Origin of the sequence: Vibrio gallicus (assembly GCF_024346875.1) — a bacterium.
Taxonomy (GTDB): Bacteria; Pseudomonadota; Gammaproteobacteria; order Enterobacterales; family Vibrionaceae; genus Vibrio; species Vibrio gallicus.
This window is the reverse complement of record NZ_AP024871.1, coordinates 1,557,129-1,614,799: the sequence shown is the minus strand read 5'-3', so window position 1 is coordinate 1,614,799 and position 57,671 is coordinate 1,557,129. Positions and strand designations below refer to the sequence as shown.

52 protein-coding genes (2 of these 52 cut by a window edge) are annotated in these 57,671 nt (G+C 44.1%); 33 read left to right on the top strand and 19 right to left on the bottom strand.

Features of this window, described 5'->3' with window-relative positions; genetic code table 11:
* The 3 genes from OCU28_RS07420 to OCU28_RS07410 form a co-directional block, all read right to left on the bottom strand.
* A protein-coding gene (locus OCU28_RS07420) for an outer membrane protein transport protein (RefSeq protein ID WP_261815576.1) crosses the window boundary here: on the bottom strand, positions 1 to 986 show its 5' portion. The gene continues 310 nt to the left of window position 1, outside the view; only the first 986 of its 1,296 coding nucleotides appear in the window; it begins with the start codon at positions 984 to 986; its stop codon lies off the left edge, out of view.
* A 308-nt stretch (positions 987 to 1,294) separates the two neighbouring features.
* A complete protein-coding gene (locus OCU28_RS07415) occupies positions 1,295 to 2,014 on the bottom strand; it encodes a DUF3379 domain-containing protein (protein ID WP_261815575.1) in 720 nt (239 codons plus the stop codon).
* A complete protein-coding gene (locus OCU28_RS07410; protein ID WP_390623764.1) occupies positions 2,007 to 2,618 on the bottom strand; it encodes a sigma-70 family RNA polymerase sigma factor in 612 nt (203 codons plus the stop codon). The genes OCU28_RS07415 and OCU28_RS07410 overlap by 8 nt, the downstream gene beginning before the upstream one ends.
* 374 nt (positions 2,619 to 2,992) lie before the next feature.
* Between OCU28_RS07410 and fadI the strand changes: the two genes are divergently transcribed.
* On the top strand, positions 2,993 to 4,300 hold the full coding sequence (gene fadI, locus OCU28_RS07405; protein ID WP_261815573.1) for an acetyl-CoA C-acyltransferase FadI: 1,308 nt from the start codon (positions 2,993 to 2,995) through the stop codon (positions 4,298 to 4,300).
* On the top strand, positions 4,300 to 6,408 hold the full coding sequence (gene fadJ, locus OCU28_RS07400) for a fatty acid oxidation complex subunit alpha FadJ (protein WP_261815572.1): 2,109 nt from the start codon (positions 4,300 to 4,302) through the stop codon (positions 6,406 to 6,408). The genes fadI and fadJ overlap by 1 nt, the downstream gene beginning before the upstream one ends.
* Positions 6,409 to 6,659: 251 nt before the next feature.
* Here fadJ and OCU28_RS07395 read toward each other — a convergent pair whose 3' ends face one another.
* On the bottom strand, positions 6,660 to 7,814 hold the full coding sequence (locus OCU28_RS07395; RefSeq protein ID WP_390623763.1) for a threonine/serine exporter family protein: 1,155 nt from the start codon (positions 7,812 to 7,814) through the stop codon (positions 6,660 to 6,662).
* A gap of 63 nt (positions 7,815 to 7,877) precedes the next feature.
* The gene (locus tag OCU28_RS07390) at positions 7,878 to 10,655 is read right to left on the bottom strand and encodes an insulinase family protein (protein WP_261815571.1); all 2,778 of its coding nucleotides are present in this window, start codon (positions 10,653 to 10,655) and stop codon (positions 7,878 to 7,880) included.
* A gap of 228 nt (positions 10,656 to 10,883) precedes the next feature.
* On the opposite strand from OCU28_RS07390, the gene sixA reads away from it, so the two are divergent.
* On the top strand, positions 10,884 to 11,348 hold the full coding sequence (gene sixA, locus OCU28_RS07385; RefSeq protein WP_261815570.1) for a phosphohistidine phosphatase SixA: 465 nt from the start codon (positions 10,884 to 10,886) through the stop codon (positions 11,346 to 11,348).
* Positions 11,349 to 11,399: 51 nt separating this feature from the next.
* On the opposite strand, the gene OCU28_RS07380 is transcribed toward sixA, so the two are convergent.
* The gene (locus OCU28_RS07380; RefSeq protein WP_261815569.1) at positions 11,400 to 11,912 is read right to left on the bottom strand and encodes a fasciclin domain-containing protein; all 513 of its coding nucleotides are present in this window, start codon (positions 11,910 to 11,912) and stop codon (positions 11,400 to 11,402) included.
* A gap of 62 nt (positions 11,913 to 11,974) precedes the next feature.
* Positions 11,975 to 12,496 (bottom strand): endonuclease SmrB, encoded by a 522-nt coding sequence (gene smrB, locus OCU28_RS07375; RefSeq protein WP_261815568.1) that lies wholly within the window; start codon positions 12,494 to 12,496, stop codon positions 11,975 to 11,977.
* 59 nt (positions 12,497 to 12,555) lie between these two features.
* On the opposite strand from smrB, the gene prmB reads away from it, so the two are divergent.
* From prmB to OCU28_RS07360, 3 genes are all read left to right on the top strand, one after another.
* Positions 12,556 to 13,488 carry a 50S ribosomal protein L3 N(5)-glutamine methyltransferase gene (gene prmB / locus OCU28_RS07370; protein ID WP_261815567.1) on the top strand — a complete coding sequence of 311 codons (933 nt, stop codon included), beginning with the start codon at positions 12,556 to 12,558 and terminating at the stop codon, positions 13,486 to 13,488.
* 126 nt (positions 13,489 to 13,614) lie between these two features.
* Complete coding sequence (gene aroC, locus OCU28_RS07365; RefSeq protein ID WP_261815566.1) at positions 13,615 to 14,700, top strand: chorismate synthase; 1,086 nt, start codon at positions 13,615 to 13,617, stop codon at positions 14,698 to 14,700.
* Positions 14,701 to 14,930: 230 nt separating this feature from the next.
* On the top strand, positions 14,931 to 17,303 hold the full coding sequence (locus OCU28_RS07360; protein WP_261815565.1) for an exonuclease domain-containing protein: 2,373 nt from the start codon (positions 14,931 to 14,933) through the stop codon (positions 17,301 to 17,303).
* 27 nt (positions 17,304 to 17,330) lie between these two features.
* On the opposite strand, the gene OCU28_RS07355 is transcribed toward OCU28_RS07360, so the two are convergent.
* Together OCU28_RS07355 and OCU28_RS07350 are read right to left on the bottom strand one after the other, a co-directional pair.
* Entirely contained in the window at positions 17,331 to 18,239 is a 909-nt protein-coding gene (locus tag OCU28_RS07355; RefSeq protein WP_261815564.1) for an S-4TM family putative pore-forming effector, read from the bottom strand.
* 3 nt (positions 18,240 to 18,242) lie between these two features.
* Positions 18,243 to 19,235: a nucleotidyltransferase family protein gene (locus OCU28_RS07350; RefSeq protein ID WP_261815563.1), complete on the bottom strand. Its 993-nt coding sequence runs from the start codon at positions 19,233 to 19,235 to the stop codon at positions 18,243 to 18,245.
* A gap of 435 nt (positions 19,236 to 19,670) precedes the next feature.
* Between OCU28_RS07350 and OCU28_RS07345 the strand changes: the two genes are divergently transcribed.
* The 3 genes from OCU28_RS07345 to OCU28_RS07335 all read left to right on the top strand — a co-directional run bounded on the left by OCU28_RS07345 (position 19,671) and on the right by OCU28_RS07335 (position 21,113).
* A complete protein-coding gene (locus tag OCU28_RS07345) occupies positions 19,671 to 20,201 on the top strand; it encodes an elongation factor P hydroxylase (RefSeq protein ID WP_261817461.1) in 531 nt (176 codons plus the stop codon).
* Between the two features lie 3 nt (positions 20,202 to 20,204).
* On the top strand, positions 20,205 to 20,471 hold the full coding sequence (locus tag OCU28_RS07340; protein WP_261815562.1) for a YfcL family protein: 267 nt from the start codon (positions 20,205 to 20,207) through the stop codon (positions 20,469 to 20,471).
* 111 nt (positions 20,472 to 20,582) lie between these two features.
* Entirely contained in the window at positions 20,583 to 21,113 is a 531-nt protein-coding gene (locus OCU28_RS07335; RefSeq protein WP_261817460.1) for an NADPH-dependent FMN reductase, read from the top strand.
* A 67-nt stretch (positions 21,114 to 21,180) separates the two neighbouring features.
* Here the strand turns inward: OCU28_RS07335 and mnmC are convergent, their stop codons facing one another.
* Positions 21,181 to 23,193 carry a bifunctional tRNA (5-methylaminomethyl-2-thiouridine)(34)-methyltransferase MnmD/FAD-dependent 5-carboxymethylaminomethyl-2-thiouridine(34) oxidoreductase MnmC gene (gene mnmC, locus OCU28_RS07330; protein ID WP_261815561.1) on the bottom strand — a complete coding sequence of 671 codons (2,013 nt, stop codon included), beginning with the start codon at positions 23,191 to 23,193 and terminating at the stop codon, positions 21,181 to 21,183.
* Positions 23,194 to 23,311: 118 nt separating this feature from the next.
* Between mnmC and fabB the strand changes: the two genes are divergently transcribed.
* The 10 genes from fabB (at position 23,312) to purF (ending at position 34,450) form a co-directional block, all read left to right on the top strand.
* Positions 23,312 to 24,523, top strand: coding sequence for a beta-ketoacyl-ACP synthase I (gene fabB, locus OCU28_RS07325; RefSeq protein ID WP_261815560.1), 1,212 nt, complete (start codon positions 23,312 to 23,314; stop codon positions 24,521 to 24,523).
* A 136-nt stretch (positions 24,524 to 24,659) separates the two neighbouring features.
* Positions 24,660 to 25,793: a 4-phosphoerythronate dehydrogenase gene (locus tag OCU28_RS07320; RefSeq protein WP_261815559.1), complete on the top strand. Its 1,134-nt coding sequence runs from the start codon at positions 24,660 to 24,662 to the stop codon at positions 25,791 to 25,793.
* A complete protein-coding gene (locus tag OCU28_RS07315) occupies positions 25,790 to 26,803 on the top strand; it encodes an aspartate-semialdehyde dehydrogenase (RefSeq protein ID WP_261815558.1) in 1,014 nt (337 codons plus the stop codon). Before OCU28_RS07320 ends, OCU28_RS07315 begins: the two co-directional genes overlap by 4 nt.
* A 185-nt stretch (positions 26,804 to 26,988) precedes the next feature.
* The gene (locus tag OCU28_RS07310; protein WP_261815557.1) at positions 26,989 to 28,500 is read left to right on the top strand and encodes a FimV/HubP family polar landmark protein; all 1,512 of its coding nucleotides are present in this window, start codon (positions 26,989 to 26,991) and stop codon (positions 28,498 to 28,500) included.
* Between the two features lie 62 nt (positions 28,501 to 28,562).
* Complete coding sequence (gene truA / locus OCU28_RS07305; protein ID WP_261815556.1) at positions 28,563 to 29,354, top strand: tRNA pseudouridine(38-40) synthase TruA; 792 nt, start codon at positions 28,563 to 28,565, stop codon at positions 29,352 to 29,354.
* Between the two features lie 172 nt (positions 29,355 to 29,526).
* Positions 29,527 to 30,450 (top strand): acetyl-CoA carboxylase, carboxyltransferase subunit beta, encoded by a 924-nt coding sequence (gene accD / locus OCU28_RS07300; RefSeq protein ID WP_261815555.1) that lies wholly within the window; start codon positions 29,527 to 29,529, stop codon positions 30,448 to 30,450.
* A 44-nt stretch (positions 30,451 to 30,494) separates the two neighbouring features.
* The gene (gene folC, locus OCU28_RS07295) at positions 30,495 to 31,769 is read left to right on the top strand and encodes a bifunctional tetrahydrofolate synthase/dihydrofolate synthase (RefSeq protein WP_261815554.1); all 1,275 of its coding nucleotides are present in this window, start codon (positions 30,495 to 30,497) and stop codon (positions 31,767 to 31,769) included.
* Positions 31,759 to 32,346 carry an SPOR domain-containing protein gene (locus OCU28_RS07290; protein WP_261815553.1) on the top strand — a complete coding sequence of 196 codons (588 nt, stop codon included), beginning with the start codon at positions 31,759 to 31,761 and terminating at the stop codon, positions 32,344 to 32,346. Before folC ends, OCU28_RS07290 begins: the two co-directional genes overlap by 11 nt.
* Before the next feature lie 63 nt (positions 32,347 to 32,409).
* The gene (locus tag OCU28_RS07285) at positions 32,410 to 32,901 is read left to right on the top strand and encodes a CvpA family protein (RefSeq protein WP_261815552.1); all 492 of its coding nucleotides are present in this window, start codon (positions 32,410 to 32,412) and stop codon (positions 32,899 to 32,901) included.
* A 31-nt stretch (positions 32,902 to 32,932) separates the two neighbouring features.
* On the top strand, positions 32,933 to 34,450 hold the full coding sequence (purF, locus tag OCU28_RS07280) for an amidophosphoribosyltransferase (RefSeq protein WP_261815551.1): 1,518 nt from the start codon (positions 32,933 to 32,935) through the stop codon (positions 34,448 to 34,450).
* 94 nt (positions 34,451 to 34,544) lie between these two features.
* Here purF and OCU28_RS07275 read toward each other — a convergent pair whose 3' ends face one another.
* Positions 34,545 to 35,420: a LysR family transcriptional regulator gene (locus tag OCU28_RS07275; protein ID WP_261817459.1), complete on the bottom strand. Its 876-nt coding sequence runs from the start codon at positions 35,418 to 35,420 to the stop codon at positions 34,545 to 34,547.
* 195 nt (positions 35,421 to 35,615) lie between these two features.
* Here OCU28_RS07275 and OCU28_RS07270 point away from each other — a divergent pair, with 195 nt between their 5' ends.
* The 6 genes from OCU28_RS07270 (at position 35,616) to recR (ending at position 40,900) form a co-directional block, all read left to right on the top strand.
* Complete coding sequence (locus tag OCU28_RS07270) at positions 35,616 to 36,704, top strand: response regulator (protein WP_261817458.1); 1,089 nt, start codon at positions 35,616 to 35,618, stop codon at positions 36,702 to 36,704.
* Positions 36,705 to 36,796: 92 nt separating this feature from the next.
* Positions 36,797 to 37,159, top strand: a complete 363-nt coding sequence (locus tag OCU28_RS07265; RefSeq protein ID WP_261815550.1) for a YbaN family protein — start codon at positions 36,797 to 36,799, stop codon at positions 37,157 to 37,159.
* Positions 37,160 to 37,248: 89 nt separating this feature from the next.
* Complete coding sequence (gene apt, locus OCU28_RS07260; protein ID WP_261815549.1) at positions 37,249 to 37,794, top strand: adenine phosphoribosyltransferase; 546 nt, start codon at positions 37,249 to 37,251, stop codon at positions 37,792 to 37,794.
* A 23-nt stretch (positions 37,795 to 37,817) separates the two neighbouring features.
* Positions 37,818 to 39,884: a DNA polymerase III subunit gamma/tau gene (dnaX, locus tag OCU28_RS07255; protein ID WP_261815548.1), complete on the top strand. Its 2,067-nt coding sequence runs from the start codon at positions 37,818 to 37,820 to the stop codon at positions 39,882 to 39,884.
* A gap of 73 nt (positions 39,885 to 39,957) precedes the next feature.
* The gene (locus tag OCU28_RS07250; protein ID WP_261815547.1) at positions 39,958 to 40,287 is read left to right on the top strand and encodes a YbaB/EbfC family nucleoid-associated protein; all 330 of its coding nucleotides are present in this window, start codon (positions 39,958 to 39,960) and stop codon (positions 40,285 to 40,287) included.
* A 13-nt stretch (positions 40,288 to 40,300) separates the two neighbouring features.
* Positions 40,301 to 40,900 carry a recombination mediator RecR gene (recR, locus tag OCU28_RS07245; RefSeq protein ID WP_261815546.1) on the top strand — a complete coding sequence of 200 codons (600 nt, stop codon included), beginning with the start codon at positions 40,301 to 40,303 and terminating at the stop codon, positions 40,898 to 40,900.
* A 56-nt stretch (positions 40,901 to 40,956) separates the two neighbouring features.
* Here the strand turns inward: recR and aqpZ are convergent, their stop codons facing one another.
* Together aqpZ and OCU28_RS07235 are read right to left on the bottom strand one after the other, a co-directional pair.
* Positions 40,957 to 41,640, bottom strand: coding sequence for an aquaporin Z (aqpZ, locus tag OCU28_RS07240; protein ID WP_261815545.1), 684 nt, complete (start codon positions 41,638 to 41,640; stop codon positions 40,957 to 40,959).
* 91 nt (positions 41,641 to 41,731) lie between these two features.
* A complete protein-coding gene (locus OCU28_RS07235; protein WP_261815544.1) occupies positions 41,732 to 41,983 on the bottom strand; it encodes a YkgJ family cysteine cluster protein in 252 nt (83 codons plus the stop codon).
* A gap of 154 nt (positions 41,984 to 42,137) precedes the next feature.
* Between OCU28_RS07235 and OCU28_RS07230 the strand changes: the two genes are divergently transcribed.
* The 3 genes from OCU28_RS07230 to OCU28_RS07220 all read left to right on the top strand — a co-directional run bounded on the left by OCU28_RS07230 (position 42,138) and on the right by OCU28_RS07220 (position 45,438).
* Entirely contained in the window at positions 42,138 to 42,590 is a 453-nt protein-coding gene (locus tag OCU28_RS07230; protein WP_261815543.1) for a YcgN family cysteine cluster protein, read from the top strand.
* A gap of 603 nt (positions 42,591 to 43,193) precedes the next feature.
* Positions 43,194 to 44,114 carry a glycosyltransferase family 2 protein gene (locus OCU28_RS07225; protein ID WP_261815542.1) on the top strand — a complete coding sequence of 307 codons (921 nt, stop codon included), beginning with the start codon at positions 43,194 to 43,196 and terminating at the stop codon, positions 44,112 to 44,114.
* Between the two features lie 1,045 nt (positions 44,115 to 45,159).
* The gene (locus tag OCU28_RS07220) at positions 45,160 to 45,438 is read left to right on the top strand and encodes a hypothetical protein (RefSeq protein ID WP_261815541.1); all 279 of its coding nucleotides are present in this window, start codon (positions 45,160 to 45,162) and stop codon (positions 45,436 to 45,438) included.
* A gap of 155 nt (positions 45,439 to 45,593) precedes the next feature.
* On the opposite strand, the gene OCU28_RS07215 is transcribed toward OCU28_RS07220, so the two are convergent.
* The 4 genes from OCU28_RS07215 to gap form a co-directional block, all read right to left on the bottom strand.
* Entirely contained in the window at positions 45,594 to 46,517 is a 924-nt protein-coding gene (locus OCU28_RS07215; RefSeq protein WP_261815540.1) for a ChaN family lipoprotein, read from the bottom strand.
* 132 nt (positions 46,518 to 46,649) lie between these two features.
* Complete coding sequence (gene rlmA, locus OCU28_RS07210) at positions 46,650 to 47,471, bottom strand: 23S rRNA (guanine(745)-N(1))-methyltransferase (RefSeq protein ID WP_261815539.1); 822 nt, start codon at positions 47,469 to 47,471, stop codon at positions 46,650 to 46,652.
* 89 nt (positions 47,472 to 47,560) lie between these two features.
* Entirely contained in the window at positions 47,561 to 48,445 is an 885-nt protein-coding gene (locus OCU28_RS07205; RefSeq protein ID WP_261815538.1) for a D-hexose-6-phosphate mutarotase, read from the bottom strand.
* A 69-nt stretch (positions 48,446 to 48,514) separates the two neighbouring features.
* Positions 48,515 to 49,510: a type I glyceraldehyde-3-phosphate dehydrogenase gene (gene gap / locus OCU28_RS07200; protein WP_261815537.1), complete on the bottom strand. Its 996-nt coding sequence runs from the start codon at positions 49,508 to 49,510 to the stop codon at positions 48,515 to 48,517.
* Between the two features lie 314 nt (positions 49,511 to 49,824).
* On the opposite strand from gap, the gene msrB reads away from it, so the two are divergent.
* Together msrB and OCU28_RS07190 are read left to right on the top strand one after the other, a co-directional pair.
* Positions 49,825 to 50,235 (top strand): peptide-methionine (R)-S-oxide reductase MsrB, encoded by a 411-nt coding sequence (gene msrB, locus OCU28_RS07195; protein ID WP_261815536.1) that lies wholly within the window; start codon positions 49,825 to 49,827, stop codon positions 50,233 to 50,235.
* 45 nt (positions 50,236 to 50,280) lie between these two features.
* Positions 50,281 to 50,565 carry a YeaC family protein gene (locus OCU28_RS07190; RefSeq protein WP_261815535.1) on the top strand — a complete coding sequence of 95 codons (285 nt, stop codon included), beginning with the start codon at positions 50,281 to 50,283 and terminating at the stop codon, positions 50,563 to 50,565.
* 122 nt (positions 50,566 to 50,687) lie between these two features.
* Here OCU28_RS07190 and ansA read toward each other — a convergent pair whose 3' ends face one another.
* Complete coding sequence (gene ansA / locus OCU28_RS07185; protein ID WP_261815534.1) at positions 50,688 to 51,713, bottom strand: asparaginase; 1,026 nt, start codon at positions 51,711 to 51,713, stop codon at positions 50,688 to 50,690.
* 137 nt (positions 51,714 to 51,850) lie between these two features.
* Positions 51,851 to 53,707, bottom strand: coding sequence for a signal peptide peptidase SppA (gene sppA / locus OCU28_RS07180; protein ID WP_261815533.1), 1,857 nt, complete (start codon positions 53,705 to 53,707; stop codon positions 51,851 to 51,853).
* Between the two features lie 323 nt (positions 53,708 to 54,030).
* Between sppA and OCU28_RS07175 the strand changes: the two genes are divergently transcribed.
* The 3 genes from OCU28_RS07175 to OCU28_RS07165 form a co-directional block, all read left to right on the top strand.
* Positions 54,031 to 56,028, top strand: a complete 1,998-nt coding sequence (locus OCU28_RS07175) for an NADPH-dependent 2,4-dienoyl-CoA reductase (protein WP_261815532.1) — start codon at positions 54,031 to 54,033, stop codon at positions 56,026 to 56,028.
* Between the two features lie 65 nt (positions 56,029 to 56,093).
* Positions 56,094 to 56,642, top strand: coding sequence for an NAD(P)H nitroreductase (locus tag OCU28_RS07170; protein ID WP_261815531.1), 549 nt, complete (start codon positions 56,094 to 56,096; stop codon positions 56,640 to 56,642).
* Positions 56,643 to 56,689: 47 nt separating this feature from the next.
* Positions 56,690 to 57,671, top strand: the beginning of a protein-coding gene (locus OCU28_RS07165) for a DNA topoisomerase III (RefSeq protein ID WP_261815530.1). The gene runs 983 nt beyond the window's last position; 982 of the gene's 1,965 nt are visible here — the first part of the coding sequence; its start codon is at positions 56,690 to 56,692; its stop codon lies off the right edge, out of view.

The following is a 57,671-nucleotide window of genomic DNA, read 5'->3' as shown; positions in this document are numbered from 1 at the left end:
CAGCCATCTTGCCATGCGTAAGGCTTGCTGTAACTTGTTGGAGTCGTGATTCTTGGGTCTAGTGATTGCGCCTTAACAATGCCTGATCTGTTTGGATCTAGGTTTGCAAAGTCGATATCATCAAATGCGCTCCAACCAATCCATTGCACTGAGTAGTGAACAGCAAAGGCGGTATCTTTAATTCGGTTATAACCTGAGAATTCAGCCATATCTGGTAGAGGTAGGGTGATCTCTTGACCGTAGTCGTCTTTAACTGAGATGCGAGGGCTATGGCGGTAAGATAGACCCCAACGGTTATTCTCATCTAGTTCATAAACTGTACCTACGTTGTAACCAACAGCCCAACCATCCGCATCTTCTACGTTGATAAGGTTATCACCGATTAATTGGTTCGTTGGTGCAGCAGTACCGCGGCGTATTGTTCCTTGTCCCCAAATAATATCAAGGCCAGCACCAAAGCTCCACTGCTCATTCAGGCGATATGAACCTGCTAGACCGAGGTTCATGCTCTTGATATCAGTCTCGCCACCAAATGAAGCTGCTGGACCGTTTTGGTCGTATAGCGCGCTACCAGAGAAATCAGTACTTGTACCAAAGTTTGAGTAGGCATTTACACCAAATGCAAACTTATCGTTAATTGGTACGATTAAGTGAATGTTAGGCGCAACGGAAGTGCCACCAATATCATCATAGTCGCTATTAGGAATTGGTTGAACACCAGCTGCTTTAGCATCTGTAACAGAGATATCAGTAGTAATGGTTTCGAAACCAAGTGACAAAGAAGTTTTATCAAAAAGGGCCATTGTCGCCGGGTTACGAGCCATTGAAGACGCGTTATCTGCGATTACCGCGTCACCTGCAAATGCACGACCGATACCGGTAGCTGATTGTGCGTTAAGTTGAAAACCTGCAGCATGAGCTTGAGAGGTCGTTACTACTACGGCTGCAGCCAGTAGTGAGCGTTTAAATACACGCGTCTTATTCATGTTAACTTTTCCTTATGATTTACGCCAAAATTCCTAGCGTATCAACCTGTATTCCCATCTAAAAATGTGGGCATTTATTATTAAGGTCGGCTGATACTATTCGTAATTCTAATTTAAACAACTCAGACCACTGGAAAAATTCGCCAAAAAGTTACTTTTTGAGCGTTATTTAACGTAAAAGTCGGCAAAAACTGTATTTTTAGAGTTACTACTCTAAGTCAACGCTTGGTATGAAATGGGTAGAAAAAGTGAGAACCTCTTAACAAAAGGCATGTTAAGAGGCTGATTTATATGAAGTTGTTGGCATATTAGCGGGGTTTTATAATCTGTGATAGGCGTTGAGCGATCTGTTCTACATTTTCGCCATTTTGCCCCACTAATATCATCGAAGCGTCAGCTAATGGTATCAATGACCCAGTCATCCCTTTTTCACTGAAGTTGATCGGGTTTTCAGCGGAGATGTTGGTAATAAACAGGGTTATTCTCCCTTTCTCACCTTGGAACTCCATATGTAACGCGTGACTTGTACCGAAGCTACAATGGTTTAAGTAATAAACATGGTATGGGAATGTTTCGGTAAACCTGTAGGTAAAAGGGGTCAATTTGGCATTAATCTGCTGAGAACTGACTTCTTCATCGAGTTTATCGGTAAACGGGCGTTCTTCGATAACATGTTGTATGGCCGTATCGGCTAAACTTGCATGCGCATGAGGGACTATGTTGGGGGTCCAGTTCAATTGCCCAATTAATACGCCAAATGCAAACGCAATCGATGCGGCTAGGGCAAAGCTGCGTTTAACTAAGCTTGGTCTCGTTGCTTTTTTAACGGATGATTGTTGGAAAATAATCTTGTCTGCAAGATTATCTGGCGCATCAATACGCATTGCTTGTTCAATGCGGGCATCTAGGCTTAGTACATCATCAGTAAATCTAGCGTTATTTTTATTGTCTGTTATCGCCGCGATGAGTTCTTTATCCCGAGCTTTGGGATCAGACATGATGCGGCGGCGGAATTCTAGATCATCCATTTTGCATCCCCTGAGTATCTTGATTGTTGTCGAGTAGTTCTTTGAGTTGGTTGCGAGCTCTAAACAGGCGAGTCATTACCGTATTTTTATTGAGCTCAAGAATTTCACCAATTTCTTCACCACTAAACCCTCCGATAACCTGTAAAAATAACGGCTCACGGTATTCAATATCCAAGCGCATGATTTGAGCCTGCAACCATTCTCTTTGATGGAAACCGTCATCGTTGACCTGGCCTTCATTGCCTGGGTCGTCGATATCAACCAGTTCGAGTTGCTTACGTTCAAACCTGCGCGCGTTCTCACGGCGCAAAATGGTAATAAGCCAAGACTTAGCTGCTTTTTCATCTTGCAATGAATCCAGCGCTTTCCATGCTCGAAGACAGGTTTCTTGTACCAGATCTTCGGCTATGCTTTTATCCTTGCAAAGCCAGTAACCGTAGCGGAAAAGATCTTTATGGTAGGCGCGCACCAGCGCTTCGTATTTACGTTGTTTTTCCATATTAGAGTCGACCGAGGATGTCGAACTTTTATTTCGTGGACGTTGATGTTTTTTCAATAATTCGAACACAGCCACACTACCTCCCTGATAAGTGGGCAATTTCATATATATCTACGATAGCATATTCAATCTATTGATTAATAATATATAAGTGCTTAGTAAATATTGATCTAGTTCAATGAACCATTTTCGATAGGCACTATAGTAGCGGCTGTCGTTTAAGTCGCCTTTATGTGGTGACTGTTAACGGTTTCCATTTAGATTGATATCACTCTACTCACTGCCTAGGTTCTCTTTTAGAGTTATGACGTTACGCAGTGAGGTTGGCACGATGAGTAGTACATCGTGCTAACTAACTTAACCACGCCTTTGGGTGTGGTTTTTTTTTGCCTTAGATCTAGTTTGCTAGAATAATGTTTTGAACTAATTAACATTTTCGTTACACTTGATCAGGTCTGACCTGTGAAAAAGGAAGTGTAATGGGAATACAGCAATTGACTACGCGACAGGGAGCTAGAATCGCTGTCGTCGCTGGCCTGCGAACGCCGTTTGCAAGGCAAAGTACTGAGTTTAAAGATGTACCGGCTCTAGATTTAGGGAAAATGGTCGTAAGCGAGATGCTTGCAAGAACGGATATTGATCCGAAACTCATTGATCAGGTTGTGTTTGGGCAGGTTGTGCAGATGCCCGCCGCGCCAAATATTGCTCGAGAGATAGTGCTAGGCACGGGTATGGATATCAATACCGACGCTTACAGTGTGACTCGCGCTTGTGCCACCAGTTTCCAGGCGGCGGCGAACGTGATTGATTCGATTGTTGCGGGCAACGTAGAGATAGGTATTGCAGGTGGTGCGGATTCCTCCTCAGTGCTGCCTATTGGTGTAAGCAAAACCTTGGCAGCAAACCTGCTTGCCTTAAGTAAAACCAAAACCTTGCCCCAAAAGCTTAAGATCCTTAAGAGCTTCAAAATGAAGGATCTGATGCCCGTACCTCCAGCTGTTGCAGAATACTCTACCGGTTTGTCTATGGGACAGACTGCTGAGCAAATGGCCAAGACACACGGTATTTCACGCCAAGATCAAGATGCACTAGCGCATCGTTCGCATTCTTTTGCCGCTCATGCGTGGAATGAAGGCTTGATACGAGATGAGGTCATGACTGCTTATCCGGCGCCGTATAAATCATGGTTAGGCCAAGATAATAACGTTCGATTTGACTCCACTATTGAGGGGTATGCCAAGTTAAGGCCAGCCTTTGATAGGCAGTATGGCTCCGTGACAGCGGCCAATGCCACGCCATTAACCGATGGCGCGGCTGCAATTATGTTGATGAGTGAAGCCAAAGCCAAAGAGCTTGGCTTAGAGATCATGGGCTTTATTCGCTCTTATGCCTTTAGTGCCACTCAAGTAGATAAAGATATGCTGATGGGACCGTCTTATTCGACGCCAATGGCCTTAGACCGAGCGGGTATTTCCTTATCCGACCTGACGCTAATAGATATGCACGAGGCGTTTGCAGCTCAAACCCTAGCCAATCTTAAGATGTTTGCCAGCGATAAGTTTGCGCAAGACAAGCTAGGCCGAAGCCGTGCTATTGGAGAGGTGGATATGGACAAGTTTAATGTCCTTGGGGGGTCAATTGCATACGGCCATCCATTTGCCGCAACAGGAGCGCGTATGATCACTCAAACACTGCGTGAGCTTAAACGTCGCGGGGGCGGTTTAGCTCTAAATACTGCTTGTGCGGCGGGCGGCTTGGGCGCAGCTATGATTTTGGAGGTCGAATAATGAGTGAACAAAATACCTTTAATTTGAATATAGATAGTGAGCAACTAGCGTGGCTTTCGATTGATGTTCAAGGCGAGAAGATGAATACCCTGCAAGCGGCATTTGCAGACGAAATGAAGGATATTCTTGCACAATTAAATGACAAATCTGCTGATATTAAGGGCCTTATCATACACTCACTTAAGCCCGATAATTTTGTGGCAGGTGCGGATGTTAAGATGCTAGATGCTTGCACTAGTGCAGATGAAGCTACCGCGTTGGCTGCTACCGGTCAGCAGATATTTTCCGAGCTATCAAAGCTACCGTTTGCGGTGGTCGCTGCAATTCATGGGCCATGCCTAGGTGGTGGATTAGAGCTTGCTTTAGCCTGTGATTACCGAGTTTGTACTGACGATGACATTACGCGTTTAGGATTACCTGAGGTGCAATTGGGCCTACTACCTGGCTCAGGTGGCACGCAGCGCTTGCCGCGTCTAATTGGCTTGATGTCTTCTCTTGATCTGATCCTGACCGGAAAACAAGTTCGAGCTAAGAAAGCCAAAAAATTAGGCTTAGTTGATGCTGCGGTACCAGATTCGATATTGTTTGAGGCAGCCAAGCAGTTTGCGGTTAGATCAAAGCGTAAGCGTAAAGCGTCTTCAAAAGAAAAGTTAATCACCAATATTTCCGTTAGCCGCAAGGTGATTTTTGATCAAGCTGCCAAAAAGACTCGAGCCAAAACCCGAGGCAATTATCCAGCAGCCGACAAGATTTTAGAGGTCATGCAATTTGGTCTTGAAAAAGGGATGGTCAAAGGGTTTGAAAAAGAAGCTCAACAATTTGGTGAGCTGGTAATGACTCCTGAATCTAAAGCGCTACGCTCGTTATTTTTCGCCACGACTGAGATGAAAAAAGAGCACTTTGGCGATGCAAAACCTAAGGCTGTAAGCCAAGTTGGTGTGCTTGGCGGCGGATTGATGGGGGCTGGCATCGCGCACGTGTCTTTAGCCAAGGCAAAATTGCCGGTTAAGTTGAAAGATGTCGGTGAAGATGGCGTGCTTAATGCGCTTTCTTATAACTACAAGCTATTTGGGAAGCAGCTTAAACGTCGCATTCTCTCTAAGGCGCAGCTTCAATCTAAAATGGGGCAACTCCGTGGTGGAACGGATTATCTAGGCTTTGAGAAAACCCAAGTGGTTATCGAAGCGGTGTTTGAGGATCTCGAGCTTAAGCAATCTATGGTTAAAGACGTTGAGGCGCTGTCTGATAAAGACATTATATTTGCTTCAAATACCTCATCGCTGCCTATTTATCAGATAGCTGAGGGAGCGAAGAAGCCACAAAATGTTGTGGGTTTACACTATTTTAGCCCAGCAGAAAAAATGCCATTGGTTGAGGTTATCCCGCATGCCACGACCTCCGATGAAACGGTTGCAACTGTGGTCGCGCTTGCGCGTAAGCAGGGTAAAACGCCTATCGTGGTAAAAGACAGTGCAGGATTTTATGTGAATCGCATTTTAGCGCCTTATATGAATGAAGCAGCGCAGGTGTTGATGGCAGAGCAAGAGATCGAGCATATCGATAACGCATTGCTTAACTTTGGCTTCCCTGTTGGACCGATTACTTTATTAGATGAGGTAGGGGTAGATATTGGCGCCAAAATAATGCCAATTTTGGTTAAGGAACTCGGAGATAGATTTCAAGGGCCGGACCTGTTCGATATCCTGCTAAATGATGGTCGCAAAGGGCGTAAGGTAGGGAAAGGCTTTTATACCTATAAAGGCAAAGATAAGAAGGTTGATAAAGCCGTCTACAATCTACTTAAGTTAACCCCTTCTAAATCTATTGACGAAAATGATATTGCGTTACGCTGTGTGATTCCTTTACTTAACGAGGCTGTACGTTGCCTAGATGAAGGTATTATCGCCAGCCCTAGAGATGGTGATATTGGTGCTATCTTTGGTATCGGTTTCCCTCCATTTACCGGCGGACCATTCCGCTTTATGGACCACTATGGCTTAGACAATCTGATTGAAAAAATGGCTGAGTTTGAGCTGAAATACGGCGAACGCTTTAAACCGTGCCAGGCAATGGTTGATAGGGCGAAAGAGAAACGACGGTTTTATTAAGGGGATGGGGTTCTGGGGGCTAGGTTGTGGTGTACCGGTGTACCGGTGTATCGATGATGCTACCCACAGAACCACAGAACCACAGAACCACAGAACCACAGCACCATAGAACCGCTCCTCCCCGTCTTGCCGGTGGTGTTTTAAGCCGGCATCCGTGATCTCTGGGGTTCAATTATAGGCGGTGCAGTATCGATGTTGCGGTGTTGCGATGATGCCACCCACAGAACCGCAGGACCACAGAACCGCTCCTCCTATTCATCTTTAGGTGGGTACAGCGAGTATGCGGTAACCTGGCCTGCAACTATGGCGGAGAACATAAATAGTGCAGATAATCCAATGCTAGGGATAGGCAAGATGGATTGCTCAAATACGGTTTGGCTGGCACTGACCAGTACACGACTGCCGGGTACTAGGATGATAATACCTTGTAAGATATAGATGGAACCGGTTAGGCGCATCAGCTTTGCAACCCAAGTCCCATAGAAGGTAATCAACATCGTGGTTACCCAAGTCCCTACAATCCAACCACTTCCAAAATCGAGATACAATGGCCCCCACATACCTAAAATTGCGACCGGTAAACCTAGCAGCATGTCTCGGGGTTTTGCGTTGAAAATGACGCCAATTGCGATAGATATTAATGGAACAGCGGTGATATGCATCCAAAGAGGGATGTCATTAACGTAGGTGATTGAATCTGTGGCAAGCCATAGGTTTTCCCCAATATGGATGCCGATAAAGATACCAATAAACAGTTGTAGTAGGGTCAGTGCGCTGTAGCCCAATAAACTACTGCCAGAGACTAAGTCATTGAATGCAAGGCATTCAAGGGCATTGGCAATGGAGAGTCCGGGGACGAATAGAATCACGGCGGCGATACATAACGTGTATACCGGAATCGGCAATCCAGTACTGCTCAGCCACGCCACACCGATACCCACTAAAAGGGCAGACACAAACTCAACCGCGATCGAGCGTCTACCTGCGAGCATTAATTGGCATAACCATACTAAAAAGCCAAGGATAGCAGCGCACCCAACCGCTTCCATTGTACTTCCGACCAGCATCAAGTAAGCCGGAGGGATAGACATATTAGCAAGTGCCATAATCCATTTTGAATAACGAAACGGTGCATTATCCGACTTGGTATTACAACTGTGTAGGCGCTCAATGGTTTGTGATAATAGGCTAAGGTTTATCGACGCTGGTGCCATACGCCGCATAACTACCTTGTTGTTATCTTTAGGAAATTGATAGTTGACTGAGGTAGGTAGCGCTTGAACCATTACCTCAGTCTGTCTTTGTTGAGCATAGAGTTGGGTATATCTCTCAACCTTATATGGAGGGCAACCACTTCGATGTAACGTATCACCAAATTCAACGATGTCGCTCTGCTTCTGATCCATGATTCCCAACTAGCTGTACTACTTTTGGGCAGAATGTAACAGATACGACATAATTGAGTAAAGCTAACCTAGCTCAATGTCTTTGGGGCGAAGTTGAAATTCTCGTATAGATCCAATTTCTTGTCCTAGATTGAGATGTGGCGCTTGCTGGTGGGCTTCTCCTTGGGTGTGCATTATGAGGCGGTTAGCGGTGCGAGGTTTTAATTTTTCTACCACGAAACGGATCATATCGGCACGGGTAAGCTGCTGCAATTCGCTGACTACCTGTGACTTGTTATTAAAATCGAGGTCTTTATTGCCAATAGACACCCAAAGTCGCTGGCCTTTGGCGCGCATATTGGTATCAGGGGCGTCAATTTGATTAATCAGACCTTGCTTGCTGCTCTGCCACTGGGCTTCAGTCAGCTCGAGTAGCACCATATAGAAAGCATTCAAGAATTCATCTATGGCTTGGGTTAATACACTCGGTGGTGCAACTGGAGATTGTACATATAGCACGATCCCTGGATAGCGATTGAGGGGCATATTGCCGGTTCCAACCATATAGCCGAGTTGTTGCTTGGTGCGAATTTGATTAAAAAATGCCGATGACATTAAGTGATTGGCTAAGGTAAAGGTCGCGATAGAGCTAGGCTCTGAATCTATGCCTTGATAGTAGATAGCGACAGCTGAATCGCTCTGCTTACAATCTATCGCTTTTTGGAAGGTACCGCTATCACCGAGCATGATCAGCGGGCGCAGTGACTCTTTATATTGCTGGTTCTCAACCCTTAAAGCGTCTTTTAGCTCATTTGCTACGTTTTTTGCCGCCGTTCGCGTCCAATCACCGTACACAAACATCTCTACATACAGTTTACTTAAAAATTGCTTCACAAAGGCAGGTAGCTCATCGATGGTAACCTGCTGTAAGGCTTCAAGTAGCTCTGGCGCTGGAGGGTTATTTGGCTGCAATAGCCCTGACATCTGATTAAAAAGTTGCGATAGGGGGCGGTCTTTGCTGGCATTACCTAGCTTGCGTAGCATCTGCGCTTTGATTATCTCAAAACGTTCGGCATCGAAATGGCGGTCGGCAAATTTCTCTAATATCATGCGTAATAATTGCGGCTGTTTATCACTAAATCCGTTTAAGGTCAGGGTAATACCGCCTTGGTGCGCATACATGTTGTAGCTCATACCTGCAATTTCAGCTTGGTATGACAGCCTGGACATGGTTTCCATGAATAGCTCTACACATAGGCGCAGAGTGACAATGCTCTTAGCATCAGTAACTGAACAAGGGCTGTCGATAGCAATATAAAGTGAGCCTTTCGGCACGCGAAATACCGGCTCTTGTAGGTGCCACAATCTAAAACCTGGCAGTTGTTCTATGAGTTCGGGTAGCGGTTGTTCTGCAGTTAATGGCTTAGGGTCTAAGTCATAGCTAATAAAAGGATTACGCGGCGGTAATTGGAATTCATCTATGGATTGAGGGTTGTCCCAGCGCGCTATTTGGGTATCGGTAAATGCCTTAGTGGAGTAGGGGGTATAGTACCATTTTGCAGTGCGATCATAGTGTCGCCCCTTGGCCGTTATCCACACACGTAGGTTACTCACATCGAGCTTTGATGCGAACTGATTAATAAGCTCAACGTCAAAATCACTCATCTGATAATCACCATAGATGACATCGTGCGCAGGAAAATTTTGTAAATTAATAGACAGGTAACTGGCAAGATCCATCGGTTTTATCGATTCTTGAAAGCGGAACGCCGATTCCAATACTGCGCCTTTTTCTTGATAGCGCCACTGCTCGATACCTTGTTGTTGAACCAGTTTGATATAGGAAAATATCGCTTCAACTATCTCTTCGGTATGCTCTAAACCGTCAGCAGTTAGCAAGCAACCGATACTAAATTCACGGAAATTGCTACCACTTACCCCACCGCCTGCGGCAAGTGAGGTGATCCAGTTACGATTCTTTAGATACAGGGTTAAGCTACCCGGGCCTTCATAGCCAATGAGGTGTGCCAAATACGAGAGCGGCTTGGTTTTATAGAAGGCTTGAGTGTTAGGAAAAGAGAACGATAGGCTCAGTTTTCGAACCTCTTTTTCCGGCTCTAACTCTATCCATTGTTGTTGCTGTTTATCACTCAGCAGTTCAATGTCGACAGATTTATCTTGTAATGCCTTATTTGGAATATCAGCAAACAGTTGCTCAGCATACTGCTGTTGTTGGTCTAAAGCTTGAGGGCCGACCAGTACTAAGGACATTAGATCCGCGGAATAGTGGGTACTGTGAAAGGCAATGATTTCATCACGAATAGAACCCGATTCTCTATCGGCAAGGGTTTGCTCATTGCCGACGGAGAATTTGGAGAAAGGGTGCTCAGGATTAACGGTTTCTTTCTGTACTTGATAGAAACGTCGCGCGTCGTCATTGAGCTTCATCTGATATTCAGAGTTTACCGCTTGACGCTCTTTATCCAATGCTTCTTCGTTAAATAATGGTGCAATAAAAAACTGGCTAAACCTGTCCAGTGCAGGCTCAAAATATTGAGGCGCAACCTCAAAAAAGTAATTGGTATGCTCAGTGCCAGTCCACGCATTATTGCTGCCGCCATGTTGGCTAATAAATGTTTGGAAGTCGCTGGTATTCGGGTATTTCGAGGTACCCAAGAACAGCATATGTTCTAAAAAATGTGCCAGCCCTTCTCGGTCACTAGGGTCGTCGAAGTGGCCCACTCTTACCGCAAGTGAAGCCGCGCTGCGGGTGGCTTGTGGGTCTTGAACTAAGATGACCTGTAATTGGTTATCTAATGTCACAGAACGATAGAGATTGTTGTCATTGGGACTGGTGTGCACACTGATCACCTAAGTTATTGGAACACTTGTAGTTATCAAGTATGACGAAGCTTGAGTATGACGCAAATAGAAATGGAATATTTTTAGAAAATGTTTCCTTTATCAGGGTGTTTATTGGCTAAATGGTGTAGGCTTTTGATTCATAAACGTATGTTTGATTGTCCCGTAATAGTCAGTTTCGCTGTAATAGGGCAACAGTTCCTTATGTATTAAAGAGAAATGGATTCAATGAAAGTATTTATTATGCGTCATGGAGAGGCAGGTACATTTGCGGCGTCCGATGCTGAGCGTACCTTAACTGCGCGAGGAGAGACCCAGTCTATACAAGTTGCCCAAGCTGTTGCAGAGCATGGGATTAAACACTTTGATTTGGTTTTAGTTAGCCCATATATTCGCGCTCAGCAGACTTGGCAGTGTATTGCGGATAACTTTAACGCACAAAGCGTTGAAACCTCAGAAGATATTACCCCGTACGGGCAATCAGATGATGTGTATCAATATGTTTGCGCTTTAGCGGAAACTCGAAATCTAGACTCAGTATTGATTGTCTCGCACCTGCCTTTGGTAGGCTACTTAACCGCAGAGTTTGTCGATAATATGTCTGCGCCTATGTTTCCTACCTCAGGTTTTGCGGCAATAGATTTTGATTTGTCTAAGCAATCTGGGCAGATTGAGTGGCATATCGCGCCATAGGTGTAAAAAGTTTGTGTTCTGGGTTCTAGGCCGCTAGGGCCTAGAGCTGATTTACTTCGGAATAAGCACTGTATCGATAACGTGGATTACCCCGTTAGAAGCCTTGATGTCGGTGCTAGTTACTGTGGCGTTGTCTATCATTACCGTACCGCCGCTAGTTTTAATCATCACCATGTCCCCATGCACGGTTTTTGCGGAGTCAAGTTTCACCACATCTTTTGCCATTACCTTACTCGCCACCACGTGATGGGTTAGCACGGCGACCAATTTATCTTTATTTTTTGGCATCAGCAGTTTGTCAAGGGTGCCTTTGGGTAGCTTGGCAAATGCTTCGTTGGTAGGTGCAAATACCGTAAATGGACCGTCGCTTTTTAATGTGTCTACCAATCCCGCAGCTTTAATGGCTGTGACTAGGGTTGAAAAATCTGGATTACCTGCCGCGATGTCAACAATGTCTTTCTTCATACCATGATGACCCGCGTTAGCTGAAAAGCTAAATATGGCAAGGCTTAATAGCCCCAAGAATTGTAGTCGGATGTTCTTTTTTAATGTATCGATAATCATAACCTGTCCCTCGTAAATGCATTATGCCTCAATGGTTACGTGGGACAGTCTACAAAAGATCATTACTTTTCAGGAATAGAGATCAACACAAGTAAAGCGCCAGCACCGCCAAACTCTAAAGGGGCTTGGTGGTAGGCCATGACATCCGGATGTTGTGCCAGCCATAATGGGACTTTTTGTTTCAAGATATGTTTGCCAATACCGTGCATGACGCTAGCACAGTGCACATTTTCTTTGACGCAGTGGGCTATCATTGCCCCTAACTCTTGTTTGGCTTCATTTTGTGTCATGCCATGCATATCAAGATAAACGTCCGGTACGTATACGCCGCGGCGCAGGCGTTTAACCTCATATTTAGAGACATCATCACGCGCATATCGAGTTGGGCCATCTTCGCTTAGGCGTGGAACAAACTCATCGGAAAAGAAAAACTCGCTATCTTTTGCTTCACGATCAAATCTTTGTTGCTGTTTTTGTTTTGTTTCTCTTTTTGGTTTCTGGATTATGGTATCCTGATGTAACTTTTTAATGCCCTGTACTGCTTCTTGGAACAATGCAAAGTCATCATCTTCTGTGTTGCTCATGGGTCACTAACCGATCAAACTGTGATTGGGCAGTATTGTAGCGCTTTTTGGAGAAAATTTTGGATAAGATTTTTGTAGAAGAAGCAGTGTCTGAACTTCACACACTGCAGGATATGATTCGTTGGACTGTTAGCCGATATAATGCTGCAGGACTGTTTTATGGCCACGGTACCGATAACGCGTGGGATGAAGCAGTTCAACTGATCTTACCATCCCTCTACTTACCTATCGATGTTCCGTCTCATGTCTTGAATACAAGATTAACCAGTAGTGAACGCCTACGCATCGTGGAGCGTGTTATTCAGCGTATTAATCTACGTACTCCAACGGCTTATATCACTAACAAGGCTTGGTTCTGTGGTATGGAGTTCTTCGTTGATGAGCGCGTACTGGTGCCCCGTTCTCCGATTGGAGAGTTGATCGATAATCAATTCCAGCCGTGGTTGGTTGAACAGCCACGTCGTATTATGGATATGTGTACTGGCTCTGGTTGTATTGCAATCGCTTGTGCGCACGCCTTTCCTGATGCGGAAGTAGATGCGATTGATATCTCAAGTGATGCACTTGAGGTGGCTGAACAAAATATTCAAGACCATGGTCTAGAAGAACAGGTTATTCCTATTCGCTCTGATCTGTTCCGCGATTTAGTGGAAGAGAAATACGACCTCATAGTAACCAATCCGCCTTATGTCGATGAAGAAGACATGAACTCGCTTCCTGAAGAGTTTAAGCATGAGCCTGAATTGGGGCTAGCAGCGGGCAGTGATGGTCTAAAATTGATGCGTCGCATTGTTGCTAACGCACCAAGATACCTTACTGACAATGGTATCTTGATATGTGAAGTGGGTAACTCTATGGTACATGTTATGGACCAATACCCTCAGGTGCCGTTTACGTGGCTAGAGTTTGAGAACGGTGGTCATGGCGTATTTATGCTGACTCGACAACAATGTGTTGAACACGGTGAAGAATTTGCACTGTATTTAGATTAATCGAGCGACTTCGGTTTATAAACAGCCCCTTTGTGGGCTGTTTTTTTATTTGTGCCCTTTACAAGTCTCGTTGATATGTGGACTATTGAGGAATTGCAAATAAAAACAAGCTACAACGAGGAAGTCATGGCAGGAAATAGCATAGGACAACACTTTCGAGTCACTACCTTTGGTGAGAGCCACGGCATTGCTCTTGGGTGTGTAGTAGATGGCTGTCCTCCGGGGTTAGAGCTTACTGAAGCAGATCTACAGAAAGATCTCGACCGTCGTCGTCCAGGTACTTCTCGATATACTACCGCGCGTCGCGAACCGGATGAAGTTAAGATCCTTGCGGGTGTATTTGAGGGGAAAACTACCGGCACGTCTATTGGTTTGTTGATTGAAAATACCGATCAACGCTCTAAAGATTACTCTGAGATAAAAGATAAATTCCGCCCAGGGCATGCGGATTATACCTACCATCAAAAATACGGTGTGCGTGATTATCGCGGCGGTGGTCGCTCTTCTGCGCGTGAAACTGCAATGCGAGTGGCAGCTGGTGCAATTGCTAAGAAGTATCTTGCCCAAGAATTTGGTGTCGAGATCCATGCTTATTTGACCCAAATGGGTGATGTAAAAATAGAAAACGTTGATTTCAATGAAATTGAAAATAACCCATTCTTCTCACCTGATGCGGCTGCTGTCGATAAGTTTGACCAACTGATTCGTGATCTCAAGAAAGATGGCGATTCAATTGGCGCCAAGCTTCAGGTAGTGGCGAAAGGTTTGCCGGTAGGATTGGGAGAACCGATCTTTGATCGCTTAGATGCCGATATTGCTCACGCACTGATGAGCATCAATGCGGTGAAAGGGGTTGAGATTGGCGATGGCTTCGAGGTTGCCTCTCAAAAAGGCAGTGAGCACAGAGATGAGCTGACACCACAAGGGTTTGCATCAAATCATGCTGGTGGCATTCTAGGCGGCATCTCAACTGGCCAAGATATCGTGGCTAATATTGCTCTGAAACCGACATCTAGCATTACCGTACCGGGTAATACGATTAATAAACAAGGTGAAGCGACCCAGCTTATTACCAAGGGGCGTCATGATCCTTGCGTTGGTATTCGTGCAGTGCCGATTGCAGAAGCGATGCTAGCTATCGTTTTATTAGACCATTTACTGCGCCACCGTGGCCAAAATTTTGGTGTGCATACTGATACGCCTCAAATCTAATATAATGGCAGTTTAAAAAAGGCGCGATTATCGTAGGCTGATAAGTTATTAAGGATCTCAATTGACGAGATCCTTTTTTTATATCCTTTATATTCAATAACATAGATGCACGTTATCATTAAAATATAGTTCAAAGATATAAAATAACCCTTAAAATACATGGTGTTATGTTGCTAACTGTAATTTTTGATTTATCATTGGAATACAGTATGTAGCAAGTTGGAGACAGTATGCACAGGGTTGTTGTGATTGATACCGAAACAACGGGGCTTTCACCAATGAAAGGAGGGCACCGTGTGATTAACTTAGCTGGCGTTGAAATTGTCGACGGTAAGCCTACGGGTAATGTATTCAACACCTATATCAACCCTGAAGGTAAAAAAAGCACACCTAAAGCTCTCAAAGTTCATCGGTTGACTGATGAGTTTCTCTCACGGCAACCTAAGTTCTCCGATATCGCAGAAAAGTTCTTCAAGTTCATTGATGGTGCTGAACTTTCTTTTTACAACAGAGACTTCGACATGTCGTTTCTACAGGCTGAGTATGATCGGTGTGGATTCGATGTGGTTTTCAGCCGAGACTTTGAGTCTTCGTGCTTAATGCTGGATTTTGCAACGAAAGAAAATAGCGGAAAGTGGATAAAGCTCGACTCTGCCTGTATTAGATATGGTATCGACATCAGTCAACGAAAAGTCCATGGAGCGGCTATTGATGCTGAGCTGGCCGCATCGCTGTATATCGAGCTACATCATAGTAACGAACGCCCTTTAGACCGAACCCCTCACCAGAACGAGCGCAACCAGAAAGAGTCTCTACCAATCCCAAGAGCTTATAACCATCCTGAAAGTAGTGAGCTGATTCAGTTGAATCACTGTAAAAACCCCAACTGTAGCAACTATGGTGTGCCAGCTTTAAACCCGACAAGGAAGAAGACAGGTGAGCCTAAGCGGGGGTTGGGTAATGACTACAAGTTTACCAACAGTAGAAACGGAAAGTCTTTAACCTGTAAGCTGTGCGGGTCAAGCACCAAGCTGGTCAACAACAGAGCCTTTGTCTTAGAGTCAATTCGTATACGATCTCTTTATAGCACTGCTCCCCGCCCATGCCCTGACAAGGGATTAAAAAATTCAAGGAGGCGTAAACGCCCCTGTAGGAACTCCGGTGTAGATTTCCTTAAGAAACCATCCCGATATACTCTACGGGGATTGAACTACTCTACTTTTAAAGGGCAAGAACATCTGGCAGCACAGAGGATTGAGTGCAATGCCTGTAAAAATCAGTTCAATCTCCCGTTAAACGGGCAGTACGGGCAAAAGCGTATTGATGTCAACGAAGCGTTGTTTAGCGGTTTGGTTAACAAAGGGATCTTTAATCGCTTATCTGAACAACTGGGTATCTCTATGGCTCTGATTTACCAAAAAATAGAGTTCTTTTATAAACAATGTATCGAGTTTGACCAATGGCATATCCAGAACAACATAAGCATCATCAATAAAAAAGAGTTTATCGTGAGCATGGATAGACAGCACTACTTGGTAAACTGGATAGACAGGGAGGATGCCCGACCAACAAAGCTTGTAAATACGAGCACCGTAGACAACGAGAGTAGGTTTGTGTTTGCGAGCACCATTAACTTCGACCATACGTCCGATTGGGAGTCTATTCGTCGCGACAACAAAATGCGTCGGGATAATGAAAAGCCGGAATGGAAGCGGAAGTATGCCCAATATGTTTTTGCTGACAACGAAATACAGAGTGATGACGTTAAGGATAACCTTTCATTAAAGACCCCCAATAAAGGGTTACTGGTTCAACAAACTTTCTCACTAATGGCTCACCTTGAAGCCATGAAAAATTACTATGAGCACATGGGATCAATCTACCTGATGGCTGACGATGATGAAGGATTTGAGTTAGGGATCTGTTTGGTTTTGCGCGAGCTGATTCAGGAGGAAAAGCTGCTACCAATACTAATACGAGCGGATCGAAACAACGCGAGTCAGATGCAGGATAAGCGAGCTTGGGCTGAGCAGCTACTATTGGAACAAGAAGTGGCTTATAAGGGCTCAAGTAAAGACAAGCTATCACTAAAGGAGCAGCGAGAGCTATCACAGAACTATTGGGCTGCAACCATCGAACATCAGTTACATTCATCAGGTTCAAGTAAGTCAGAATGGCTGGTTCACCCATTCCCTAAATCACAACACTCCATTCAACTTAAGCCTCTAGCTGGGTTAGCAGGAGGAATGACGTTTGAGGTCGCGAACGTCATGTTTGAAGGGTCAACGCAAGGGGTGGATAACTATTTCCAGATGATTCGCAGAAGAATTAATATATTAGAGCGCCCGATTACATCGGCAACAAATGGTAACAGGTGGAACGGTTACGCATCCTATAATCCACAGTGGAGTGTCATGTTACTGGAAATTCTGAGGGTATATAACAACTATGTTATGACCGATTCTAAGAAGCTCAAGAATAAAGGGGTTTACCGGAAACCCCTCACCCCAGCTCAGAAGCTAGGATTTGCAGACAAACAATACAAAATCAGGGATATTCTAGACTTCAGTCCGGTGCATGAAACAATACGAAAATCCAGTTAGAATGGAGCACCCTGAACTTTGACGCTACTATATTAGCTTTTTTACTAATTGCCCCGTGGCGTAGCTGACTCCCCTTTGATTAGTGTTTTTATGCCAATCGTAATACCAATCAAATATGAGACTGTTCGTTGATCTGTTTAGGAAAATCAGATTTTGAATGTTTCGGGCGTACTTCATAGTTGGAGCGCCCATTCCTTCAACCTTCTTGGCTGCTGACTTAAGCCGCTTTTTACTCTCAATTGCTTCTCGATTTTCATAGTAATTAGTTATTGCATAGCAAATCAGAGGGAGGCTAGGAATCACCGCATTGAGGATGAATGACTTAACTGTGAAAGCTAAGTAAATAGCAACACCGCAGCTCAAGATGAAACTTACGACCGAAATCCAGATGATAGCCTTAACAAACTTTTCTCTCTGAATGACATCCCAACCTAGGTTTTCATTTTGGCATAGGAGAATACCTTTAACCTTGCTCACTTGTTCCACATCGGAAGTGTACCAATTATCAAACGCACCTCTAGACTTGCCCTTCGACACATATTTGTCCGAAAACTCTCTTACATCAGTACCGCTAGGTTTGTTACAGCATAGGATGTCGTTCCATTCAAGTTCATAAACATAGCAGTCAAAGTCTTCTTGTATCTTTGCAGCCTTCTCCTTCAGCTTAGATATGGTAGGTTTTAGCCATGCCAATTCACTGATAGTTAGAGCCAGAGCAAATATGGCAATAAAGTTTGTTAAGTCGTTGTTCCAACCAAGCCCTAAAACATCGTTCATCAACACTGGCTTAACCAACATGTTTAGCAGCATAATCACAGGCACTGACAGAAATAGATAACAGCCTTGCAGCACCTTAGCATCGCTGTAAATTTGCTTTTGAGCAGCCAGTTTATCAATGGATTCTGGCTCGTTTTGGCGTACATTGATTCCGTTCATACATCACCCATAAGTTGGAAAGTTAACGCCAAAAACACTTATCCATTTACTTATGGCATAAGCAGGGTTGCTGCTCTCATTGTCAACAGCCTCAACCGCCTTATCGTAGTCTTCAGAAGCACGCAAATAGATGGAATTCTTTTGCTCTGGGGTCAAATTGTTGATATTGCCTTGTATCCCTTTTGGGTCATTAACACTGTTGAAAATATTGTCTCGGATATGAGCTAAGAGACGCTTAACTTCTAAATCCACCCATTGTGTCGCCGAGTGGTTTTCATAGTAATCTAATATCATATTTTCAAGCAGGTAAGACCCCATAGAAGCCATTGTTGGACGCTTGTTCCAATACTTCATAGCTCTAATAACCTGAAGTACGTGACCATCACGCAGTTGATTGACCCTCGTTGTTCTTTCCTTATCAATCCGTGGGTCTGTCTTCTTCCAATGGCCTTGACCATCTGGTATCAAATAATATGACTTACCGTGCTCGTTTACTGAGGTTAAGAAACAAGGAACAATATCAAAGTTCCAAGGATATGACTGTAGTTGAAGAGTTGCAGCCTCTTGGTTTCTCTTGATTTCGGCTTTTTCATACTGTGGCACATCATTCAAGTGCTTAATAAAGCGATTTATCACTCTGGCAGAGTTCAACAGATTGCTGTCAGGGTGTGTAAGGTTGTTGAAAGGTGCTGCGGTTTCTGGGACATGCATATAGACAACATCACCGTAATCAGCGTAAGTCACCCCTTTAGCGTTCATGCAAAGCAAGTAGTCGATATCATCGAGTTCCCGCTTCTTGGTTGAACGAGCAAAAGAACCAAACCCCATATGCACTTCTTTGTACAGGGTTGGAAAGTCGTTGTTGTCATCAGAGAGTTCATTCAGTTGCTCTATTAACCAATTCCGACTAACACGCGCAGTTTTCACTTGTCCCGCATCAAGATTGACATGATTTGACATGAGCTCATTGAAAGCACCATTCACTGTCGTCGCCATCTAACTCTCCTCTGAAAACCAAACAATACGAGGTATACATGGGGTTGAATATATTGAATTCAAGATAAAATCAGGAAAAACAATAACTAAAGGAAGGCATGAAAACTAATTCGGTATCATGGAACCCAAAGATTTCGCTAGTTCCTTCCTAAACTTAGACCGCGCTATCGAGAACATTTCTATTAAAAAATTCAAGTTAGATAGTTAACTCGCTGATTTACATTGTTTAATTCACATCTCCGAACTATTTTTATGGCAACTTTCAACTGTAACTTACTGATAAACATATACAAAAAAAAGGATCTGAGCATGTCAGATCCTTAATAACTTATCAGCCTACGATTATCGCGCCTTTTTTATATCTATGCGATGCTGCTAGACAGCGCTCAGCTAAGTCAGCACAATATGGGCATTATTTACCGCTATCTTGTATCTATGTCCCATAAAATAGAACACCTGATCGATATCTTCGACACCACTTTTTTTGAACTCTATCAGACTCGCCTTGTAAGCGGTGATGATGAGCCTATCTATCTTCCTGCTGACCAAACCTATGCCTGCCACCGCATTATTTTTGCCCATGGCTATTATGCGTCTGCGTTACATGAGATAGCTCACTGGTGCGTCGCCGGTCCCAAGCGAAGAGAGCTAGAGGATTTTGGATATTGGTATGAACCGGATGGTCGAGATCAGCAAACTCAGTCCGAATTTGAGCGTGTTGAAATCCGTCCTCAAGCGTATGAATGGATTCTAGCGCGTAGCGCGGGTTTTCGTTTTCAGGTGAGTTGCGACAACCTCAATGGCGATTTTGAGCCAGATCGCGTTACATTTACCGCCAAGGTTCGCCAAGAGGTGATCAAGATCTTACAATCAGGATTGCCAAAACGCGTACAAATGCTGTCTAATGCGTTGAGGCATTTTTATGACGTGCCACCTCTCACAGAACAAGATTTTAAGGCCATCTAATTTATGATTTTACAGCTAGAAGAACAATTGCTTGAGTACATTGACCAACAGGTTGTGACCGCTTCGGATGATGAACTCTTTGCCGGGGGATACTTACGTGGACACATCTCTTTGGCTGCGGCTGACTGTGAAAGTGAAGCGATTTTTGATGTGGCCGAGTTTAAGCTTAAGATTGAACAAAGCCTTAAGGCTGCTCAGGCTGAATTGACTCCAGCAGATAGAGTGATAGTGAGCGATATGTGGGATAGCTTGTCCCATATGCTATCTTAATTAAGGTCAAAAAATTCGAACAAGTTGTTAAAAGCTCTTGGGTGGTATCTGCCTAAGGGCTTTTTTATTATGGATAGATATAAAATTCAGTGTAAATGAAAGGATATCATGATGAAGATTATTGCCTTTGGTGCAAGTACCAGTTCGACCTCCATTAATAAAACCCTCGCCGCTTATACGGCAAACCTGGTGCCAGATGCCGATGTTGAGGTGTTGGATCTACAAGATTTCACATCACCACTATTTAGTGAAGATATGGAAAAAGAGATAGGCACGTCGGAAGCCGCTCAGCGCTGGTTAGCCAAAATGGGACGTGCGGATGCCATTGTGGTTTCTTTTGCTGAGCACAATGGAACCTATACTGCAGCCTATAAAAACTTGTTTGATTGGGCGACTCGTATTGAGCGCAATGTTTTTCAAAATAAACCCGTTGTGTATCTTGCTACATCACCAGGGCCAGGTGGCGCGCAAAATGTATTGAATACCGCCGTGAACTCAGCGCCATACTTTGCCGCTGATCTGAAGGCATCTCTTTCGATACCGAGCTTTTATGATGTGTTTGATGTAGACAGTAATCAGTTTAAGGAAGCAGAACTTGCGCAAAAGCTGGTGCAAGTTGCCAGTTCCTTAACTCAATCATAAAGGCTACGGCTAACCCGCATAAATTGGGGCGGCATATTATATTCCGCCCCAAACCTTTAACAATTAATTACACCGTGTTAGGTGATGTGATGGGTCTTCCCTTGCGAAGTTTTCTGACCCACATCCGACTTGGGTGCAGTGCTTCTAATATCTCTATTGATACTGGAAGAGGGTGCTGGTGAATTTGTGAGGCTAACAATTCTGCCACCAGTGGTGCACTAGTTAGACCACGAGAGCCTAATCCTAACAGACAATATAAGCCCTGATATTGTGATAATGGCTGAGCTAACTCTTTTTCACCTTTACTGAGGTTGGCGAAACTTTGCTTTATTTCAGGTAGTTGACCGACATTGCCAACAAATGGGAGATGATCGCGTGATACACAACGCACCCCTTGTCGCGAGTGATTGTCGGATACATCGATAGCAAGTGGCCATTGCTGACTAGGTAAACAATCTACTAATTTCTGTCTATTTTGCTGTTGCGCATTGACGTCGAAATCGGTGTTTAGGTTGCTAGTATCATAGCTTGCGCCAATGCAGTGGGTATTTTGCTTTTGATTTTTCGGAGTCATGTAGCCATCGTAGCACAGCACACTTTTTAGTGGACCTAGGGTGTCATTGCTTGGAATATGGCTTACTTGGCCTTTGACTTTACCTAGTGGCAGAGACTCGGTTTGACTAAATTGGTCAAAGCTATGCCCATTAGCCACAATAACAAGCTGGTGTTCAAATACACCTTGAGTCGTCGAGAGTTGCCAGTTGTCATTTTCAAGTTGGGTTAAGCCTTGCACCATATGGCTATGACGTAGCACCCCTAGGCTATCTAATAGGTTTTGGGTGCATTGCTGAGGTGATAGCCAGCCGCCAGCCGGATAATATAAAGATTCGAATCCACAGCCTAATCCCACAGCGTGATCGGTTTGCTCAGCATCTAGGTGTTTGACCAAGCTATCGGGAAACTGCCCTTGCATTAGCTTATTAAGTTTTTTGGTTTCTTTTTCATGCCACATCAACTGTGTTACGCCACACCAGTCATGGTCTAGCTCAATAGATTGAGAGGCATTGTCATAAAATCGTCTCGCGAATAGGAAACCATTACCAAATAACTTGGATACATTGCCTAGTTCCGGGGTAAGTAGCGGGTATAGCGCGCCTTGTTGATTCCCTGATGCACCTTGCGCCGCGCTTTGGTCTTTGCAATAGACGGTCACCTTTGAGCCTCTTCGATGTAGCGCAAGCGCTAAGGCCGCACTGGCAACTCCGCCGCCAATAATCGCGATGTCGTGCGCCCTTTGTGGTGAAGTGGCGCGTGCGAACATAGGCGATATATTGCAAAAAGGAGCCTTATGTTCCATGCATCCGGCAAGCATTTCTCGCTTAATACCGAAGCCTTTTACTTTTTGCATCGCAAAACCAGCTTCAATTAGCCCACGTCTAACAAAACCCGCCGCGGTAAAAGTCGCTACGCTGCAATCTTGCTTAGCCAGCTTTGCCATGCCGTTAAATAGGTCTTGGTTCCACATCTCAGGGTTTTTACTGGGAGCGAAACCATCTAAGAACCACGCATCGACAATGCCGTTGCTGTAGGTGGGTACTTTTGGCAGGCAATCTTTAATATCACCAAACCACAGGTCAAGGGTGATTGCGCCATCGGCCAAAATTAAACGATGGCATTCAGGAAGCGCATCTGGGTATTGTGCGCGTAGCTCCGTAGCCAGTTCGGCTAATTCAGGCCAGGTTTGGTGCGCTTTTTCTAGATCTGAGCGAGTGACAGGAAATTTTTCAAAACTAATAAAATGTAATTGCGTTAAAGCGGCATCGGGGTTCGTTTGTCTAAATTGATTAAACTCTTGCCATAACGCAAGGAAATTAAGTCCAGTGCCAAACCCGGTCTCGGCCACGACAAAGCGAGACTCAGCATGGGTTTGCCATCGTGTGGGGATATGGTTTTGAGTGAGGAAAACGTAACGTGTCTCTGCCAAACCGTCTTGGTTGGAGAAGTAAACATCGTCAAAATGCTCCGAAATAGGGGTGCCAGTTTCGTTCCACTCCAGTTGTGCGTATTTAATTTTGCTCATTTAGATCATAGAATTGAGGACTAATAACCGAGATTGTACAAATATCTGGGAAAGCTGACCACTTTGTACTGCCTTTGTCGGTATCATCTAGCGAAAATTTGAATTATAGGATTGTCACATGAAACGAGTCGTGATCACTGGTATGGGTATTGTCTCAAGTATCGGTAACAACGTCGAAGAAGTACTTGAGTCTTTAAAAACTGGTAAATCCGGTATCGAATCTTCAGAGCAGTTCAAAGAAAATGGACTTCGCTCTCAGGTTTGGGGCAGTCTAAAGATGAACCCAGCTGAGCACATCGACCGTAAGCAAATGCGTTTCATGGGCGAGGCCGCAGCGTATGCATTTATTTCAATGGAGCAAGCGATCGCAGATTCAGGTCTAGCACCGGATCAAGTGTCTAATGACCGCACTGGTATCGTAGCTGGCTCTGGTGGCGCATCTTCTAAAAACCAAGTTTTAGCGGTAGATACACTACGAGCAAAAAGCGTGAAGCGTGTTGGTCCTTATCAAGTTACTCGTACTATGGGCTCAACCGTATCCGCTTGTCTGGCTACGCCATTTAAAATTCGCGGCGTAAACTACTCTATGAGCTCAGCATGTTCGACTTCAGCTCACTGTATCGGCCACGCGGCTGAGCTTATCCAACTGGGTAAGCAAGATGTCGTGTTCGCTGGTGGTGGTGAAGAGCTTGATTGGACATTGACTATGATGTTTGATGCGATGGGCGCTCTATCAACTAAATATAACGATGAGCCTACTCACGCTTCACGTACCTATGATGCTAACCGCGATGGTTTTGTTATCTCTGGCGGCGGCGGCATGATGGTTATCGAAGAGCTTGAACACGCCCTTGCGCGTGGCGCAAAAATCTATGGTGAGATCGTAGGTTACGGCGCTAACTCTGATGGCTATGACATGGTTGCTCCATCTGGTGAAGGCGCTGTGCGCTGCATGAAGATGGCGCTACAAGATGTAGACAAAATTGACTACATTAATACTCACGGCACATCAACACCGGTTGGCGATGTGAAAGAGTTGGGCGCTATCCAAGAAGTGTTTGCTGGCAATAGCCCTGCAATCTCAGCAACTAAAGCGATGACAGGCCACGCACTAGGTGCGGCGGGTGTGCATGAAGCTATTTACACTACCTTGATGCTAGAGCACGGCTTTGTTGCACCAAGCGTTAATATTGATGAGCTAGATGCAGCAGCAGAAGGCCTTGATATTGTGACTGAGATGCGTGAGCAAGAGCTTAATACTGTTATGTCTAACAGCTTCGGCTTTGGCGGTACTAACGCCACGCTAGTTATCAAAAAATTTGAAGGCTAAGGTCTGAGTTTACTCTCCTTAGCAATTAATTTAATCAGCCCGACTGGCCATGCTAGTCGGGCTTTTTTTATCCGAGCAATTTACAATTTGTAGCTCAACACTTACCCTAGCTAAAACTTAACGACGACCGAACCGTATGAAAATTGTTATTGATGAAAATATGCCCTATGCCAAGGAACTGTTTGAGCAACTTGGAGAGGTAATTCCATTGTCAGGGCGCACTATCTGTGCCGATGATCTTATTGATGTCGATGGTTTAATGATCCGCTCTGTAACCAAGGTGAATGCCGAGTTGTTATCAAAGGCAAATAAGCTCAAGTTTGTTGGAACGGCAACCGCAGGCTATGACCATTTGGATCAACAAGCACTTGAAGCTAAGGGGGTTCATTATACGCATGCTCCAGGTTGTAATAAGGTTGGGGTGGCAGAATATGTCGTGTCTTGCCTTATGGTGTTAGCGCAACAACAAGGCTTTTCCATTTTCGATAAAACGGTTGGTATCGTTGGGGCGGGGCAGGTGGGAAGCTACTTAGCAAAATGCTTACAAGGTATTGGTATTAAGGTACTGATTAACGATCCACCGGCACAACAAAATGGCGATAGCCGAGATTTTACAGACCTTGATAGCCTACTTGAACAAGCGGATGTTATCTCAATGCATACCCCGATCACCAAGCAAGGGGAGTTCGCAACGCATCATTTGATTGATGAGCAGAAACTCACCGCATTGCGAGGCGATCAAATATTGATCAATGCTGCACGTGGTCCTGTAGTTGATAACCAAGCGTTGAAGGCGCGCTTGCAACAGCAAGACGGTTTTACCGCTGTGCTGGATGTATTTGAATTTGAGCCACAGGTTGATATGGACCTGCTGCCGCTGCTTGCATTCGCGACACCGCACGTTGCAGGCTATGGTTTAGAAGGTAAGGCGCGTGGTACTACCATGATTTTCAATTCATTTTGTGAGCATATTGGTAGTGACCTATCGGCTAGCGCAAATGATTTGCTACCTCAAGCGCCAGTGCCAAAGATGCAGTTATCTCGAGAGTGGGATGAAGCAACACTGCACAATTTGACTCAGTTGATCTATGATGTGCGCAAAGACGATGCTCTATTTAGAAGAGAGATAGCCAAACCGGGCTCTTTCGATAAGATGCGTAAGCAGTATTGGGACCGCCGAGAATATGGCGCGGTAACTGTATCGGGAGCCAAGGGCGATAACTTAGGTCAATTAGAGCTACTAGGATTTAAAGTTGAGGAAACGCAATGAGTCAAAAATTTAACCTTGCTATTTTAGGCGCAACCGGCGCTGTAGGTGAAACTCTTCTCGAGGTATTGAAAGAGCGCGATTTCCCAGTTGATGAGCTTTATCTTCTTGCTAGTGAGCGCAGTGAAGGTAAGAGCTATCGCTTTAATGGAAAAACCATTGCAGTGCAAAATGTTGAGGACTTCGATTGGTCTCAGGTTCATATTGCACTGTTTTCAGCCGGTGGCGATTTGTCTGCTAAATGGGCTCCCGTTGCTGCAGATGAAGGTGTGATTGTTATCGACAACACCTCTCATTACCGCTATGAGTATGATGTGCCTTTAGTTGTGCCAGAGGTTAACCCTGATGCAATTGCAGAATTTAGAAACCGCAATATTATTGCCAATCCAAACTGCTCGACTATTCAGATGTTAGTCGCACTAAAGCCTATCCATGATGCAGTCGGTATTGAGCGAATCAATGTATCGACTTATCAATCTGTATCGGGAGCGGGTAAGTCAGGGGTAGATGAACTTGCAGGTCAAACCGCAAGCTTGCTAAATGGTCGTCCTGCTGAGACCAGCGCATTTAGCCAACAGATTGCGTTTAACTGTATTCCTCAGATTGATGCCTTTATGGATAACGGTTACACCAAAGAAGAGATGAAGATGGTGTGGGAAACCCAAAAAATCTTTAATGATGCTTCGATTATGGTGAACCCTACCTGTGTGCGTGTGCCTATTTTTTATGGTCATGCGGAAGCGATTCACATTGAAACGAGTACGCCGATTGATGCGGAGTACGCATTGCAGCTACTAGATGAAACGGATGGTATTGAAGTGTTCCGTGGCGAAGAGTTCCCAACTCAAGTGCGCGATGCTGGTGGCAAAGACCATGTTATGGTTGGACGTGTTCGTAACGATATTAGCCACCATAGTGGTTTAAATATGTGGGTAGTAGCGGATAACGTGCGTAAAGGCGCTGCCACTAACGCAATTCAAATTGCTGAACTGTTGATTCGTGATTATCTATAACCGTGAAAGTTATGCACCCGAGTAACTTGAGTATATAATCGAAAACCCGCCTTAGATGGCGGGTTTTTTTATTGGTGACACAATTTTTGCTGAAAAACACGAATCAGAGTTGAGTTTTAGTAAGAAATCTAGGAAATTAGAGTATTAAATGGATTTTCGACATGGTTTGTAGGACGAAGCTTATTATGAGATTGCGAACTTACGTTATTGCCTTACTGGCGTTGTTAACGTTATCTAGTTCAGTGTTAGCTGAACAAATTCGCCTGATAGGACCAGATGGTGAAATGCAGGCGGTACCGACCTACATAGTTCCAGATAGTTTGGATGGCAAAACGATAAATCGAGTTGAAAATAAGCTCGATATCCTCCGCAGCTATGGGCCTACCGCAATCGATGAAACGCTATGGTCCATTGCAAAATCGGTGCGTAGCAGTAGTAAGCAATCAGTATATAAAATGATACTGGCCATTTATCGTGCCAATCCTACTGCATTTGAAGACCAAAATATCCATCTGTTAAAACCAGGCAGCACAATCTTAATTCCTACTGATGCAGAAGTGAATAAACAGAGCGTGCAAGAAGCGGTTCGCCTGTTAAAAATCCACGCCCAAAAACCCAGTTATCTCGCCAAATTAGCCGGTGAAAATGCCCCTAAATCTGTTGTTATTGACGACTCGGAGGTGAAGGCAATTCAAAGTGAACAGCTCAGCTTTTTAAAGCAACAGTTACAGTCTTCTCAGCAACACTCTCAGCAATTACAACAAAATAATCAAGCGTTATTAGAGCAGCTAACATCCATAAAAACCGATGTGGTGGACCTTAAGGGTAAGCTACAACTGGAGTCAGAAAGGCGCACTAATTTTGAGCAAAAGCTCTCGCAAACCAATACAGCAACAGAGCAGAAAAAAAGCCTGTTAGATGACGTATGGGTTATTGTGGCACTTTCTGTGGCCACAACCGCACTGATTGTGTTGCTTATTATCCGTATTGTCTTAAGTAGTGTTAAAGCACTTCCTAATTTAAGTGTTGAGGCGGCAGGACCTAAAGAGCTCAACCGAGCACCGCAAAATCCAGACAGTAACTCGGAACATATTGAAAGTGCCGAGGCCACCCCGAAAGCTGACGATGAGCCCGTACAGCATGTTGTGAGCCCGTTAGATCAAGAGTTTGAACAAAAGCTCGATGAAATACATGCTAAAGACAAGCAAAGCCATGATACCCAGACTACTCCTTCAGATAATGACGAGGTTTGGCGTGACGAAGACTTGCCTGAATATGGTGAAAAAGAGGCGATGGCTGAGGCGATAGCAGAAGATAGTGCTACGCAACCCTCAATGGCGGTAGAGTCAGAGCCCAAGATCCTACCCGAAGATAAGCCGGTCGATGAATCGCAATCCAATTACAAATCCATAGCTACTATTTTAGCTGAAGTGGATTCAGAACCCGCATCCAACCCTGATGAAGAAGAGCTGGACCTGCGCGTTGGCCTAGATGAGTTCCCTGATGTAATAGGCAAGGTAGAACGCACCGACGTGGATAAGACAGGAGAGCTGGCTGGCCTTATTGATCTTGCTTCGGTATATGTGCAAATGAATGATCTGGTGCATGCCAAGAAACTATTGAAAACCGTGATTGCAAAAGGCGATGCTGATCTTAAATCTCAGGCTCAAGCGATTATGGACAGCCTAACTAAGTGATTTGAGGCCAATGAATCCTTAGTTTATACTGCACCACCGATTTTCGAACGAGTATCAGATAAATGAGAATTGCTCTAGGTATTGAATACGATGGTGCAAAATATTACGGTTGGCAAAGACAGAACGATTTTGATTCTGTGCAGGGTCGATTAGAAAAAGCATTGTCGATAGTGGCAAACCAACCTGTAGAAGTTCAATGTGCAGGTCGCACGGATTCGGGTGTGCATGGTACTGGACAAGTGGTTCATTTTGATACTGAATCGAATCGAAAATTAATTGCATGGCAAATGGGAGCGAACGCTAACCTCCCTAAAGATATCGCAGTACGTTGGGCAAAAGAGGTTAATGAAGAGTTTCATGCCCGATTTAGTGCCACGGCACGTCGCTATCGATATGTCATTTATAACCATTCTTTACGTCCAGCTATTTTAGGTAAGGGCGTGAGCCACTATCATGGCGAGCTGGATGTAGAAAAAATGCATCAGGCAGCCCAGTTTTTACTCGGAGAGAATGACTTTAGCTCTTTTAGGGCTGCGCATTGCCAGTCTTTAAGTCCGTGTCGTAACATGATGCATATAGATGTTACGCGCCATAACGATTACATAGTGGTCGATATTAAAGCCAATGCTTTTGTCCATCATATGGTACGTAATATTGTCGGTAGCTTGTTGGTCGTAGGACGTAATGAGCAACCCATAACTTGGATTAAATGGCTATTAGAGCAAAAAGATAGAAAGTTAGCCGGTGCAACAGCTAAGGCTGAAGGTTTGTACCTAGTCAGGGTCGATTACCCACAGCAGTTTGAGCTGCCACAGACCCCGATGGGCCCCTTGTTTCTACCTGAAGTTCTATAAAACACAATTTTTTGCATTTTTCGGGCAATTAAACCAAAAATATGCGGCATTTTAATTACATAAGGATAGGTACAACCAGTTTTTTATCTACACTGAAGTAGATATATGGTTTAATCCTTGCAAATTGTTCACCTCTTGTCTAATAGACGAGAGCTCAAAGAAAAGGTCTTTCATGAGTTGGCTTGAGAAGATATTTAATAAAAGCAGTATTTCATCGTCTCGCAAGGCAAGTATCCCTGAAGGGGTATGGACGAAATGTACATCTTGCGATCAAGTGCTTTATCAAGCAGAGTTGCAAAGAAATTTAGAAGTCTGCCCTAAGTGTGATCATCATATGCGCATCGGCGCAAGAGCACGTTTAGAGAGCTTTTTGGATGTTGATGGTCGTGAAGAGTTAGGCTCAGAGCTAGAACCGGTCGATAAACTGAAGTTTAAAGATACTAAGCGTTATAAAGACCGCATCACTAGCTATCAAAAGAGCAGTGGTGAGAAAGACGCTCTTATCGCTATGACAGGCCACCTTATGGGAATGCCTATTGTTGCGTGTGCAATGGAATTTAAGTTCATGGGCGGTTCAATGGGCTCGGTTGTCGGTGCGCGTTTTGTGCGTGCTGTTGACGCTGCAATTGAAAACAACTGCGCATTAGTCTGTTTTTCTGCCAGTGGTGGTGCGCGCATGCAAGAGGCGTTAATGTCTCTAATGCAGATGGCAAAAACCAGTGCTGCTTTAGAGAAGCTGTCTAAGAATGGCCTGCCTTTTATCTCTGTAATGACAGACCCAACGATGGGCGGTGTATCAGCAAGTTTTGCAATGCTAGGTGATATTAATATCGGTGAACCGCGTGCTGTTATCGGTTTTGCTGGTCGTCGCGTTATTGAACAAACGGTACGTGAAGACCTGCCAGAAGGCTTCCAAACCAGTGAGTTTTTGCTTGAGCACGGTGCTATCGATATGATCGTAGACCGTCGCGAGATGCGCCAACGTATTGCCAGTATTGTGGCAAAGCTGACGCAAAAAACATCACCTATGGTGGTTCCTGTGGTTCAAGACCAAAAAGAGCCGCAATACGAAGTACCAGTTGCTAAAGAAAAATAGTAAAGTAGTGCTCATTGTCTCAATAGCAAGTTATAAGTAGACCAATGAGCTCTCAACGTCCACAAGCCACATCTCCACTTCCGGTGTGGCTTGATTATTTACAATCCATTCATTCTTCCGCTATCGATCTCGGGTTAGACCGCATTACAGAAGTTGCTCAAAGAGCAAACCCAAGCTTAATTAAACCTGCTCCTAAGGTGATTACTGTTGCTGGTACCAATGGCAAGGGTTCCACTTGTGCCATCATGGAAGCAATCTTACTCGATGCGGGTTATAAAGTTGGTGTGTATAGCTCACCTCATCTTATTAGCTACAATGAACGCGTACGTATCAACGGTGAAGAGCTGGCTGATACACTGCATATCGCCGCCTTTGATTACATTGAAACGCTTCGTGGCCAAACCAGCCTCAGTTTTTTTGAGATAGCAACTCTAGCCGCTTTACATCTATTTATGCAGCAGTCTGTGGATGTAGTACTGCTAGAGGTCGGTCTGGGGGGGCGTTTAGACGCAACCAATATCGTTGATCACGATGTATCCGTGATTACCAGTCTGGCAGTCGACCATGTGGATTGGCTCGGAGACGATATTAATGTCATTGGTTTTGAAAAAGCAGGTATTTTCAGAAGTGGTAAGCCGGCAATATGCGGTCAACCCAATGCACCTATGACAGTCGCAGCCCATGCCGATGATATTGGTGCAACCTTGTATCAGGTTGAGTATCAATATAATTACAAGCAAGTAGATGAGCTATGGCATTGGCAGTCGGGGAGTTTTGATATGAACGACTTACCCGTTCCCAATCTGCCTTTAGCCAATGCGGCAACGGCTTTGATGGCGCTCGGAGTGTCGGAGTTAGATATCACTGATATGAATGTGGTCAATGGTTTGCAAAATGCACGCCTTGCTGGGCGGATGCAACAATTATCAAGCAAGCCTGATGTCATATTGGATGTTGCTCATAATCCGCATTCTGCAGAATATCTGGTTAAGCAAGTTAAGCAGCGCTTTGCAGGGAGAAAACTGCATACGGTAGTGGGGATGTTGCATGATAAAGACGTTGAGACAACCTTAGAAGTATTAAAGGCGTGCGATCCAAAGTGGTATCTTACGTCTTTACACGGCCCAAGAGCGGCCAGCGCACAGGAATTGAGTCAATACCTTGAATCTGATACACCCGAGTTTGATAGCCCTGTAGAGGCGTTTGAAGCGGCTCTGGCAGAGGCACAATCAGAGGATGTGGTGTTAGTTGTTGGTTCATTTTTAACTGTGGGCGCAGTATTAGAATATTGGCAAACAAGGAGAGAAAATGGCGAGTAAGTTTCAGAGCCGTTTAGTTGGAACCATAGTGTTAGTCGCTGTGGGTGTGATTGTATTGCCAGATATATTGGATGGACAAAAGCTTCACTACAAAGAAGAGTTTGTGGCAATTCCAATTAAGCCTGAGCTAGAGTCAGAAGTTGAGTCTTTTAAGGTGTTAGACCCGGTCAAAGATGAAGCGACTCTGCCGCCTAGCCCAGTTGAAGAAGTTGTACACGAGGTGAAATCCGAACCCAAGCCAGTTAAATCACCACCCAAGCAGGTTGTGAACATACACTCCAAGCCTGTAGAGGTGGTTGAAGTACAAGAGCGTAAGGTTGAAGAACGTAACCACTATCAAGATGGGGCGTTTATCATTCAATTGGTTGCTTTACGCAATGCTGAGAATGCTGAGGTGATGGTGAGCGATCTGCGTAAGCGTGGATTCCAGGCTCATGTGAAGACCGATAAAACCCTGTCTCGGGTTATTGTCGGGCCAGATGCCTCGCGTTCTAAGCTTGAGTCTCAGATCCCTGAGCTGAAAAAAATAACGGGCTTAACAGGTCAGATTCAGACATTTAAGCCGCTAAATCCATAAAGAAAACGTTTGCGTCGCGCATTTTTCTGGTAGAATGCGCGCCAACATGAGGAAGTAATGCTCATGAACTGGGTAGATTTTACAATTTTAGGTGTGATCGGTTTATCTGCGCTGATCAGTTTAGTTCGAGGATTTGTTAAAGAGGCTCTGTCTTTAGTTATATGGTTTGGTGCTTTTTTTATCGCCAGTCAATATTACGCAAAGCTAGCGGTGTACTTTACCAATATCCAAGATGATATGGTTCGCAATGGGGCGGCAGTTGGCGCGCTATTTGTGTTTACCTTGATCGTCGGCGCAGTGGTCAACTATGTGATCGGCCAGTTAGTTCAAAAAACAGGGCTCTCGGGTACCGACCGTATCCTTGGGGTGGTCTTCGGAGCACTGCGAGGAGTACTTATTGTAGCGGCGGTATTGTTTTTTATGGATGCATTTACCAGCTTGTCTAACTCTGATTGGTGGAGACAGTCACAGCTGATCCCTGAATTTAGCCGAATTATTGCTCCGTTTTTTGAACATCTTAAGCAAACGTCTAGCTTTTTATCCGGTGTGGTTTAAAGCGGTATAGGTCAATTCTGAGGGTAAAGACATGTGTGGTATTGTTGGTATTGTTGGGTCGTCCCCTGTCAATCAGGCTATTTATGATGCACTAACTGTGTTGCAACATCGCGGCCAAGATGCAGCGGGTATTATTACCATAGATAGCAATCGTTTTCGTCTGCGTAAAGCGAATGGCCTAGTTAAAGATGTGTTCGAAGCAAAACACATGCAACGCCTACAGGGGACTGTAGGGATCGGCCACGTTCGCTACCCAACTGCGGGTAGCTCTAGCGCATCTGAAGCTCAACCTTTTTATGTTAACTCACCATTTGGGATTACACTTGCTCATAACGGTAATCTAACGAATGCACATGTAGTTCGTAAGCATTTATTTGAACAAGACCGTCGTCATGTAAATACGACATCGGATTCTGAGGTTCTGCTAAATGTTTTAGCGCTTGAGCTTGATAAAACCAACAGCCTGCAACTAAGTAAAGAAGATGTATTTACTGCGGTTGAGCGTGTTCATGAAACTGTTCGTGGTGCGTATGCGGTTGCAGCAATGATTATCGGTCAAGGTATGGTTGCCTTCCGTGACCCGAATGGCATTCGTCCTCTTTGTTTAGGTAAACGTGAAGTTGAAGGCCGCACTGAATATATGGTTGCCTCTGAATCTGTTGCTCTAGATGCGGTTGGTTTTGACTTCATGCGTGATGTTGCCCCAGGTGAAGCGATATATATTACCTTTGAAGGTGAGATTGCAACTAAGCAATGCGCTGCTAATCCTCAGCTTAATCCATGTATCTTTGAATTCGTATATTTTGCTCGTCCTGACTCTTTTATTGATAAAGTTTCAGTTTACGCTGCGCGCGTAGAGATGGGGAATATGCTAGGTGAGAAGATAAAGCGTGAATGGGATGACCTTGATATTGATGTTGTTATTCCAATTCCTGAGACCTCTTGTGATATTGCATTACAGATAGCTCAGATTATCGATAAACCATATCGTCAAGGCTTCGTTAAGAACCGTTATGTTGGTCGTACCTTTATTATGCCGGGACAAACCCAGCGTAAAAAATCCGTACGCCGCAAACTAAATGCGATTCGTTCTGAATTTAAGGGTAAGAATGTACTGTTAGTGGATGATTCTATTGTCCGTGGTACAACTTCAGAGCAGATTATCGAGATGGCTCGTGATTCAGGTGCGAATAAAGTTTATATGGTATCAGCGGCTCCTGAGGTTCGTTTCCCGAACGTATATGGCATTGATATGCCGAGTGCCAATGAGCTTATCGCTCATGGACGCGGAGTGGACGAAATCGCCAGTATGATTGGTGCAGATGGCTTAATGTATCAAAGCATTGATGATCTTATTGCTGCTGTGGGTCTGGGTAATCCAGATATTAAACAGTTCGAAGCCTCTGTGTTTAGTGGTCAGTATGTGACTGGAGATGTTGATCAGGAATACCTAGAGTTCCTTGATTCATTGCGCTCAGATGATGCTAAGTTGCAACGAGATATCACTCAAGACCTAGTGAGTCTAGAACTCTATAACGAAGGTGCTTAGGTAGAAGCCTGTTCCTAGTTGTTAGGTAAAATAGTGGTTAGATAAAAAACCCAGCTTATAGCTGGGTTTTTTTATGCCTGAAATCGCGTTTTAATTAAGCGAAGTAATCACGAATGAAGTCGATAAGTAGGCGAGTTTTTTCTGGGATGTGGTCTTTGTGGTTATACAACACAAAGATATCACGAGGGTTAGACGCCCATTCAGGTAGTATGCGCACTAAGCTACCTTCTGCAACATGGTGCGACACCATAACATCAGGAACGAGACCTATACCCAAACTTGCAGAACATGCGTGACGTACCACATTGAGATCAGAAGCCTCAAGGCGTCCTTTAGCTTTATTGACTACGGTTTCACCATGAGTGTTAACCAGTGACCAATGCGTTAAAGGCAAGCCTTTCAATAGGGCATGGTTAGCCAGGTCTTCGGCGTGTTGCAGTGATGCTGATGAGTTTTGAAGATACTCTGGGCTTGCCACCAAGATATCTTTCACTTCAGTTAGCTTGCGTGCAATTAGGTTTGAGTCACGCTGTGGACCAACGCGGAATATCATATCCCACTCAGTTGGGTCCAATTCATCTGCGCGGTTAGTCATTGAAAGATCCAAGTGGATATCTGGATAGGTTTTCATGAACTTTTCAAACATCGGCATCAACATACGCTTTGTGAGGTTAGCTGGTGTTGATATACGCAAGCGACCCGCAGCACCACGACACTCTTCACCAAGTTCTACTGCAGCAGAAGAAATTTGCTTTAGAAGGGGACCGCATTCTTGATAGAAGCGTTGTCCAGCTTCGGTCAAGGTTAGCTTGCGAGCGTGTCGGTTTAATAGTCTTAGATCGATAGCATCTTCTAAGGCTTGGATTCTACGCGTGATGGTAGCAACCGGAATACGCGTTGCTCTAGAGGTCGCTGTATAGCTTCCGTGCTCTACTACTTGGCGGAACAAGTTTAGGTCATCGAGTTTCATAGTATCTTTCATGATCTTGAAATACGCTCACTTGGTTAATCAATTGATCCCATATGGATCGGATAAATATGTTTTTATTATCAATTAGTTTTGCATATTTGTCGCTAATTTAAAGGAATTATCTTTGAGATTCTATTGTCTGACATCTAATGTTATAGCTGAACATGTAAATTTTAGGGGTAAATTGTGCAACAAATGAGCGCTGAGGCAGAAATACCAATGAAGCAACAAGTAAATGCAAAGCAGGTCTTGGTGTTGGATGATGATCCCGTCTTTCGAGCTTTAGTTCGTTCGCTATTGGAGTCCCAAGGATATCAAGTAACAGAAGGTGATAACGGCCTTACCGGTTTACAAAGCTTGACTACCGCCGTTCCCGATCTTGTCATCTGCGATATAGAGATGCCATTACTAAATGGTATTGAATTTGTTGAAGAGGTCAGCCATCAATATCCATCGCTACCCATGATTGTTGTATCTGGCACAGGTAAAATGTCAGTGGTGGCGAAAGCGTTAAAATTTGGAATTAAGGATTTTGTGACCAAACCTATTGCTGACCCAGTACACCTGCTTGATACGGTTTCTAGTACGCTAAAAGAGTCGCAGGATTCTATGTTAATGAGCCGTGACTTTTCAAGTCAATGGTTTCGCCTAAATGAGCAGGGTGAGCTTCCTGAAGATCAAGAGCTACATTGGCATCTTGATTATCTACATCAGCATCCAGATGTATCTAGGGAGTTGCTACAGGCTCTTTTACCTGAGCCTCGCACTCAGCAAGGAGATTGGACGTTAAATTTTAGGGTTCTACAGAATCCAGAACGGGTACCGCTGGTGTTTGATTATGCATGGAATATCAATGGTCAGTTTTTGTTTTATATCGTGGATTCAAATGTTGCCCAAGATCTAGCCGTTTCGTCAACGCTGCTAGTACGAGCTCTATTTGATGATTATATTCGAAACCACGATGGGCAGCTTTTTCATCTAGAAGAGTTACTCATAAACCTGTCAAAGGCGATTAACGTTGCTGAGTGTGCCGCTCCACTTAACGCTGCGGTCGGTTTAGTCGATTTCCCATCTCAAAGTATTGAACTGCATTCGGCGGGGGTATCGGCACATTGGCACAATGGCACTAACACAACCACTGTTAATACGCCTAAGTGTCTTGGTGTTAACCAAGATAGAGAAACCACAGTCTGTAATATGAGTCGTGAGCATAGCAACAGCTTAAAACTGACCGGTTTAGACTCCAGTACTTGCCAGCTTATTATTCAAAACAGACAGATTTAGTGCGCTTGCTCTAACCCTAACCCTTGTACCCTTTACCTGATGGTATCGCTTCGCTAGATTGCAGTGCATATACAGGCTAAAGGGTATCAACTTTGATTAAAGCACTATGGGTGACTGCCGGTTGCATAAGCTTAGGCTTAGGTATCCTTGGTATTGTGTTGCCATTACTTCCTACTACTCCTTTTATTCTACTGGCCAGTGCCTGCTTTATGCGTGGCTCCGAACGCCTGCATCAACGTCTGCTAGCTCATAAGGTTATGGGACCTATCATTTCAGATTGGCAAACCTCACGCAGCATAGACAAACGAGTTAAGAACAAGGCTTACATTTTTATTGTTGCAAGCTTTGGAATATCAATTGCACTGGCTCCAATTGCGTGGGTAAAAGCCTTATTAGGGATTATCTTTGTGATCTTAATGGTGTGGTTTGTTCGAGTGCCGAGTAATTGTTCGTGATGCCAAACTTTGTACCGCAAACTTTTTCTCATAATGTTATTATGTCGCTCAACGTTCATTGGCAGTGTTTACCCAGATAAGAAATCATTATGCATAGCGAAAAACTAGCGCTGATCAAAGCAAGTATTAAATCAATTCAAGATTATCCAAAGCCGGGCATTTTATTCCGAGACGTGACCAGTCTAATGGAAGATGCAGCGGCCTATAAAGCCACTATTGAGCTTCTCGTTGAGAAGTATCAAGGTATGGGCTTTACTAAAATCGTCGGCACAGAAGCTCGTGGCTTCTTGTTTGGTGCACCTTTAGCACTAGAGTTGGGTGTAGGTTTTATACCGGTACGTAAACCAGGTAAATTGCCGCGCGCGACTATCGCGCAACCTTATGAACTGGAATACGGCACAGACACATTAGAGATTCATACTGATGCGATTGTCGAAGGTGATAAGGTTTTGATGGTTGACGACTTACTCGCAACTGGCGGTACTATTGAGGCAACAGCAAAGCTTATTCGTAAGCTTGGTGGTGTGGTTGAGCATGCTGCATTTGTAATTAATCTACCTGAGATCGGTGGTGATAAGCGCATTGAAGGGTTAGGCATTGAAGTGTTTAGCTTGTGTGATTTTGACGGTCACTAGGTTCTAGTTATACAGGTTAGTTGATGAGTTATTTAGCTTTAGCAAGGAAGTGGCGTCCCAAGCGTTTCAATGAGGTGGTTGGACAAGCCCATGTGTTAACGGCACTTGAGAATGCCCTCGATCAAAATCGTCTCCACCATGCGTACTTATTTAGTGGCACGCGTGGGGTAGGGAAAACCAGTATCGGTCGCTTGTTTGCCAAGGGATTGAATTGCGAAACGGGTATTACCTCGGCACCGTGCGGAAAATGCCAGAGCTGTATTGAGATAGACCAAGGTCGCTTTGTTGATCTGTTAGAAATTGATGCGGCGTCTCGGACTAAGGTTGAAGATACTCGTGAGCTATTAGATAACGTTCAATATAAGCCCGCACGCGGACGCTTTAAGGTTTATCTAATTGATGAAGTGCATATGCTGTCAAAGCACAGTTTTAATGCGCTATTAAAAACCCTAGAAGAGCCGCCGGAATACGTTAAATTCCTGCTAGCGACGACTGATCCGCAAAAGCTTCCCGTTACAATCTTGTCTCGCTGCCTGCAATTTCATCTAAAACCGATTAGCGTTGATGATATTCATCAGCAGTTGTCACACGTATTGACTCAAGAACAACTTAGTTTTGAAGAGCGTGCGTTAGGGCTGATTTCTCACGCAGCTGATGGCAGTATGCGAGATGCTCTAAGCTTAACTGACCAAGCGATAGCCTTAGGGAATGGTAACGTTGAAAGTGACGGCGTGGCTCGCATGTTGGGTACTCTCGACGGTGAACAAGCACTTCATCTACTTGAAGCGATTGCTCACAAGCAAGCTCAATCGACTTTGACCGCATTGACTCAGTTGGCAAGTAATGGCGTAAGTTGGGATGGACTGCTTCAAGAACTTGCAATGCAGCTACATCGGATTGCAATGTATCAGGCTTTACCGGCAACTTTAGATGATGCACATGACATCGCTAGAGTTCAGCTGTTGGCTTCTACTTTGTCTCCACAAGAGGTGCAGCTGTATTATCAGATTGCCTTAAAGGGGCGTAAAGAACTGTCGTTGTCACCAACCGAGCGCGCTGGCGTTGAAATGACTTTATTGCGCATGTTGGCATTTGCTCCAGCACCCCAAGCTACAGCAAATGTTATTCGTGTGGACGCTCCGCAGGTGACTAACGCGATAGCGGCGTCAATCCCTGTGGTTGATACCCATGCGATGCCGGAACGACAATCACCCGTTGAGCAAGCCAAAAAGGCAGTAGCTACAAAACCAGTCACTACGCCAAGTGCCCCGAAAGTGGCTCCTGAGCTTTCTCATCCAGCGACTGAACCTACGCCAACAGCACCACAAGCGCCATCGGAGCCTATATCGGCCCCTGAGCCAGTACAACCGAGCCGCCTTGGTGGGATTCGACACCAATTGCGCTCTCGTCGTCAGCAAGGTACTGCGGCGAATCAAAGTGAGCAAGAGGGCGTTTCAATAAAAAAGGCCCCAACAGCACAGACTAAAAAACAGAGTGTACTTGAGCGTGTGACGCAAAAGCATCCGCCAACGGAATACTCTGAGTCTGTGTTGTCTTCGGCACCTGAAACGACCACGGCTAAAGAGTATCAATGGCAACCGTCACAGGTTAAAGTCGAACAAGTGACAACCCCAAGCATTACACCAGCGATGTTAAGGCAGGCATTGATGCATGAAAAAACGCCAGAGATGATTGAAAAGCTGCAATCCGAGGCGATACAAGCCGATGCATGGAGCGCACTGATTAATCAGACTAACTCAGCGAAACTGGTACAACAATTGGCATTAAACTCCCACTTAGTCGAGAGTGAGCAGGCATTAACCCTTCATCTTCGAGCCGGTCAAAAGCATCTAGATAGCGAAAGATCGCGTCAAGATTTGGCCAATGCTATAGCAGAAGTGAAAGGTAACTTTAAGCCAGTTGAAGTGCTAATTAGTGATGAAGGTACCACGCCATTAGAACTGCGTGATACATTTTATCAATCAAAGCTGACGCAGGCGTTTGAAAGTTTACAAAATGACGAACATATAAAGTTCATGCAAACTCGCTTTGCCGCTGAGCTAGATAATGATAGCGTTCGTCCAATTTAGGCTTGATTATTGAGGGAGTTAACCCCATTAAATAATCAATAACCAACACTACCGATATCAAAGAGAGAACACCATGTTTGGAAAAGGCGGTATGGGCAACCTAATGAAGCAAGCCCAACAAATGCAAGATCGTATGGCGAAGCTTCAAGAAGAGATCGCACAGATGGAAGTGACTGGCGAGTCAGGTGCTGGTCTAGTAAAGATTACTATTACTGGTAGCCATAATGTGCGTCGCGTTGACATCGATGAAAGCTTGATGGAAGACGACAAAGAAATGCTAGAAGACTTAATTGCAGCGGCATTTAACGATGCAGCACGTCGTGTTGAAGAAACTCAAAAAGAGAAAATGGCTTCAGTAACTGGTGGAATGCAACTTCCACCGGGCATGAAGATGCCATTTTAATCTGAGCTTATAAATGCGCACCAGTAATATGCTGGAGCAATTGATGGAGGCCTTACGTTGTCTACCTGGGGTGGGTCCCAAGTCGGCGCAACGTATGGCCTTTCATTTATTGCAACGGAACCGAAGCGGTGGAATCAAATTGGCAGAAGCCCTTAGTCAAGCTATGACTGAGGTCGGACACTGCAGTGAATGTCGTACTTTCACTGAGCACGATATCTGTCATATATGCAGTAACCCTAAACGCCAGCAAAGTGGCCAAATCTGTGTGGTTGAAAGCCCGGCAGATATTGCAGCAGTTGAAGCAACCGGACAGTACTCGGGCTTATATTTCGTCTTGATGGGGCATCTATCACCTCTTGATGGGATTGGGCCAAGTGATATTGGTTTGGATACCTTAGATTTTCGCTTGCAACAAGGCGGCGTGAATGAGGTTATTCTCGCGACTAACCCAACAGTTGAGGGAGAAGCGACAGCTCAATATATCGCTGAGTTGTGCCAGTTAAGTGAGGTGAATGCTTCCCGTATCGCCCATGGTGTTCCAGTAGGTGGGGAATTAGACCTCGTTGATGGGACAACCTTGTCGCACTCTCTGATGGGACGACACAAGCTATAAAAAAAGCCGCGTAAGCGGCTTTTTTATTTAAGTAGCAATGCTAACAATGGGAGTAATTACTCTTTACCAGCAACCGCTTTATAGATGATGGCGCCTAAAATGCCGCCAATGATCGGCGCGACCCAGAACAGCCACAACTGGCTTAATGCATAGTCGCCTACATATAACGCAACACCGGTGCTTCGTGCTGGGTTAACTGAGGTGTTGGTGACAGGGATACTAATTAGGTGAATTAAGGTTAGGCACAGACCAATTGCCAACGGTGCGAACCCAGCTGGAGCACGCTTATCCGTAGCACCCATAATGACAAATAAGAATACGGCAGTTAGGACGATTTCAATGACCAGTGCTGAGGTCATGTTATAACCATCAGGAGAGTGTTGGCCGTAGCCATTGGTCGCGAATCCACCGATATCAGCACCAGATTTTCCGGTAGCAATAACATACAACACACCACCAGCGATGATGCCACCAATGACTTGCGCAATGATATATGGAATAACATCTTTGGTTTCATGGCGGCCGCCGGCCCATAATCCAATCGTAACCGCTGGGTTAAGGTGACAGCCTGAGATATGGCCAATAGCATAAGCCATGGTAACAACGGTTAAACCAAACGCGAGAGAGACACCAACAAACCCGATCCCTAGGTCAGGAATCCCGGCAGCAAGCACAGCACTACCACACCCGGCGAACACCAACCAAAACGTACCAATCATTTCTGCTAAATATTTATTCATGTAACATCCTGTTTTTGCAATACAGTTCAAATTATTCGCCTTAAAAATAGCGGCTTTTGAATAAACAGGCAATAAATAACAACTAAGTTCTTTAAATGGTTAGAGTTTCGAGGTCGGTTAGGATCTTAATAGCTTGTGTCGAATTGTCGCCACAGACCCATTGCTCAGCCTTAAAGTCATGACACACATCCGGGCGATCTTTATGCCCAAATAACTTGCATAGATTGTTATCAGTCAGTTGCTTGCATCGTTCACCTGCTTTTTTACCATGAGGGTGCAAAGGAAAAGAGCTAGAAATACTCGGCGCAATACAGCATGCACCACAATAGAGTCGACATTCCATATTTGGGGCCTGATTTGTAAGTGAGGGGGAATTATCAATAAATAGGGCACAAAATAAAGCAATTTTTGCGCTTTTATTGCAAACCATGCTTGCTTGCGTTTTAAGCGATAAGGAGGTATAAAACGCGCCCATAACGTATTTTTTAGGTATATCTATGTCTTCAGCATATTGGCAAACAAAATCCCTTGAGCAAATGAGTGAACAAGAATGGGAAGCTCTATGTGATGGGTGTGGTAAGTGTTGTTTGCACAAGCTGATGGATGAAGATACCGATGAAGTCTATTACACCAACGTTGCCTGTAGTTTACTTAATAATAAAACGTGCAGCTGTAAGGACTATGCCAACCGCTTTGAATCTGGTGAAGAGTGCTTAAAGTTAACTCGTGATAAAATACATGAATTCAACTGGTTACCAGAAACATGTGCCTATCGCTTGCTGGCAGAAGGGAAAGAGCTCCCACAATGGCACCCTCTTATCACAGGCTCTAAATCTGCGATGCACGCCGCTGGTGAAAGTGTACGTAATAAGGTTGTTTATGAGATAGAGGTTGTAAACTGGGAAGACCACATTTTAAACCTACCCGATAGACTACAACCAGATAATTAATCACACTGTTGTTGGGCGTGCCCATGTGGGCTTGTGGGGCGTTATCAAAGCTATTTAAGGTCAGGCATTCGTTTATTTATTGATTAGACTATGCCTGTCCTGTTCTCAATATGAAACTTACCAGCTGTATGTGGCATGGCTTGCTACAGATGGCTGTTTATGCAAATCACCGTACTTTCCGCCATGGTTTCATTCATGAAACCTGCACTTCATATATGTTTTGCTTGGCGTCTCTATCTATTCCTTCCAATAATTCAAAGACACTTTCTTGATGAAGTGCGATATTTCTTGGTCCATTTACAGCCGTCACTATTAGCTCTTCAATCAGATTTTTTAAGGATTTGTGTAGGAAAAGAGTTGATAGATATTGGATGGTGTTCTGGTGTGGGCTCGCAATCAAAAGTCGTAATAGGTTAAGTTTGAGGTAGTCGCTGAAGTCTCAAAGCCTAGTAATACCATAAATATGGTTGCGCTAAATACCCTAATTTGTGCTGTACCTAACATGTCGAACTCAGTCTTTTGCAGTTTATCTTGAAAATAGAAGAAAAAGGAAACTAAGCTATTAACTTAGTTTCAAATTTTAAGGAAGAGGAGCATAAGGAAATGTCTCTAATCTCCATAGTATGTCCGTGTTACAACGAAGAGGCTGCTATACCTAAGTTTATGAGTGCGTTACGTAAAGTAATGAGCAGATCCGAACATGAATTTGAGGTCGTTTTTGTAAATGATGGGAGCACTGATACAACTTTTGAAGTGCTATACAAGTTATCATCTGTTGAGCCCAGAGTTCGATTTATAAATTTATCTAGAAATTTTGGTAAGGAGTCAGCGTTGACCGCTGGTATAGATAGCTGTAATGGAGATGCGGTTATACCTATAGATGTTGATCTACAAGATCCCCCAGAGTTGATTATTGATTTAATAAAAGAATGGAATAAAGGCTTTGATGTTGTATTAGCTAAAAGAAAAAACCGAGAGGGTGATGGTTTTTTTAAAAAGATAACTGCTTATTTATATTACAAAACCCATAATTTGGTATCAGAAGTTAAAATTCCAGAAAATGTAGGTGATTATAGGCTGATGTCTCGTCGGGTTATAGATGCTGTATGTGCTATGCCTGAAAATCAAAGGTTTATGAAGGGAATATTTTCATGGGTTGGGTTTAAAACGACGACTTTAGAGTACGAACGATGTGAAAGAGTGGTAGGCATTAGTGGATTCAATTGCCGAAAATTATGGAGACTCGCTCTTGATGGTTTGACTAGCTTTAGCACATTCCCTATTCGGATATGGTTTTACATAGGATTGTTAATAGCATCTATTTCCTTTGTTTATGGATCAATTATTATATTTAAAACAGTTTTTTTTGGAGTGGATACCCCAGGTTATGCGTCAATAATGGCAACTATACTATTCCTAGGTGGGGTGCAGTTAATTGTTCTGGGTATTTTAGGTGAGTATATTGGCAGGTTGTATTTAGAAGTTAAACAAAGACCGAAGTATATTATTGAGAATGAATATTAATCTAAGTAGTTTAAAACGCGAAGATGCGCTGATAAACTTAATAATACTGTCTCTGATGCTATTGACATTGAATAACGTATACATGATGTCATTCATGGAATTTTATAGGCATGATTCAGGGTATTATATAAGCAATTATATATGGAAATTCATCACAGAGGGGCGGTGGATTATTTTTCTGTATTTTGACTTTATCAAACAGTTACCTCCTATTGTTAACATATCAGTTTATTTGATTTCGTTGTCGATTTTTTTCTATAAAGTGTCGTTTAATATTAATAGAAATCATAGCGACTCTGTATTTTTTTCATTACTATGTATTAATGCGCCAACAATTTATAGCCTATTGTTTTGGCCAGTAACACCTATGCTGTCAGCAGTTGTATTGCTAGTGCTAGTACATTACAGTATGAAGATTGATTACAAATATACATTATTACTAAGTGGTGTATTATCTTTTGCTACTTATTCTAATATTCACTTCCTTATTCCTCTGTTGTTTATAAAAAGGTTGATTGGGTCAAGCCTTCACTTTAATGTAAAGTTTATTGTTATATGGATATCTTCTTTTATAATCGGTTATATAATTTCTAATCTATTTGTTTATGTGTATACATATATTACCCTTGAGAGTGCCAGTTTTATTCAAATGGAGGAGTGGAGGAACCCATCACCAATAGACTCAATTTCTGGTTTAAATGATAATTTGCTAACTATATTTTCTAGGATCATTCATGATATTGTATATAGTGAGTTACGTTATGTTATTGTTGTTCTAATGATTGCAATCGTATTTTCTAAGAAGAAAATACCCCTATATGTTTATCTTTGGTCTGCCATTGTTTTTTCATCTTTTTATTTTAGTACTGTTTACCACGGAATATCCATAAGCCATCGAAGCTTATTAACTTCTTTTGTCTCTCTATTTTTGATATTTCTTTTTTTAGAATCGCCGTATAGGAAACTGTCATTGATATCATGCACTTTAATTTTAATAGTAATTAACTTTCATAAGGTAAATTGGTTTAAAGAAGTGACATCTTCGGTGGCTCATAGATTTGAAGATATTAGTCAAAACTTTGACAGAGCTGATGGTGAAGTTTATGTTCATTGGAATAAAAGTGAAGAAGACAAATTCTTCTTCGACAATAATGAACGACCTTATGGTATTGAAGGTATTAATATGTTTGGTTTGCGTCAGGTTCAGCCGTATCTTCGGCAGCAAGGGTTTTCTAAGGTTCATTTTTACCTCACGGATACTGAATATACTGGCGTTGTCCGTTCAGAACAGGTTCAAGGAGAGTTACATATCTATTTCGAGTGATATGTGCGTTCTAAAACTATCTTTTTGTTGTGCCGTGGTGACTCTACCAGCATCAATGGCTTATTACTTTTTAAGTTATTGATATAAAAGGTTGTGGGTGAGCGTGCTTTATAGGGTTATATCCTAAACCTACCGGATAGACTACAACCAGATAATTAATCACACTGTTGTTGGGCGTGCGTGCCAGTATGGCTGTATGTGGCGTTATCTGATACACCACTCATAGTTTGCACTGGCAGCGGTAATACGAGCAATTGGTACTCAGGAAAGGGTGCGTTACTGCGGTCGCTCACTTTAGTCACTGGGGTAATTATAATAATGCGGCTGCGCGGTGCTCGCGCTTTAAGTGCATAGGCGATGCCATCGCCATTATCAATATGAAACTTGCCCGCAATATGCATCACCCGTGAGTTTGAGTTCGCTTTTAAGTGTCTTGCAATACTTTCCGCCATGGTTTCATCCCACGCAACTTGAGCGGCGTAAAAGTTTTCTAGACGTGATTGCGGCATCCCCTGCATTGCAGTGAAAAACTGTCTCTTATAGGCCCTGTCTGAGGTATCTAATTGTTGAGCAACGTGAGACCTGTCTATCGGTGGTAATGTTTCTAGGTAACTCACCCCTTTTTGTCCAATACAACGCACAATTTCCCTTGGAGCATTAGCGGCAATAATTGCACGCTTAGCTGACTTTGCTTGCTCAACTAAAGCACGATAATCACTGGTGTAGTTTGGCCACGCTTTGGCATGAGCGATCAATGCTCGCTCACCAATTTCCCCATTTAGGTATTGATTTAGGGTGTTTTGAGCAGGCCGGCTGAACTGCTCCATTGATAAATCGGTATTAGGGTAGTGGGCGAGCAATGCTTGATAGATATCTGACTGAAAACGATGCACCGCAGAGTGTGAGTGCCATTCACCGACTAGGATGGTGTTGGATTGCGCGCTTGCATCTACCACTGTGCTTAGCTCTACGGGCGTCCCTGCCGGTGAAAATAGCTGATACTCAAAGTAAGTTACAGGCTTTGCCACTGATATTGAGCAGCAGCTCCAACTTAATATCGTGAGTATTCGTTTTTTCATCGTACTTTCCCCAAACCCAAAGTAATGGCTACGAGCTGTCAGATGGTTATAAGCATAGTACGATGTGATGTGAAGTTTGGTTTATCGTCATGTTTGATAAACCCAATGTGAGTATTGCTATAGCTGGGTAGTTCACTCACTTAAGGCGTTGTGATAACACGAAATGATGAAATCGGCTTCACATTTAAACTCGGGCATATCAGCAAGCTGCTGGCGCAGTTCGTCGTTTGCTTTCCATGCAAAAGGGGTCATCTGAAGCAGTGATAGCGCCTCAGCACCGCTTAGATCCATGGTGTAATGCAATGTACTTTGTTGTGACAAGGATAAGGTATGGAATTTTTCAGTTTCATCTTTATGGGGGCGAACCTCATCGTAGATGCGTTCTCTGAGTTGATATAAATGCCTTTCGCTTGGGGTTACAGAGACTAATTTGCCACCTGGTTTTAGGCAACGCAGTATCTCTTGTTCACTGCATGGTGCATAAACCTTAACAATGATATCCAGGCTGTTATCAGCAAAAGGGAGGCGATAGCTAGAAGCGACGCTAAATTGCGCTTGAGGGTATCGTTTAGCCGCATATCGCACTGCCACCTTAGAGATATCTAAACCATATACAGTGGTGTGTGTAGCCATTTTTGCACGGATCTGATCGGTGTAGTAGCCTTCGCCACAACCCAGATCAAGTAGTACGGTAGGCTCATCATCAGCGGTTAATTCACAAGCCACTTTGGCCAACTCTAATGCTAAATTTTGATAATGGTCAGTGCCTAAGAATTCACGGCGAGCTTGCATCATTTCCTTGCTATCACCGGGATTCTTTGAGTGTTTATGATTAGCAGGGAGGAGGTTTACATAGCCTTCTTTGGCGAGATCGAAACTATGTCGATTGTCACAGCTATAAGTACGCTCAGTTAGAGTCAAAGGGGCAGCGCAGATAGGGCAGATGTAGTGCATAGCAAACTCTTATAGTTACAATGCGCCTAGTATACGGATTTGCCAAGCATAGTTAAACGCTTGGCAATCTATTATCGGTTCTAGGGCTATTAACCAGCGGAGATAGTCGTTGATAGTGTATAGGTACCACCGGGTACTATCTCAGTACCAGATTCAAGGTCGGGCGCCCATTGGCACGCTTCGATGCATAGCATACCCTTGTAGCCGTCATCAGGCATGTCACCCATAGCTTGCGCACCTTGTGCCCATGGATTCCACAACACTGCTGAGTTAGCGCCGTGATTTTTCACGTTTAGCTGGCGCTCAAAGCCCTTATCTAAGAGTGTGATGCAATCTGATGGTTTGGTATAAACTCGATCAATAGTATCGCTTAGAGTCAGTACGTCACCGCCTTGGGTTAATGCACCACTATTTAAGCTATCGATATACTCATCACCCATACCGATAGTTTCAGTATTATGGATATCGGAAACATTAAGATAGGTATGAAGTGCACCAGAGAACTTCCACGCTTGCTCATCAAGGTTGTGCATCTTGAGTGAGACTTTTAATTCGTCACCAACCTCAATATCTAAAAACAATTCGAAGTGGTGTGGCCATATCTTGAACGTTTGTTCGGTAGTGGTGAGAGCTAGACGAAGCATCACGCCAGTTTCGTTTTCTCTGTGTTCAACCAGCTCCCATTCGCTAGTGCGGCAAAAGCCGTGGGCTGGGTTTGCCATTCGAGCAAACCAAGGCCAGCAAACAGGTATACCACCTCGAAGAGCTGTTTTACCATCGAATTTGGCCTCATCACTCATCCAGATAGCTTCTGGCTTTCCTTGTGGGATGAAAGAGAGCACGTGACCACCAAATAGTGATACAGCGCATTTGGCTTTAGGGTGCATTACTCGAACAATCTTTAGGTTGTCTTTTTGAGTCGTAGTAACGCAGTCAGATAGGGCGGTAACAGCAGGTAATTGATACAAATCCATTATTTCACCTTTATATAAAGCTAAAAAAGGCAGCTCGAAGGCTGCCTTTTGTATTCTTTAAACTAATACTTACTTAGAGATGTGTGAGATTAGGTCTAGAACTTTGTTTGAGTAACCGATTTCGTTGTCGTACCAAGATACAACTTTAACGAATTTGTCGTTCAGTGCGATACCAGCTTTAGCATCGAATACTGAAGTGCAAGTTTCGCCGATGAAGTCTTGAGAAACAACTGCGTCTTCAGTGTAACCAAGAACGCCAGCCATTTCGCCTTCAGAAGCTTCTTTCATTGCAGCACAGATAGCTTCGTAAGAAGCACCGTTAACTAGGTTAACAGTTAGGTCAACAACAGAAACGTTAGCAGTTGGTACGCGGAAAGCCATACCAGTTAGTTTGCCGTTTACTTCTGGAAGTACAACGCCTACAGCTTTAGCAGCACCAGTTGAAGATGGGATGATGTTTTGAGAAGCACCACGGCCACCGCGCCAGTCTTTAGCAGAAGGACCATCAACAGTTTTTTGAGTTGCTGTAGTAGCGTGAACTGTAGTCATAAGACCAGTTTCGATACCGAACTTGTCGTTAAGAACTTTAGCGATTGGCGCAAGGCAGTTAGTAGTACAAGAAGCGTTAGAAACGATATCTTGACCAGCGTAAGTGTCGAAGTTTACGCCGTTAACGAACATTGGAGTTGCGTCTTTAGAAGGACCAGTAAGAACAACTTTCTTAGCACCAGCAGTGATGTGCTTACGTGCAGTCTCGTCAGTTAGGAAAAGACCAGTTGCTTCAGCTACTACGTCAACACCGATAGCATCCCATTTAAGATCTTCAGGGTTACGCTCAGCAGTAACGCGTACAGTGTTACCATTTACGATTAGGTTACCGTCTTTAACTTCAACAGTGCCGTTGAAACGACCGTGAGTTGAATCGTATTTTAGCATGTAAGCCATGTAATCTACGTCGATTAGGTCGTTAATACCTACTACTTCGATGTCGTTACGTTCTTGAGCTGCACGGAATACGAAACGGCCGATACGGCCAAAACCGTTAATACCTACTTTGATAGTCATTATAGTTGCTCCACAACTTATTTTAGATTAATTATAAACTGGTAGTAAAGTTACAAAACCCAGTTTCCAACCGCAATAGATAATCGTGATTATTTTGTTCAATGTCAAAAAAAAATCGTTAATGAATACCAATCGGATGAATTATATGCGCTTTCAAGGTGAAATATTCACCACATACATATTGCGCAACAAATTTCTATAACTTGCTTCGCAAACTTGTAGCAGCTTCATATAAGTGCGACAAAGTATGTGCTACAACCAGACACTAGGCAAGCACAAAATCAGCAATCATAGGTCATCTAAATAAAACGGTTATGAACAATAAAATAAAAAGCGATTCGCAATGGAAAGAACAGTTATCTGCGGAGCAGTATCGTGTATGTCGTGAGCAGGGTACGGAAGCCCCTTTTAGTGGCCAGCTCTTGCATAACAGGGAAACCGGCGACTATCGATGCACTTGTTGCAATGCATTATTGTTTAACTCTGATAGTAAATATGATTCAGGCTGTGGCTGGCCTAGCTTTGATGCGCCGATCAATAAAGATGCGATTAAATACGTCGAAGACCATTCACATGGAATGCAACGAATTGAGATAAGGTGTGCCAACTGTGAGAGTCACCTTGGGCATGTTTTCTCAGACGGTCCACAGTCTACGGGGGAGCGCTATTGTGTTAACTCCATTTCATTAAAATTCAACAATGAGAAAATTTGTAAGCAAGGGTAAAAGTCTTACGTTATTTAATTACAAACCCTCATAGAGAGATGTGAAATGAATCAAAAGTTAGCAAATATAGATGATATGGTAAAAGCGATTACTCCAGTAGCTTATGAGCGATTGCTCTATGTTGTGGAAACTGGACGTTGGCCTGAGGGAGAGGTGGTGCCTGAGCAGCAGCGAGCATACTGTCAGCAAGCAGTAATGTTATATCAACAAAAACATAACCATGATGCACAACATATGACCATTGATACGCAAGGTGAAATTGCTTTTAAATCCAAGTCAGAGTTAAAGCGCCAGTTTATAGAAACGCCGATAACCAAAATGAAGGTGTAAATACCCTAAACTCTCGTTACAGGGTGATGCGCGTAAGCTACACAAATTATCCCGGATAGCGACTTTGCACATTCCGGGACAACCAATATCTGTGTTACTGAACCATCAACTTCAACTGTCAACTACAAGCTCATTTCACCGCGTAGAACCTGTTGCATTTCAGCTTTTATTTCTTCATAACTAAGCTGTTTACTCAATAGATGATGAAGCTTGGCCAGTGCCGCCTCGTGAGTCATGTCATAGCCACTTATTACTCCGGAATCAGCTAGCGCACATCCGGTAGCATACCCCCCCATGTTAACCTTACCCGCAAGGCATTGCGTCAAGTTAACAACGATAACACCGCGTTCTGAAGCTTCTTTTAGGTGAGCCAGTAACTCTGGATTTTGCGGGGCATTTCCAACGCCAAAGGTCAATAAGATCATCGCATTGACGGGTTGACGCAATGTATTGCGAATCACCTCGTGTGAGATCCCCGGGTACATGGTAATTACACCAATAGGTTGTGGCGTAATAGGGTGAACCTTAAACTCCCCAGCAGGTTTTTTATTCACCTCTGCAATTGAGCTAACTTGGATGTTGATGCCAGCTTCTAACAATGGAGGAAGGTTTGGGGAGGTAAAGGCGGAAAACCCATCGGCGTGTGATTTAGTACTGCGGTTGCCGCGCATCAGTTGATTGTTGAAAAACAGGGTCACTTCATTGATAGGGTAGTTTGCCGCAATGTGCAGCGCATTAAGCAGGTTGGCTTGGCCATCTGAGCGCAATTCTGCCAATGGGATCTGTGAGCCGGTCACAATTACAGGCTTACTCAGGTTTTCAAACATGAATGATAACGCTGAAGCGGTATAAGCCATGGTATCGGTGCCGTGCAAAATAACAAAGCCATCGTATAGGTCATAATTGGCTTTGATATCATCGGCAATTTGTTGCCAGTCCGCAGGAGACATATCTGAAGAATCGATCAGCGGTGCATATTCATGGATAGTGTACTGTGGCATTTCTGGGCGATTAAACTCAGGCATGGCAGCTAACTGTGATTCCATGAACCCAGCAACAGGTACATAGCCATGGTCTGACTTCTGCATGCCAATAGTACCGCCGGTATAGGCGATGTAGATGTGTTTACGTGGCTGTTGTGCGGGCATAGATATATTACGGAAAAGAATTTGTGCCGCAGTATATACCTAACTTAACCTCGGATAAATGATGATTGATTGTTCTATGAGTTAGTACAAAAAAGCCCAGCCAATGGCTGGGCATAGTTATTAATAGTTGAAGGTGATCATTCCACCTGACAAGGTAGGCAGAGAGTGTAGTACCCATTCGGATCATTAAACTGACTGACCAAGCTCATGTCTTCATGCATTTGAGTGGCAATTGGCATTAAAGATTGAGGCACAAGGCTTTGCATATCTAATCCAGCGCTAACCACTAAACGCTTGCTAAAATCACGCAGTAAGCGTTGCGCAGGAGTCAGCGGTTTTTGTAGCCAGTTGAGTTGGTAGTCATCAATCTTAGCTAATGATGCTGCGCCATTGATGGCGTCATCAAAGTCACCGATTTTATCAACTAAACCCCTTTCTAAAGCGTCTTTACCAGTCCAGACTCGTCCTTCAGCAACTTTTTCTACCTGTTGCGGTTCAAGTCCACGGCTGCTTGCTACTAAGCCTGTAAAGCGATGATAACCGTTTTCAATACCCAGTTGCATCGCTTGCTTGGTAACATCGTTTAGACCGCTCATGCCACCGACACCAGAAAACGGAGAGGTACCAATTCCATCAGCATGCACACCGTATTTGTTAAGGCCTTTTTCAAAGGTAGTTACTACGCTGAATATTCCTATCGAGCCAGTTAGAGTCGTCGGTTGGGCATATATCTGATCCGCTGATGCAGAGATCCAGTAGCCACCCGATGCCGCAAGGCTAGACATTGAGACTACTACAGGGCGGTCAGTTTTCTTGAATGCCAGCAGCTCTTCACGAATGACCTCAGACGCAAATGCACTTCCCCCAGGGCTGTCAACACGAAGTACCAAGGCTTTCACCTTATCGTTTAAACGCGCTTTACGAATCAGCGCTGCGGTAGTATCTCCACCGACGTTTTTACCCTGCTGTTTACCATCCATGATAGCGCCACTTGCAACCACTACCGCAATTTGATCTTGCGCAGTTGAAGGGGGCGTAATGACTTCATCACGATACTCGTAGTAGCTAACCGCGTTGTAGCCTTTTTTATCACTGCCACCAAACTTCTCAATTAAGGCTTGATTGACTTGATATCGGCTGGCTAAAGTATCGACTAGCCCTAACTGAAGTGCCAGTTTAGAAAGGCTGCCATCGGCCTTTTTGAAGTCTTGAATAAAAGAGTCAGCAGTAGGGTTTAATACCTTGCTGTCAATCTCTCTGTTTTGCGCAACGTCGCTCACATACGCGCCCCAAAGCTGCTTGAGCCATACAGTGGCAGCTTCTTTAGCGGGTGCCGACATGTCATTACGGGTAAAAGGCTCAACCGCTGATTTGTAAGTACCTACTTTAAAGACATGGGTGTTGATATCTAAATTATCTAACAACTCTTTGTAATATAGCGAGTATGAGCTGTAGCCACGCAGCATGACACCGCCATCTGGTGACAGGTATACCTTGTCCGCATAACTTGCTAGATAATATTGACTTTGATTATAGGAATCGCCTACCGCAATAACGGGTTTACCCGATGCCTTAAACTCATTGATAGCCTTTGCGATGTATCTGAGTTTAGTCAGATTAGTTTCCGGCATATTCTTAAGGCTAAGTACTAAACCAGATACATTGTCATCGGTAGTGGCGTGTCTTAGCGCATCAACGATATCGAATAACACGTTTTCACGACGTTTTTCTTGGCCCAATAGCGATTCTGTTAGTGAATCCATTGGGTTTTCAAAGCTACGTTGTTCAACGATTGGCCCCGATAGGTTAAGTACTAGTGCTTCTGGCACCTTTGTTTCAGGTGTTGGTTCTGGCGTGTCTCCAGTGGAGAAGCTGAAATATAAAATGGCAATGGCTGCGAAAAACAGCAAATTGGTGAGAGCGAGACGGATGAATGTGATTGTCTTCCAAATGCCCTTGAATATTTTGCCAATAAAGCGAAATACTGTCTTCATAATTTACCCGTCATGTTCCTTTTAGAGCTCAATAAACCCAAATTTCGACTCAGCCAAACTGGCCCAGACTAGGCTATGGGTATAACGCCTATGTGTTGCGGTACGAGGAACCCCAAGCCGCCCATTGTATTGCACAGCGGCGCATTACAAAAGAGTTCAATAAAATCATAGGTCTATACCTAAGCTCCTACAACTTATCTGCACAATATTTTATCGATAGGAAGTAATGACCCTTGTTGCATTGATGTAAAAATCGAGTTGCCATATTGTGCGCGTGCATTTATTGTGGTCTGACCAGAATTGGATATAGGAAGGGAAATTCTATGTACTCTCATTTACTACAGCCTTTAGATCTAGGATTTACACAATTACGCAATCGCGTATTGATGGGCTCTATGCATACCGGTCTTGAAGACAGCCCCACCGGCCTAGCTAAACTTGCTGCTTTCTATGAGGCGCGAGCTAAAGGAGGGGTAGGATTGATTGTTACCGGTGGATTCTCTCCCAATCTAAGAGGACGTTTATATCCAACTGCAGCCCAATTCAGTCGCACTAAACATGCCCAATCGCACAAGATAATTACCCATGCAGTACATAAATATGACTCCAAAATATGTCTGCAATTATTACATGCGGGGCGCTATGGATATCACCCGTTAGCCCAAAGTTCGACGCCAGCTAAGGCGCCAATTGCGCGCTTTGCTCCTAGTGAAATGAGCTCTAAACAGGTATTAAGTACCATCAAAGACTTCGCTAACAGTGCTGAGTTAGCTAAGCAGGCAGGATACGATGGTGTGGAATTGATGGGGTCAGAGGGGTATTTGATCAATCAGTTTATATGCCAGCGCACCAATCAACGTGATGATGAATGGGGTGGAGATTATCAAAACCGTAAGCGCTTTGCTGTGGCAGTTGTGAATGCCGTGCGAGAAAGAGTGGGTAGCGATTTTATTATTATCTTCCGCCTATCAATGCTGGATCTGGTGGAAGAAGGCAGTACCTTAGATGAGGTCATTGATCTTGCCAAAGACCTTGAGCAAGCCGGTGTGACAATTATAAATACTGGCATTGGTTGGCACGAAGCGCGCATTCCAACTATAGCGACTTCCGTTCCTAGAGGCGCGTTTACCTGGGTTACTGAAAAGGTGAAGCCTCACGTGAATATCCCCGTGGTGACCACCAATCGGATCAATAACCCGCAGCAGGCAAACGAGATTATCTCGTCAGGCAAGGCTGATATGGTATCGATGGCTCGCCCGTTTTTAGCTGATCCTGATTTTATAATTAAGTCGCAAAATGACCAAGCGCACCTGATCAATACCTGTGTTGGATGTAATCAGGCCTGTTTAGATAATGCGTTTCGAGGTCTTAGAGCCAGTTGTATGGTAAATCCTCAGGCTTGCTATGAAACCGAGCGTGTTATTACGCCAGCAGAGCAGAGTAAGCGTGTGGCGGTAGTGGGGGCAGGGCCTGCAGGATTAAGCGCCGCATTGTATTGTGCTAAACGTGGACACAAGGTCGACCTTATTGAGAAAAGTGACCGAATTGGTGGACAGTTCCGCCTTGCGTTACAAATCCCGGGTAAAGAAGAATTTAGAGAAACTATCCGCTACTTTGCTAATCAACTCTCAGAACATGGTGTAAATGTACTGCTGAATATGGAAGCCAATGAGCAGATCCTAGATGAGTATGATGAGGTGGTGATGGCAAGTGGCGTACTGCCGCGTGAGGTCAACATTGACAATGATGGTCAGGGCCCGAAAGTCTATGACTATCAAACCGTAATTCGCGATAAAACCTATCTAGGCGAAAAAGTTGCCATTATAGGTGCTGGTGGCGTCGGGGTAGATCTCGCATCAATGCTTACCGAGCCGAGCGAGCACTCGTTAGAGGCGTGGTTACATGAATGGGGCATAGATAAAGAGTACCAACATGCCGGCGGTTTATACCCTTTCCCTGAGATAAGATCGCTAACCGAGGTATGGTTATTAAAACGTAAACCTGGCGTGGTGGGTAAAGGCCCTGGAAAAACCACAGGCTGGATTCACAAAGCAACCCTAAATAAAAGAGGCGTTCACCTTTGTTCAGGTGTCAGTTATGACAAAATTGACGGTCAAGGATTGCACATTACGGTTAATGGTACGCCACAGATCCTTGATGTGGACAGCGTTGTTATTTGCGCAGGTCAGGTCTCACAACGCCCGTTTGAGTCATCATGGCAAGAACATAAGGTGCATGTGATCGGTGGAGCAGATCACGCTGGAGAACTCGATGCAGTACGTGCGATACAGCAAGGTTTTGAGATCGCAACTCAGATTTAAGAGATTTGAGAATCATTTGCATATAGAATTTGTTTAAAAGTTGTATGAGATTCTAAGGATTGTAAATGGATGCCCTAGACCTATTACTAAACCGTCGCTCAATCGCTAAGCTCTCAGGACCGGCGCCGAGTGGTTTAGCTCTGGAAAATATAATAAAAGCGGGATTGCGCGCCCCAGATCATGGTGGACTTACCCCTTGGCGATTTGTAATTAGCGAAGGTCGAGGTTTAGTTAAACTTGCCGATATCTTGGTAAATGCTGCGCAACAAGCGGATGCCGAAAAGGCAGTGGTTGATAAACTATCTACGGCGCCATTTAGAGCACCTATGGTGATCACTGTCATTGCAAAAACTAAGGTGCATCCTAAAGTGCCTGAGTTTGAGCAGCACCTATCTGCTGGTTGCGCGGTACAGGCGATGCAGATGGCGGCTGTTGCACAGGGCTATCAGGGATTTTGGCGCTCCGGTAACTGGATGTTTGATCACAATGTCGAGCAAGCATTTGGGTTGCAAGGTAATGATAAAATCGTCGGTTTCTTGTATTTAGGGACTGCACAATGTACCCCAGCTAAGGTTCCGGAGCGGGATATTTCAAAGTTCGTTGAATATTTGTAGTGGATCATGGATACTGTATAAATTGACAGTGTCCATTTTTTATTACTATGTCCAGACTCTTCATCGCTGAAAAACCAAGTTTAGGCCGTGCGATTGCGGCAGGTCTTCCCAAGCCACATAAAAACCAACAAGGGTTTATAGAATGTGGTAACGGTGACGTTGTGACTTGGTGTATCGGGCACCTGCTAGAGCAGGTAATGCCTGAAGAATATGATGAACGCTATAAGAGCTGGTCTATGGACCATCTGCCTATCGTTCCGGATACGTGGAAACTCAAGCCTAGAAAATCCGCTTCAAAGCAGCTTACGGTGGTAAAAAAACTTACCAAACAACACCAACAGCTTATCCATGCCGGTGACCCTGATAGGGAGGGGCAGCTCCTAGTCGATGAGGTGATTGATTATTGTAAGGTTTCAAAGCAAACAAAGCAGGCGATGCAACGCCTTTTAGTTAGTGACCTTAACCTATCAGCAGTAAAAAAATCATTAACTCAGATGCAATCCAATTCTGGATTTATTCCGTTATCAGTTTCGGCCCTTGCGCGTTCAAGAGCGGATTGGTTGTATGGAATGAACATGTCTCGAGCTTATACATTACTTGGTAAGCAGGCTGGTTATAACGGCGTGTTGTCAGTTGGCCGAGTGCAGACCCCAATCCTTGGGTTGGTGGTTCGCCGTGATAGAGAAATTGAAGCCTTTGTACCGCGAGACTTTTATGTTTTAGAGGCATTAATCCCATATCAACAGCAGGATTTGGCGCAGGATATTATTGCTCGCTGGGTGCCAAGTGAGGCGTGTCAAAAATGGCAAGATGAAGATGGACGCGTACTGAGCCGAGCTTTGGCTGAAAATGTGGCCAATCGAATTAAAGCTCAACCTGCTGAAGTTAAAGATTCTCAGCAAAAACAAACCAAGCAAAATGCACCCTTGCCATACTCCCTGAGTGCGCTTCAGATTGACGCATCAAAGCGTTTTAATATGAGTGCACAGATGGTATTAGATACCTGCCAATCTTTATATGAAAAGCATA

Coding starts and splice junctions, on each gene's coding strand:
- OCU28_RS07290 (WP_261815553.1), top strand. CDS start 31,759: ATGGCGAGTAAGTTTCAGAGCCGTTTAGTTGGAACCATAGTGTTAGTC.
- OCU28_RS07335 (WP_261817460.1), top strand. CDS start 20,583: ATGAAGATTATTGCCTTTGGTGCAAGTACCAGTTCGACCTCCATTAAT.
- smrB (WP_261815568.1), bottom strand. CDS start 12,496: ATGAGCAACACAGAAGATGATGACTTTGCATTGTTCCAAGAAGCAGTA.
- accD (WP_261815555.1), top strand. CDS start 29,527: ATGAGTTGGCTTGAGAAGATATTTAATAAAAGCAGTATTTCATCGTCT.
- truA (WP_261815556.1), top strand. CDS start 28,563: ATGAGAATTGCTCTAGGTATTGAATACGATGGTGCAAAATATTACGGT.
- OCU28_RS07205 (WP_261815538.1), bottom strand. CDS start 48,445: ATGGATTTGTATCAATTACCTGCTGTTACCGCCCTATCTGACTGCGTT.
- OCU28_RS07415 (WP_261815575.1), bottom strand. CDS start 2,014: ATGGATGATCTAGAATTCCGCCGCCGCATCATGTCTGATCCCAAAGCT.
- OCU28_RS07355 (WP_261815564.1), bottom strand. CDS start 18,239: ATGAACGGAATCAATGTACGCCAAAACGAGCCAGAATCCATTGATAAA.
- sppA (WP_261815533.1), bottom strand. CDS start 53,707: ATGAAGACAGTATTTCGCTTTATTGGCAAAATATTCAAGGGCATTTGG.
- aroC (WP_261815566.1), top strand. CDS start 13,615: ATGGCAGGAAATAGCATAGGACAACACTTTCGAGTCACTACCTTTGGT.
- OCU28_RS07315 (WP_261815558.1), top strand. CDS start 25,790: ATGAGTCAAAAATTTAACCTTGCTATTTTAGGCGCAACCGGCGCTGTA.
- aqpZ (WP_261815545.1), bottom strand. CDS start 41,640: ATGAATAAATATTTAGCAGAAATGATTGGTACGTTTTGGTTGGTGTTC.
- gap (WP_261815537.1), bottom strand. CDS start 49,510: ATGACTATCAAAGTAGGTATTAACGGTTTTGGCCGTATCGGCCGTTTC.
- OCU28_RS07190 (WP_261815535.1), top strand. CDS start 50,281: ATGAATCAAAAGTTAGCAAATATAGATGATATGGTAAAAGCGATTACT.
- mnmC (WP_261815561.1), bottom strand. CDS start 23,193: ATGAGCAAAATTAAATACGCACAACTGGAGTGGAACGAAACTGGCACC.
- sixA (WP_261815570.1), top strand. CDS start 10,884: ATGAAAGTATTTATTATGCGTCATGGAGAGGCAGGTACATTTGCGGCG.
- OCU28_RS07270 (WP_261817458.1), top strand. CDS start 35,616: ATGAGCGCTGAGGCAGAAATACCAATGAAGCAACAAGTAAATGCAAAG.
- apt (WP_261815549.1), top strand. CDS start 37,249: ATGCATAGCGAAAAACTAGCGCTGATCAAAGCAAGTATTAAATCAATT.
- recR (WP_261815546.1), top strand. CDS start 40,301: ATGCGCACCAGTAATATGCTGGAGCAATTGATGGAGGCCTTACGTTGT.
- OCU28_RS07310 (WP_261815557.1), top strand. CDS start 26,989: ATGAGATTGCGAACTTACGTTATTGCCTTACTGGCGTTGTTAACGTTA.
- OCU28_RS07350 (WP_261815563.1), bottom strand. CDS start 19,235: ATGGCGACGACAGTGAATGGTGCTTTCAATGAGCTCATGTCAAATCAT.
- OCU28_RS07175 (WP_261815532.1), top strand. CDS start 54,031: ATGTACTCTCATTTACTACAGCCTTTAGATCTAGGATTTACACAATTA.
- fabB (WP_261815560.1), top strand. CDS start 23,312: ATGAAACGAGTCGTGATCACTGGTATGGGTATTGTCTCAAGTATCGGT.
- OCU28_RS07320 (WP_261815559.1), top strand. CDS start 24,660: ATGAAAATTGTTATTGATGAAAATATGCCCTATGCCAAGGAACTGTTT.
- OCU28_RS07225 (WP_261815542.1), top strand. CDS start 43,194: ATGTCTCTAATCTCCATAGTATGTCCGTGTTACAACGAAGAGGCTGCT.
- OCU28_RS07285 (WP_261815552.1), top strand. CDS start 32,410: ATGAACTGGGTAGATTTTACAATTTTAGGTGTGATCGGTTTATCTGCG.
- OCU28_RS07275 (WP_261817459.1), bottom strand. CDS start 35,420: ATGAAACTCGATGACCTAAACTTGTTCCGCCAAGTAGTAGAGCACGGA.
- rlmA (WP_261815539.1), bottom strand. CDS start 47,471: ATGCACTACATCTGCCCTATCTGCGCTGCCCCTTTGACTCTAACTGAG.
- OCU28_RS07215 (WP_261815540.1), bottom strand. CDS start 46,517: ATGAAAAAACGAATACTCACGATATTAAGTTGGAGCTGCTGCTCAATA.
- purF (WP_261815551.1), top strand. CDS start 32,933: ATGTGTGGTATTGTTGGTATTGTTGGGTCGTCCCCTGTCAATCAGGCT.
- fadI (WP_261815573.1), top strand. CDS start 2,993: ATGGGAATACAGCAATTGACTACGCGACAGGGAGCTAGAATCGCTGTC.
- dnaX (WP_261815548.1), top strand. CDS start 37,818: ATGAGTTATTTAGCTTTAGCAAGGAAGTGGCGTCCCAAGCGTTTCAAT.
- OCU28_RS07345 (WP_261817461.1), top strand. CDS start 19,671: ATGTCCCATAAAATAGAACACCTGATCGATATCTTCGACACCACTTTT.
- OCU28_RS07170 (WP_261815531.1), top strand. CDS start 56,094: ATGGATGCCCTAGACCTATTACTAAACCGTCGCTCAATCGCTAAGCTC.
- OCU28_RS07395 (WP_390623763.1), bottom strand. CDS start 7,814: ATGGATCAGAAGCAGAGCGACATCGTTGAATTTGGTGATACGTTACAT.
- msrB (WP_261815536.1), top strand. CDS start 49,825: ATGAACAATAAAATAAAAAGCGATTCGCAATGGAAAGAACAGTTATCT.
- OCU28_RS07380 (WP_261815569.1), bottom strand. CDS start 11,912: ATGATTATCGATACATTAAAAAAGAACATCCGACTACAATTCTTGGGG.
- OCU28_RS07230 (WP_261815543.1), top strand. CDS start 42,138: ATGTCTTCAGCATATTGGCAAACAAAATCCCTTGAGCAAATGAGTGAA.
- OCU28_RS07410 (WP_390623764.1), bottom strand. CDS start 2,618: ATGAAATTGCCCACTTATCAGGGAGGTAGTGTGGCTGTGTTCGAATTA.
- fadJ (WP_261815572.1), top strand. CDS start 4,300: ATGAGTGAACAAAATACCTTTAATTTGAATATAGATAGTGAGCAACTA.
- ansA (WP_261815534.1), bottom strand. CDS start 51,713: ATGCCCGCACAACAGCCACGTAAACACATCTACATCGCCTATACCGGC.
- OCU28_RS07340 (WP_261815562.1), top strand. CDS start 20,205: ATGATTTTACAGCTAGAAGAACAATTGCTTGAGTACATTGACCAACAG.
- OCU28_RS07235 (WP_261815544.1), bottom strand. CDS start 41,983: ATGGAATGTCGACTCTATTGTGGTGCATGCTGTATTGCGCCGAGTATT.
- OCU28_RS07250 (WP_261815547.1), top strand. CDS start 39,958: ATGTTTGGAAAAGGCGGTATGGGCAACCTAATGAAGCAAGCCCAACAA.
- folC (WP_261815554.1), top strand. CDS start 30,495: ATGAGCTCTCAACGTCCACAAGCCACATCTCCACTTCCGGTGTGGCTT.
- OCU28_RS07360 (WP_261815565.1), top strand. CDS start 14,931: ATGCACAGGGTTGTTGTGATTGATACCGAAACAACGGGGCTTTCACCA.